The organism is Paenarthrobacter sp. 10L412 (assembly GCF_056395565.1).
Genome location: NZ_JBFTJT010000007.1, coordinates 399005 through 456675 on the forward strand (window position 1 = coordinate 399005; position 57671 = coordinate 456675).

Here is a 57671-nt window from a genome sequence, read left to right on the forward strand (position 1 = left end):
ATGAGCAGCGTCTTTTGAGGGGCCGTGCAGCCTTGGGCCACTTTGGCGTGGAGCTCGGAGACGGTGAGGAATCGCAGTCGTGGGTTGCTGAGTACCATCAGCGGCAGACTGCCTACGTGCGCGCTTTCGACGACGTCGCTGGCGTGCTCGATGCGCTCGACGATGCCGACATTCCGTATGGCGCTGTCAGCAATAACGTTCATGACTACCAACGGGCCAAATTGGATGGGGCGGGCTTGTCCAGGATCAAGATCCTCGTAGGAACGGATACGGTGGGCGTGCCGAAGCCGGATCCTGCAATCTACCTGGAGGGCGTGCGGCTGCTGGGGACAGAACCCGGCGAAACTCTCTATGTCGGGGATAACCGGCTTCTTGACGCCGACGGCGCCACGGCGGCCGGCCTGATTGGCGTGTGGCTCAACAGGACCGGGGAAGAGGTGGAAGAGTTCGCCGGGCGTCAGGTGGATTCGTTGTCGAGACTGCTGATTAAGGCGCCCTCCGCAGCCTGACATCCATGTGATGCAGGTAACGGGCTCGCGATTTGTGCAGGTGGCAAGACTCCGGTAGAGTCATTACTCGTGCTGAGGGGCACGGAGGGAAAAGCCAAGGGAAACCACGGCGACGAACTCCGGTCCGAAAGTCACTTTGGGATATGGTGTAATTGGCAACACTACGGTTTCTGGTACCGTCATTCTAGGTTCGAGTCCTGGTATCCCAGCTCTGAAATTCCGCTCGATTGCAGCGGAAAATCGGAATTCCACATCGCCTGGACGATTTGGAAGAGAGCTGAAAGTATGAAATACTCATTCAGCTTGTTCGCCGGAAACGGTGACGAAAAAGTGCAAGGCCCCATCGTATAGCGGCCTAGTACGCCGCCCTCTCACGGCGGTAACGCGGGTTCGAATCCCGCTGGGGTCACAAACAATTCCCCCGGAACTTCGGTTCCGGGGGAATTCTTGGTTTAAGCGCATTTCGCATCACCACCCGACATTCCCGGTTATAGGACAAAGCGTGGGGTAGCGGCCCGACATTCCCTCCAACCACGCTCCTGATGACCCGCCGACAGTCTTTGGGCTGGCATGATGATGCTGTGACCGCACATGAAGAGCCGCCAAGAGCAGGGATCAGTCCTGTCACCAATAAAGCCCAGGCTGATGCTGTCAACACCCTTGAAACGGCCCGCAGCGAACTAGCCGGCATCGCCTTGCCTCTCGCCCTGCCCGACGCCGAACTCGGGCGCCGCTTGATCCGGGAGACCCTTGCGCAGCTCGACGACTATGTGATTCCGCGATACCGCAGCCTGGACGCTCCGCTGCTGGCCGTCGTCGGAGGTTCCACCGGTGCCGGTAAGTCGACGCTGGTTAACGCGCTGGTAGGCTACCCCGTTACACGTGCCGGAGCTATTAGACCCACAACGCGCCAGCCGATCCTCCTCCACCATCCGCAGGATGCGGAGTGGTTTGAGGGCCAGCGCATACTTCCCAACCTGGAGCGGATCAGGGGCAGTGTCTCTGCGGACCCGTTGCGTGCACATCGAGCCGGGTTCTCACCGGAAGCCCAGGCGATAACGTCCTTGGTGCTCGTAGGGCACGATCATGTGCCCCAAGGCCTGGCGATTCTGGATGCGCCGGACGTCGACTCCATTTCCGATAACAACCGGAGGCTGGCAGGTCAGCTGCTGGCCGCGGCGGACCTTTGGGTGTTCGTCACCACGGCAAACAGATACGCCGACGCCGTCCCTTGGCGCCTGCTCCTGGATGCGGCTTCGCGGGACATCACGGTCGCCGTGGTGCTGGACCGCGTGCCACCGGCAGCGGAGGAAGAAGTCAAGACGGACCTCAAGGCGATGTTGGATCGCCAGGGCCTGGCTGCTGCAGAACTCTTCGTGGTGCAGGAAAGTGGTTTGGACGATTTGGGAATGCTTCCGCCCGAAGCTGTCAGCGGATTGAGGCTTTGGCTTGCCAGCCTTGCCGCTGATGCGGCCGGACGAGCGGACGTTGCAAGGCGTACGCTCAATGGTGCCATCAAAGCTGTGGGCGCCCGGTTTGAAGAAATTGCCGCTGCGGCCGCGGCCCAGGATGCTGCTGCCCGCGAGCTGCGCTCGGTCTGCGTTCACGAATACGACGACGCCCTGCTGCGCATTCTGGATGCAACCAAAGATGGTGCGCTGCTCCGCGGGGAAGTGCTGGCACGATGGCAGGATTTTGTGGGCACGGGTGAATTCTTCCGTGCACTGGAGCAGAACATAGGGCGTATGCGGGACCGGATGGGAGCATTCTTCAGAGGTGAACCCGCCCCGGCTGTGAAAGTCGAGACCGCGATCGAGACAGGTTTGCAAGCCGTGATTCTTGACGAGGCCGCCAATGCCGCAGAAAACGTCGACAGGCGCTGGCGGTCGGATACGGCAGGCCGCCAACTGCTGGGTGCCGCAGATCTTTCCGGGACCAGTACCGGCTTTGATGCGAAGGCCGCTGCCGCCATCCGCTCCTGGCAGGAAGGACTCATGGAGCTGATCCGCACCCAAGGTCAGGAAAAACGCACGCAGGCCCGTTGGCTCTCCTTCGGAGTGAACGGGCTCGGCGCAGCGCTGATGGTGGTGGTTTTCTCCATGACTGCCGGCTTGACCGGATTGGAGATAGGTATTGCCGGTGGAACGGCTGTGGTGGGGCAGAAGCTGCTTGAAGCTGTCTTCGGTGAGGATGCCGTCCGTCGGCTGGCCCAACAGGCCAGGAGCGATCTCCAGACGTCCTGCCAACGCCTTCTCGAGGAAGAGCGGGACAGGTTCCTCGGCCGGTTGGAGGCCACGGGTCTGGACGCTGGCACCGTTCATGGCGATATGGACCTCGCCCGCCACGCCAATGCACTCCGTCGCCTGGCAGGGGCGGCATGAGCAGGCACAGCCAAATCCGGGAATCGTCCCAACTCCAGCGGCGGCTCGAAGCGCTCAACACGGCACGGGAGCTGGCCGAGGGAGTGCTGCCCGAGCAGGAACTGCAATCCGTATATGAGGTCCTTGAGCGGGCCACGTCCAGACGCTCGTTGTCGGCAGGACACACGGTGGTGGGCTTTTTCGGGGCCACCGGAAGTGGCAAGTCATCCTTGTTCAATGCCGTTTCCAGCAGCAATCTCGCAACCGCGGCAGCCCGTCGACCCACGACGTCCGCCCCGTTGGCAGGAATTTGGGGCGAGGAAGGAAGTGGACCTCTGCTGGACTGGCTCGGAGTGCAGGAGCGGCACAGCCTGCCTGGGCTCCCGGGCCTGGCCACTGCGGACAGCGGCCTGATCCTGCTGGACCTTCCCGACTTTGACTCAACGAAAGTGGAAAACCGGGAGGTAGTCCAGCGCATGGTCGGGATGGTGGACGTCCTGGTCTGGGTGCTGGACCCGCAGAAGTATGCAGATGCCGCCGTGCACAACGACTTCCTGCGCCCGATGGCTTCCCACGGAGCAGTCACGCTTGTTGTCTTGAACCAAATAGACAAGCTCAATGACGCCGACACCGCTGATGTGCTTCATTCCCTGAAAGGAATCCTGAGGCGCGACGGCCTGGATGACGTTCTGGTCCTGGGCGCCTCGGCAATGACTGGCGAAGGTATCGATGCCGTCCGTGGTGCCATCCGGGACGTCGTGATCCAGCGGGAGGCCACCACAAAACGCCTGGCTGCCGATGTCTCCAAGGCTGCCGCCGAACTGTCCCAGGTTTCAGGTGCAGGCGAGGCTCGCGGCATCAAGGCAAACACCAAGGCTAAACTCGCCAATGAATTGTCGACGGCGGCCAACGTACCTGTGGTGGTTGATGCGGTAGCGCGATCCTTCAAGCGGGAATCGGCACGGAGGACGGGATGGCCCGTGACGCGCTGGTTGCTGCGCTTCCGGCCTGATCCCCTGCGGCGGCTGAACCTGGGCAGGCAGGACGCCAGGCCCGAGCTCAACCGGACTTCCTTGCCGGCAGCAGGCGCACCCGAACGTGCGAGGACAGATGCCGCCGTGCGTGATTTTGTGGATGAGGCTTCGGAAGGTGCTCCGGGCCCGTGGCGGGCGTCCATCCGTAGTGTGGCCAGGGAAGGCCGCGAGCAACTGCCGGATGCCCTGGACCAAGCCATCGCCGGGACCGATCTCAAAACATCAAAACGCCCGTTCTGGTGGTTGATGTTCAACTCACTTCAATGGATCGCACTTCTCCTGGCAGTCGGTGGCCTTGGTTGGCTTGGAGTCCTGGCCGCGCTCGGCTATTTCCAAATGCCCGTTCCGGAGGTGCCCAGGACTGAGGGTTGGCCGTGGCCTACGTTGATGGTGGCCTGCGGAGTGGTTCTGGGGATTGTTCTGGCCATCTTCGGCAGAATCATCGGCGGCTGGGCCGCGCGCCTGCGCGCCAAAGGCGTGGCCAAAAGACTGAAAGCCGCAATAGCAGGCGTAGCTGAGCAGCGCATTGTGGAACCGGTGGACGTGGAGATCGCCCGTTTGGGTGCCTTCAACGCGGCATTAAAAACCGCACGCGGGTGATGGGGATACACCTAGAGATCGGCCGCAGCGTCCTTGACTTTGATCAGGGTCCGAAGGTTCCGCGTTGTGGTGCTGGCCTTGTAACGCGGTTTGGCGGAGAGTTTGCTGAAGGGACTATCCAAGGTGCCTCCAGCGGGTGACAGCCAAGCGGAAGCTTCCGGTCCAAGCCGCACTTGCTCCACGCCACCAAGGGCCTCTCCGGCCTCAAAGAGTTCGTCCAGCATGGCTTGGTCGGAGGTGAGCGTGATGTAGCTGTGCGTGGCCTTGTCATCGGCAGGGTACGGGCAGGCATCCACGAGCTCGGCCACCCGCGAAGAAGTGAGGACAACAACCCAGGCGTCGTAGCCGAAGGATTCACGCAGGCACTTTTCGAACTGGGCCTTTACATCCTTGATGCTCAAATCACTCTTCAGGACAACGTTTCCACTCGCCAGCAGCGTCTTGACGTCACAGAATGGGTAGCCCTTAAGTGCTGATTTCAGGTCGGCCATCTTGATGTTGATCCCGCTGACGTTGATGCCCCTGAGGAATACTGCGTAGGTGGTCATGGACGTCCCCCTTCAAAGAGCAGGTCTAGTCGTTGTTCTTGCGCAAGGCTTCGGTCAGTACCCGGGCGGCATTGCAGACGACCTCGGCGTGCAATCGTCCTGGCTGACGCGTGAGGCGCTCAATCGGACCTGAAATGGAAACTGCGGCTATGACCCTTCCGGAGGGTCCACGGACGGGAGCGGAAACCGAGGCGACCCCCGGCTCGCGTTCGCCCAGGCTCTGACCCCAGCCCCGGCGTCGTACTCCTGCCAGGACGGTGGGCGTAAAGCGGGCGTTCTGGAGTCCTTCCAGCAGGCGGTCATGGTCTTCCCAGGCGAGGAGGACCTGTGCGGCCGAGCCGGCTTTCATGGACAGCTGGGTTCCCACCGGAATAGTATCCCGGAGCCCGATCGGCCGTTCCGCTGAGGCAACGCACACGCGCCAATCGCCCTGCCTGCGGAAGATCTGGGCGCTCTCGCCGGTAGCGTCCCGCAGTTGGATGAGTACCGGCCCGGCAGATGCGATGAGCCGGTCTTCACCAGCGGCGGATGCGAGTTCCACCAGGCGGCTGCCCAGAACGAACCGTCCCTGGATGTCGCGGCTGACCAGCCGGTGGTGGACCAAGGCCAGCGCGAGCCGGTGAACTGTGGGCCGGGCGAGGCCCGTGGCCGCTACAAGTTGTGCAAGTGTCGTTGGCCCGGCCTCGAGGGCATCGAGTACTTGGGCCGCTTTATCAATGACCCCGACTCCACTAGAATTGTCCATGTAATGATATTGCCGTCTCAATATCTGAGATGCAAGTTGTTTCACTGGCCTATTTTGCGACCCTGCTGGTTCAGTGGTTAGAAGAGTTCAGTGGTTAGAGGAACAGTTCAGTGGATGAAGAACATCCAACTTCAGTGAAGGGAGCAAGGCCGTGGGAAAGACACTGGCCGAGAAAGTCTGGGACGCGCACGTAGTGCGCAAGGGTGAAGGCGAAGGAGCCAATGCCCAGCCCGACCTTCTTTTCATTGACTTGCACCTGGTCCACGAGGTGACGTCACCGCAGGCTTTCGAGGGGCTGCGCCTGGCTGGCCGCAAGCTACGCCGCGCTGACCTGACCATTGCCACGGAGGACCACAACACTCCCACGCTGGACATCGACAAGCCCATAGCCGACCTCACCAGCCGCACGCAGATTGAAACGCTGCGGGCCAACTGCAAGGAATTCGGCGTCCGCCTGCACTCGCTCGGCGACAAGGAGCAGGGCATCGTGCACGTCGTGGGTCCGCAGTTGGGCCTGACCCAGCCGGGCATGACGGTGGTATGCGGCGACTCGCACACCTCCACGCACGGCGCCTTCGGTGCACTGGCAATGGGCATCGGAACCTCTGAAGTCGAGCACGTCATGGCAACCCAGACGCTGTCTCTGAAGCCGTTCAAGACCATGGCGATCAACGTTGAGGGGACGCTGCGCCCAGGAGTTACCGCAAAGGACATCATCCTGGCTGTCATCGCCAAGATCGGTACCGGCGGAGGCCAGGGCTACGTCCTGGAATACCGCGGCTCTGCGATCCGGGCCCTGTCGATGGATGCCCGCATGACCATCTGCAACATGTCCATTGAAGCCGGCGCGCGTGCCGGAATGGTGGCTCCGGACCAGATCACCTACGACTACATGCAGGGCCGTCCGCATGCGCCCGAGGGCGCTGACTGGGACGCCGCCGTCGAGTACTGGAACACGTTGCACACTGACTCCGACGCGACGTTCGACGTCGAAGTCGACCTCGATGCCAACACCCTCGAGCCGTTCGTCACCTGGGGCACCAACCCCGGCCAGGGCGTTTCCCTCTCAGCCAAGGTTCCTTCCCCGGAGGACTTTGGCGACGAGAACGCCAAGGCTGCCGCCGAGCGCGCGCTGCAGTACATGGGCCTTGAGGCAGGCACCCCCATGAAAGACATCCGCGTGGATACCGTCTTCCTGGGCTCCTGCACCAACTCCCGCATCGAGGACCTGCGTGCTGCCGCTGACATCATCCGCGGCCGCGAGAAGGACCCGGATATCCGCATGCTCGTGGTGCCTGGCTCCGCCCGTGTCCGGCTCGAAGCCGAAGCCGAGGGCCTGGATAAAGTCTTCAAGGATTTCGGTGCCGAGTGGCGCTTCGCCGGTTGCTCGATGTGCCTGGGCATGAACCCGGACCAGCTGGAGCCGGGGGAGCGTTGCGCATCAACGTCCAACCGCAACTTTGAGGGCCGCCAGGGCAAAGGTGGCCGTACGCACCTTGTCTCTCCCGTGGTGGCTGCCGCTACAGCCGTTCGCGGAACGTTGAGCTCGCCGTCGGACCTTGAGCCGGCTTCTGCAGGCACATTGACCGGAATCGCAGTCTAGGAGGATCCCATGGAAGCATTCACCACCCACACCGGCATCGGTGTTCCGCTGCGCCAGAGCAATGTGGATACCGACCAGATCATTCCCGCGGTCTACCTCAAGCGCATCACGCGCACAGGCTTCGAAGACGCCCTCTTCGCTGCATGGCGCAAGGACGAGTCCTTCATCCTCAACCAGGCCCCCTTTAAGTCCGGCTCCGTCCTCGTGGCCGGGCCCGACTTTGGCACGGGTTCCTCCCGTGAGCACGCTGTCTGGGCGTTGAAGGACTACGGCTTCAAAGCTGTGTTGTCCTCGCGTTTCGCCGATATTTTCCGCGGTAACTCCGGAAAACAGGGACTGCTGGCAGCCCAGGTGGCACAGGATGACATCGAGCTCATCTGGAAGGTCCTGGAAAACAGCCCTGGCACTGAGGTCAAGGTAGACCTGGTCTCCAAGACCGTGGAATGCGGCAATGTCGTGGCCCCGTTCGAGATCGACGACTACACGCGCTGGCGCCTCCTGGAAGGCCTCGATGACATCGGACTGACATTGCAGCACGAGGAAGACATCACCGCCTACGAGGCCACACGGCCTTCCTTTAAGCCGAAGACGCTTCCGGCGAAAAGCTGACGAATTCGTCGCGGCTGGATGCTGCGGAACCTGGACCGGTGGGCCCCTTAGGGTGGGCTCACCGGTCCTTTTTTCGAAAGGACTGATGGATACAGGATCTGCCCGGCACGGGGCAGCTCCATTTCGGTTAGGTAACCCGAGCTTCTATGCTTAGCTGGAGCCTTTGTAAGTATGGGGGGCGAGTAGTCGTGAGGAAACCGGTATAGATGAGTAGTGTTCTGACAATCCGCGGTGGCGTCCCGTTGACAGGGCGGGTGACCGTTCGCGGTGCCAAGAACCTTGTGCCCAAGGCCATGGTGGCGGCGTTGCTGGGCAGCGAACCATCAGTGCTTCGGAACGTGCCGGAAATCAAGGACGTGGAGGTTGTCACCAGCCTGCTGAAGCTCCACGGGGTGACTGTGGTCAAGGACCCCGACACGGGCGATCTGACCCTGAATCCGAAGGATGCCAAAACGGCATCCAGCACCGCCATTGACGCGCATGCCGGCGATTCACGCATCCCGATCCTGCTGTGCGGCCCCCTGATCCACGCGATCGGAGAGGCTTTCATTCCGGACCTCGGCGGCTGCAAAATTGGCGATCGTCCCATCGACTACCACCTGAACGTCCTGCGCCAGTTTGGCGCCGTCGTGGAAAAGCGCCCTGGTGGCATCCACATCTCCGCCCCGAACGGCCTGCACGGCGCCAAGATCTCCCTTCCCTATCCGTCCGTCGGCGCCACCGAGCAAGTGTTGCTGAGTGCCACGCGCGCGGAAGGCATCACGGAACTCAGTGGCGCTGCAACGGAACCTGAGATCATCGACCTCATCGCCGTGCTGCAGAAGATGGGCGCGATCATCAGCGTCCAGACTGACCGCACCATCCGTATCGAGGGTGTCAAGGACCTGGGCGGCTACAACCACCGGGCGCTTCCGGACCGGAACGAGACTGCGTCCTGGGCCTCGGCCGCGTTGGTCACGCGTGGCGACATTTTTGTTGAAGGTGCCTCACAGCGGGACATGATGACTTTCCTGAACACCTACCGCAAGGTGGGTGGCGGCATGGACATTGGTGATGACGGCATCCGTTTTTACCACCCCGGAGGCAAGCTTTCCCCGCTGGTCCTGGAGACGGATGTGCACCCCGGCTTCATGACTGACTGGCAGCAGCCCCTGGTGGTCGCTTTGACCCAGGCGGAGGGCGTGTCGATTGTGCATGAGACGGTCTATGAGAACCGTTTCGGGTTCACCGATGCCCTGGCCCGGATGGGTGCAAACATCCAGGTCCACCGTGAGTGCCTTGGCAGCGTCCCCTGCCGCTTCGGCCAGCGGAACTTCCTGCATTCTGCCGTGATCTCCGGTCCGACGCCGCTGCGGGGGACCGAGATTGACATCCCGGATCTTCGTGGGGGCTTCAGCCACCTCATCGCAGCTTTGGCCGCGACCGGCACCTCCAGGGTCACTGGCATCGATATCATCAACCGCGGATATGAGCGCTTTACGGAGAAGCTCGCTGGCCTGGGCGCCGATTTCGACATCATCACCACCAAGTAGCGGGGGACCCTTTGAAGGAATCGGCCAAGAGCCGGGCCACGTTCATGCTCCTGGCGGGCATGGCGCGTCCGTTGATGAACCTCCTGATGGACAAGAAGTGGGAGGGCACCGGGAAGCTCCCCGCGGGCGGCTTCATCGCAGCACCGAACCACTGCACTGAGATTGATCCCGTCGTGATTGGGCACATGCTCTACAACCTGAAGCGTCCTCCGCACTTCCTCGCGAAGGCAGGACTCTTCAAAGCACCTGTGTTGGGAGCCTTGCTGCGGGCGACGAACCAGATTCCGGTTGAACGCTCGACGGCGGGAGCGAACCGCTCGCTGCAAATCGCCAAAGAGGTGGTGGACGCCGGGGGCGCCATCATTATCTACCCCGAGGGAACCTTGACCCGGGATCCGGACCTGTGGCCGATGAAGGGACACACTGGCGCTGCCCGCCTGGCACTGCAGACTGGTGCACCGGTTGTTCCGATGGCCCACTGGGGTGCCCATGAGGTTTTTCCCCGGTACGCCAAGCGCTTCCACGTCTTTCCTCGAAAGACCGTCAGGGTTCTGGTAGGTGAGCCCGTGGATCTGAGCGCTTTCGCGGACCGGCCCATGGACCGGGCCACGCTGTCCGAAGCTACCGACGTCATCATGGAGGCGGTCACCGCGCTCCTGGCAACCCTCCGCGGTGAGGAGCCGCCCGCCGAACGTTGGGATCCGGCCGTTCATAAGCAGGCCAAACATGGCCGGTTCGTGGAGCGCGGTTCAAACGCTGCACGGGGCGCCGCGCCCGAAAAGGCTGCAGAACCCGCTGGCAAGGAAGCATCTCTTGAGGATCCGGAATCGGAGGGCGGCAAATGACGGTTATTGAAAGCCCTGTCCCTGCTCCGGACACCGTGGCCGTACTCGGCGCAGGTTCATGGGGAACTACGTTCGCCAAGATCCTCGCGGATGCTGCTGCCACTGCCGGCGTGGAGCGGAGGATCCGGATCTGGGGGCGGCGCGCCCGAGTCGTGGATCAGATCAATGCGGAACACCGCAATGAGCAGTACTTGAAGGACATCGAACTTCCCCACGCAGTCACCGCATCCACGGATGTTGCTGAGGTCCTGCAGGATGCCGGCCTCGTGGTCCTGGCCGTGCCGGCCCAATCGCTGCGGCCCCAGTTGGGGGAATGGAAGCGACTGCTCGCACCGGACGCAATTGTCGTGTCGCTGATGAAGGGCCTTGAACTGGGGACGGACGCACGCATGAGCGAGGTCATCGCCCAGGAGCTTGGCATCCCCGAATCACGTGTGGTGGTGGTCTCCGGACCCAACCTCGCCATGGAGATTGCCAGGGAACAACCCACTGCGTCTGTAGTTGCCTGCAGTGACGCCGATACCGCCGCCGCAATTGCACTCTGCTGCACCGCACCGTACTTCCGTCCCTATACCAGCACCGATGTTGTGGGCGTGGAGATCGGCGGGATCGTCAAGAATGTCATTGCCTTGGCTGTCGGTATTTGCGAGGGGCGCCAGATGGGTGACAACACCAAAGCGTCAGTCATCACGCGGGGCCTCGCCGAGACGTCCCGGCTTGCCCTTGCCCTGGGTGGAGAGGCCCACACGATGGCGGGGCTCGCCGGGCTCGGCGACCTCGTTGCGACATGCTCCTCTGCCCTTTCCCGAAATCACACAGCCGGGAGGCTATTGGGCGAGGGGCTGAGCCTTGAGCAGGTGGCTGAACAGATGACGCAAACCGCTGAAGGCATTAAGTCCGGCCCTGCCGTGCATGAATTGGCGGGCAAACTGAATGTCGAAATGCCTATTACGGCCGCCGTTGTGGCGGTGCTTGAAGGCAAAATGTCCGTTGATGACCTGGGGCCGCGATTGCTGGCCCGGGCCCTGAAGTCCGAAGGCGACTACTGATTGTGACTGAAGAATCCACCCCCGTGACCGGCCGTCGACCCCGTGTGGCGGTCCTTTTCGGCGGACGTTCCAGCGAACACGCTGTTAGTTGCGTGACGGCAGCAGGCGTCATGGGTGCCATTGATAAGAGCAAGTACGACGTCGTGCCCATAGGTATTGCCAAGTCCGGACAGTGGGTCCTTGCATCGGGGGACACCAGCCAGTGGTCCTTGAGCTCGTCGGCGCTTCCTGAGGTATCGCCGTCGGACCGGACTGTCACCTTGGCAGAGGTGGGCGGCGAGCACCAGCTCATCGTGACCGCACCGAATGCCATCCCCGAGGAACTCGGTTCCGTGGACGTCGTCTTTCCTTTGCTCCATGGCCCTTGGGGCGAGGATGGAACGGTCCAGGGCCTCCTGGAGCTATCCGACACGCGCTATGTTGGTGCCGGCGTGCTCGCTTCGGCAGTGGGCATGGACAAGCACTTCATGAAGGTGGTTTTCGAAGCCGCTGGACTGACGGTGGGGCCTTATATCGCCGTCACGGACCGCGAATGGCTCACGGACGCCGAGGCTGTCCGCAAGCGCGTGGACAAGCTCGGTTTCCCGGTGTTCGTCAAGCCTGCCCGTGCCGGCTCCTCCATGGGAATTTCCAAGGTGGATTCTTTGGAGGGCTTGGACGCTGCCATCGAGGAAGCCCGCCGCCACGACTTGAAGCTGGTCATTGAAGCCGGCATTGTCGGGCGCGAAATCGAGTGCGCTGTGCTGCAAGGCAGGGGCACTGATGCGCCGCGCACCTCCATGCCGGGCGAAATCACTGTGGCTATCGGCGAACACCAATTCTATGACTTTGCTGCCAAGTACGTTGAAGATGGTGCTGCCGCGCTGAGTTGCCCGGCTGATATGCCGGATGAAGCCATTGCCCGCGTCCGGGAATTGGCAGCTGCCGCCTTCGACGCCGTGGGTGCGGAAGGCCTGAGCCGTGTGGACTTCTTCTACACGCCCGCTGGTGAGCTGATTATTAACGAAATCAACACCATGCCGGGCTTCACTCCCAAGAGCATGTACCCGCAGATGTGGGCGGCTTCCGGCTTGGCGTATCCCGAGCTGATCGACGAACTCATCCACCTGGCACTGACCCGCAAAACGGGCCTGCGCTAACCCAAGCAAGAGCAGCTGGTGTCGGTTGGAAGGATCAACCGACACCAGCTGCTGTTTATCCGGTTGAGCACCCGCTACTTGGTGGTCGGCAGGTTCTGCAGGTCTTCCTGGCCAACGCAGTGGCGCGTTGCTTTGATCTTGCCCGCAGCGGCCGCAAGTTCGGTGAGGACTGTGGCGGAGCTGATGTTGGCGGCTTCCAATTTGACCGGATCCACGAGGATTTCCGTTGCCGGCTCGCGTCCGAAGGTGGTCAGGGTGTAGACACCATCGCCTTCTTTGATCACCCAGTCAATGTCATTCACGCTGACGCAGCGGTCAGTGGTTGGTCCAGGGACGTTGACACCGCAACGCAGGATGATCTGCGAGGGATCGCCCCACGCAGCAGTGGCCTGGCTGTTTGTCTTGCGGAGTGCGGCATCGCCGATCTTGTCCGGGAGCGCCACCATCATGGGTGCGCAGGCCGGATTGGCGGCGTCGGTTGCCGCTGTGACGTCCACAGTGGGGGCGCAGGCTGAAACTGCGAGGACGGACGCTGCGGCCAAGCTGAAGGCCACGGCAGTCCGCGGAAGGGTCTTTCGGTGCATCTCTCCAGCCTATCCCGCCCACACGGCCGCCTGGCGTGCGGTTGGTCTACCCGTTGCGAGGGTCACATTGCCGGCGGGGACGCCCGGCACAGGCTGCGGCGATGTTTTGTCGGTGTCCCGCGATAGCGTAGAGCCGTGCCCCCAAAACAGCCATGCGAAGAATGTCCAACAGTCGCAGATCTCTCGGAGTCCGAGCTCCTTGCCCTGATCTTCCCCCGCCTGAACAGCAGCCCCAGCGTCCTGCTGGGTCCCGGCGACGACGCCGCCCTGGTTGCCGCCACGGACGGCCGCACACTGATTTCCATCGATACCCAGACCCAGGACCAGGACTTCCGGCTGGAGTGGAACAACGGCTATCGAACCACAGGATACGACGTCGGATGGAAGTCCGCGGCCCAGAACCTTAGCGATATCAACGCCATGGGCGGAACGGCCACCTCACTGGTTGTGAGCCTGACCATGCCGCCGGCAACACCGGTTCAATGGGTTGAGGACTTTGCGGATGGCCTCACCGCTGGAATTATCGGCCTGGGCGTTCCGGATTGCTCCGTCGCGGGGGGAGACCTGGGCCGTGGCCGGGAGATTGCGGTGACTGTCGCCGTCGTCGGTACTTTGGCTGGAGAGGCGCCCGTATTGCGTTCCGGGGCGAGGCCGGGAGATGTCGTGGCAGTGGCAGGCACCCTGGGGCGTGCTGCCGCCGGTCTGGCGCTGTTGGAAAGCGATGTCACCTTAACGGACCTCTCGGCTGAGCAGCGTGCCCTGATGGATAGCCAATGCCGGCCCTTGCCGCCGTTGGCTGCCGGGCCGCTTGCCGCACGTTCGGGCGTAACAGCAATGATGGACATTTCGGATGGGCTGCTGCGCGACGGCGGCCGGCTCGCTGCGGCGAGCAACGTCATCCTGGACTTTGATGCCGTTGTGTTGAAGGCGCACGCACTTCCGCTGGAACCGGCTGCCGCCTTGCTGCGCGTAGATTCCATGCCGTGGGTTCTGGGCGGGGGAGAAGACCATGGACTGCTGGCTACGTTCCCAGCGGGAATTCAGCTGCCGCAGGGCTTCACTGCGATAGGCTCAGTTCAGGCCGTTGTCCAGTCTCAAGGCAGCGGCGTCCGGATTGCCGGACAAGCTGCTGACACCGTGGGATGGGATCATTTTGCAGACTAAGATCGCCGCGAATGCGCACGCCATGAAACGTTGGCTCGGCAAGACAGAGGTGGTCCTTGGCAACCATAGCGACCGCCTGAACGCGATCAACATCTTTCCCGTCGCAGACGGCGATACTGGAACCAACCTTTACCTGACCGCGCGCGCAGCTGTGTCCGCGTTGGCTGGCAACGCTCCTGACGCTTCCGAGACCGGTAACGACGTCGGTGCTGTGCTGTCACGCGCTGGTCAGGCCGCCATGGAACAGGCAAGGGGCAACTCCGGCACCCTTTTTGCTGTCTTCCTGTGCGCTGCGGCGGAGCCGCTGGCCGGAAAAGCGCGCCTGAGTGCCCCGCTGCTGGCTACGGCACTTAACAGGGCCCAGATCCGGGCCTGGTCGGCCTTGAGCGAACCGGTATCCGGAACCATGCTTTCGGTCCTCGAAGCAGCGGCCCATGCAGCCCAAGCGGCCGATTCTTCCCAGAACGGTGATGACAGCAACCACGCACTGGGCCTCGCCTTGGATGCAGTGGTGGAAGCTGCCTTCCAGGCTGTCGTACGCACCGAGGACGAACTCGCACCCTTGCAGGCGGCGCATGTGGTGGACGCCGGCGGTGTAGGTATGTTGCTGGTGCTGGACTGTCTCCGCTCCGCAGTGCTCGGCGAGGAACTGCAGGATGAGCTCCTTGATGGCCTCCACGGCTACCAGCTGCAGGATCCGCACATCCACCAGCAGATGCCGGCCGACGACGGCGTGGAAGTCATGTGTACTATCAGCCTTTCGCCCTTGGACGCGGCCGTGCTGCGCCAACGCCTGGATGAGATGGGTGATTCCGTCATCATGAGCCAGGTTGGAAATACAGGCCACCATCCGGACGACGACGAATCCACGGCTGAGGCCAGTTATCGTTGGCGGGTGCATGTCCACGTACCTGATCCCGCGCCAGCAGTAGCGCTGATCCGGTCTCTGGGGGAGCCGACGGATATTGCCGTCAGTCAGCTTGCCCTTCCCCGCGATTCTGAAGACGGGCACCGCGCTTCTGAAGACGGGTCCCGCGATTTTGAGGGCGGGCACCGGGACCAGGAAGCAACACAAACTGCAGAACCCAGCAGCATCCCGGGCCAGTCACGGCATGAATACTGAGCTGGAACTGCCCCTGGAACGCAGGATCGGCAAGCGCTCGGCGTCTGTCATTGACAAGCACCTTGGCCTCAAGACAACCGGCGCGCTGCTGAACTACTTTCCGCGCAGGTATTTGAGCAGGGGCGAACTTACTCCCATCAGCAACCTTCCCTTGGATGAGGAAGTCACGCTCATTGCGCGGGTCCTGTCCAACAGCACCCGTCAGATGCGTGCCCGGCGGGGTTCCATCACGGACGTCGTAGTGACCGATGAAGCCGGTGGAAGCCACGTTCCTGGCACCCTGAAAGTCAGCTTTTTCAATGGGTTCCGGGCCAAGGCCGAGCTCCTCCCGGGACGCCGTGCAATGTTTTCCGGCAAGGTGACCCGGTACGGGGGAGCTTTGGGCCTGACTAACCCGGACTTTCTCTTGCTGGATGAGGATCCGGATGCTGACGGCTCCATGGACCCCGAAAAGCTGGCAGCCATGCCTATCCCCGTCTATCCCGCCACGGCAAAGCTGACAAGCTGGTCCATCCACAAGGTGATTACGGCGTTGCTGCAAACCCTGGACCTCGATGCCCTGGCGGATCCCCTCCCGGAGTCCATTGTCAGCAGGGACGGACTGCTGAGTGTGGCTGACGCGTACCGCCTGATCCATTCGCCGGAGACGGCGAAGGACTGGCAGCGGGCACAGGAACGGTTCCGCTACCAGGAGGCGCTGGTGCTGCAGGCGGCTTTGGCGCGACGACGTGCCCAGCTTGCTGCAGAGGAAGCCACTGCGCGGCGTCCCGTCAGCGGCGGCCTGCTGGAAGAGTTTGACCGGAACCTGCCCTTCACGCTCACTGCCGGCCAAACAGCGGTGGGAAAGACACTTTCCGAGGAACTTGGCCAGGACACCCCCATGAATCGACTCCTGCAAGGTGAGGTCGGTTCGGGCAAGACGATTGTGGCACTTCGGGCGATGCTGCAGGTGGTTGATGCGGGGGGACAGGCGGCGCTCCTGGCGCCCACTGAAGTTTTGGCCGCACAGCATGTCGATTCCATCCGCAGGACCCTGGGTCCACTGGCCCGCGATCATATGTTCGGTGGTGCCGGCATGCTTGGTGCCGATGCCGGCAAGGCTGGCGTCCAGGTGACTCTGCTGACCGGGTCCATGCCTACGGCGGCGCGAAAGCAGGCCATGCTGGACGCCGCTTCAGGAAACGCCGGCATCGTGATCGGCACCCACGCTTTGTTGAGCGACAAAACCAGTTTTCAGGACCTCGGCTTGATCGTGGTGGACGAGCAGCACCGCTTCGGCGTGGAGCAACGTGACGCTCTGCGCGCCAAGGCCCAACGTCCGCCGCATCTGCTGGTTATGACTGCTACGCCGATTCCGCGCACAGTGGCGATGACCGTGTTCGGCGATCTTGAGACGTCCATCCTCGATGAACTCCCCGCTGGGCGGGCACCCATTTCCACTCATGTTGTGGGGCTTGCCGAGAACCCGGGCTGGGCGGATCGAATCTGGAAACGATCGCGGGAAGAAGTCGACGCAGGTCATCAGGTTTACGTTGTATGTCCCAAAATCGGGTCCGATGACGACGGCGACTTCAGCCCAGGAGAGGCGGAGCCAAGCGATGCCGAACTCTCGGACGAAGGTCCGGCCCGCGATCTCGCTTCGGTGACGGCCGTCGTCGAAAGCCTGGTGCAGGAGCCGTCCTTGGCCGGGGTGCCCGTGGCGCCCCTCCACGGCCGTCAGGACCCGCTGCTTAAAACCGAAACCATGGCATCTTTCGCGGCAAACCAGACCAAGGTGCTGGTCTCCACCACGGTCATCGAGGTGGGTGTCGATGTTCACAATGCCACCCTGATGGTCATCCTGGACGCCGATCGTTTTGGTATTTCCCAACTCCACCAGCTTCGCGGCCGGGTTGGCCGTGGCGGTCTGCCAGGGACTTGCCTGCTGGTCACTACTTTGGAACCAGGGCACCCGAGCCGCAGAAGACTGGACGCTGTTGCATCCACCACCGACGGGTTCGAGCTCTCCCAGGAAGACCTCAAACTCCGCCGTGAAGGCGATATCCTCGGCGCCTCACAATCAGGTGGGCGGTCCACGCTTAAGCTGCTGCGTGTCCTGGAGCATGAAGATCTGATTGCCCGTGCCCGCGCGGATGCACAGGCCCTGGTGGCCCAGGACCCGGCACTGGAACACCAGCCGCTCCTGGCCACGACCATTGATGACTACTTGAACCCTGAAAAGGAGGCGTTCCTTGAACGCGGTTAGAGAATCCCCAGGTGCGCGCAGCGGTAAACGGTCGGGCACCGGCAATGGAGAGGCGCTGTGAGCCGGATTATTGCCGGCGTTGCTGGTGGCAATCCGCTCACGAGCGTGCCCGGGACGGCAACGCGGCCCACTACGGACCGTGTTAAGGAAGCACTGTTTTCGCGGCTCGAGTCTTTGGCTGTCATCGACGATTCCCGGGTGCTGGATCTCTATGCCGGTTCCGGAGCCCTGGGTGTGGAGAGCGCCAGCCGGGGCGCCCGCAGCGTGGATCTGGTGGAATTCGATGCCAAGGCCAGCGATGCCTGCCAGCGCAATGCGGACTTGGTCAACCAAATCCTGAGCGGCAAGAAAGTCTCAGTCCATCGATCCAAGGTGGAGTCTTTCCTGGAGCGCGCCACAGCACGCGACGTGTGGGACCTGGTGTTCCTGGATCCGCCATATCCGCTGGACGAACCAGCGTTGAGTGCCGTGCTGGCCAAATTGTCGCCCCACTTGGATGAAGGGGCGGTTGTGGTGGTGGAGAGGTCCTCCAGGAGTCCCGAACCGGCCTGGCCTGAAGCGCTGGAATGTTTCGCCGACAAGAAGTACGGCGAGACCAAGCTATGGTTCGCTGAACCTTCCTAGTCCGAAATCCTGTCCAGGTCCACGCCGTGGAGGACTGTTGCCGGGTGTGGGCCCCGGGAGAGTAGTGCGCTGGTCCACGCTGCCGGCCATGGCGTTCGGGTGCCCACCAGGATGATGTTGCCGGGGTAGCGCCCCGCGAACATTCCCGTCTCGGCAAATGCGATAACGTCGGCCATTGCCTGCCGGAGGGCTGTTACCTGGCTTCGCACCAGCGTCAGCGCCGGTTCATCGCCGACGTTCACAATCAGTAGGCCGTTTGGTCCCAAGCGGGCAGCGGCCTCTTCGTAGAACTCCCTGCACGCGATGTGGGCTGGTGCTTCCGGCCCGGAGAAGATGTCAAGGATGACGACGTCGAACCTGACGTCCGCGGGAAGTTCGGCCAACGCCTCGCGTGCGTCGCCTATGTGCGTGTGCAGCCGCGTGCCCTCCGGCATGGGCAGCTTTTGCAGGACGAAGTCCAGTAATTCGCGTTCGAGTTCAACTGCATATTGGTCCGAACCTGGACGTGTGGCCTGGATGTAACGGGCCAATGTCAGGGCACCGGCGCCGAGATGGAGCACGGAGAGTGGCTCACCGGGCTCTGCAGCCAGATCCACCACATGACCGATCCTGCGAAGATATTCGTAGAAGATCTCCCCGGGGTTGGCCACGTTCACGTGGGATTGTTCAGCGCCACCGATGCTGAGGATGTAACTGCCTTCAATGAGCGTATCGGCATCAACAGTGGCGTGCTGCCCTGTGGTCCGCAGGAAACGCGTGGCGTGATGGCGGCCAGAGTCGTTGCGGCCGGCGTCGTTGCGGTTCAGAGCAGGTCCTTAAGCGCGGCCAGTCGTTCGGCCGCTTCTTCCAGGACGCTGGTTTTTTTGCAGAAGGCAAAACGCAACAAGCTGCGGGTCCGTTGCGCTCCTTCAGGATGGCAAAAAACAGGAACCGGTATCGCAGCGACACCCACCAGGGCGGGCAACCGGCGTGCCAGGTCCACGGAGTCCTTGATGCCCAAGGGTTCTGTGTCGACGTTAACGAAGTAGGTACCGCGTGGCGTAAAGACATTGAATCCTGCAGCGCGAAGGCCCTCGGAGAGGATGTCGCGTTTGTGTCGCAGCGTTTCGGCTATGCCTGTGTAGAAGGTGTCAGGAAGGGCAAGTCCCACGGCGATGGCGCTTTGGAACGGCGTGCCTGAGCTGTATGTCAGGAACTGTTTGACGGTGCGGACTGCGGCAACGAGGTCCTGGGGGCCGCTAAGCCAGCCGATCTTCCAACCAGTGAAGGAGAACGTCTTTCCTGCAGAAGAGATTGTGAGGGTCCGTTCCGCGGCCCCAGGCAAGGAAGCGACCGGAATATGCGTTACACCGAAGGTGAGGTGCTCGTAAACTTCGTCGCTGACAATGATGGCGTCGTATTTTGTTGCCAGCTCAACCACCTTTTCCAGGACCTCTTGGGGGAAAACGGCGCCGGTGGGATTGTGTGGGTTGTTCAGGAGCACAACCTTGGTGCGGCTGCTGAAGGCCTCTTCCAGTCTGGAGAGGTCCGGAAGGAAATCGGGAGCGGTCAGGGGAGCAGTGACATGTTGTGCGCCTGCCAATCCGATGATGGCTCCGTAGGAGTCATAGAACGGTTCGAAGGTCAGGACTTCGTCACCGGGTTGGACGAAAGCCAGAAGTGATGCCGCGATGGCTTCCGTGGCGCCAGTGGTGATGATGATTTCCGTCTGCGGGTCCGGAGTGAGTCCATAGAACCGGAGCTGGTGCTCCGCGACGGCTTCGCGTAACTCCGTGATGCCCTTGCCAGGCGCGTATTGGTTGGCTCCTGCGGCGATGGCTGCCTGCGCTGCCGCTTTGATCTCCACGGGTCCGTCCTCGTCGGGGAAGCCCTGTCCGAGGTTGATGGCGCCGGAGGAGATTGCCAAGGTGGTCATCTCCTCGAAGATGGTCACTCCGAGATTTCCGTCAGGTGAAAGCAGGTTGGCGCCAGTGGCGGCCCGCTGCCATGGCGTGGAGGCATGAGCCGTTGTGTTGAGCGGTAAAGTGCTGCCTGCTGGTGACATGTCAGCCATGGTATCCCGGTGAAGCTATGGGGTAGGTTCGTGTCATGAGACGTGCGGTATGCCCTGGATCCTTTGACCCTATCCACAACGGACATCTCGAAGTCATCGCGCGGGCAGCGGGGCTGTTTGACGAAGTCATCGTGGCCGTGTCCACCAATTACGCCAAGAAGTACCGCTTCAGCCTCGAAGACCGGATGGAGATGGCCCGGGAGACGCTGGCGTCCCTGCGAGGCATCATCGTTGAGCCAATGGGGGAGGGACTGTTGGCCGAGTATTGCCGGCATCGGGGTGTTTCGGCCATCGTCAAGGGCCTCCGCTCGTCCTCGGACTTTGACTATGAATTGCCGATGGCCACCATGAATCGTCAGCTTACCGGCGTCGAAACTGTCTTCCTGCCGGCAGAAGCGCACTACGTGCACCTTTCCTCCACCTTGATCAAAGAGGTCAATCTATTGGGCGGCGACATTTCCGATTTCGTACCGAAATCTGTGTTGAAGCGGCTCCTCGCTGGCGAGTCTGGAACGTAAGCCTCCCGCAAGGGGGTAGTCTTGATAGGTACCTCGCAGCTTCTTGCGGTGGATCCCAGCTGAAACCATGGCGCTCTTCGCGCGCCCGGCGCCGGTTTGAGTCCTCAGGCTTGATCAGGCTAAGATGGTACGTCGGTCATATGTTCTACAGGAGTTCTCATTAAGCGAGATGCAAGTTCGCCCTTGGCGCTGGTAGTCAAGGACCTTGGACGCAGTCCAGGGACCATGCGGACACTCAACGAACATGTACCTGCGCCAAGTGACCTTGGTGTGGCGCTCATTGGCGTGAAGGAAGGCTCGGATGTCGAGCTGGATCTTCGCCTTGAGGCCGTACACGAAGGAATTCTGGTATCAGGATCCGTAATCGTCGAAGTAACCGGCGAATGCGGTCGATGCCTGGATCCCCTTGCGTATGACCTTGAAGTCAATGTGCAAGAACTTTTCTTCTATGAAGGCGTTGAGCTTTCGGACGAAGAAGACGATGAAGAGCAACGTCGAGTCGAGCACGATCTGATCGATCTTGAGCCGGTGTTGCGGGACGCAGTTGTCACTATGCTGCCGTTCCAGCCGGTGTGCCGGGAAGACTGCCAGGGCCTTTGTTCCGAATGTGGAGCACGCCTGGAAGACGAGCCGGGGCACCACCACGAGGTCATTGACCCTCGCTGGGCTGCCCTAGCTGATCTGGCTAAGACTGACCGGCAAACTGATTAGTAAGTGTTGGACTAAGAGAGAAATGAGATAGCCGTGGCTGTTCCCAAGCGGAAAATGTCTCGCGCAAACACACGCGCCCGCCGTGCCCAGTGGAAGGCAACTGCCCCCAACTTGGTCAAGACCATCGAAAACGGTCAGGTTACTTACAGCCTGCCGCACCAGGCAAAGGTCGTCACTGACTCTGCCGGCACCGCGCTGTTCCTTGAATACAAGGGCCGCAAGGTAGCAGACGCCTAATCTGCCCAATAGGCTGACAAAGGATGTCTTCAACTGAAGAGCTTCTGAAGCGTCTCGGTGTCTCCATTGACACCGAGACGCTTCGTCTTGCTCTGACACATCGCTCATACGCATATGAGAACGGTGGGATTCCCACCAATGAACGTCTTGAGTTCCTCGGCGACTCCATCCTGGGATTCTCTGTGACCGATTCGCTCTACCGCGAGAACCCCGCGCTGCCTGAAGGTGAACTCGCAAAGCGGCGATCCGCCGTCGTGAGTACTCGTGCCCTCGCTGGCATTGGCCGCGAGCTTGGCGTGGGCGAGTTCATCTACCTGGGGCAGGGCGAGAAGCTCACCGATGGGAAGAACAAAGCCTCGATCCTCGCGGATACCATGGAAGCGCTCATTGGTGCCACGTACCTCTCCAACGACATCGAGACGGCACGCCAGCTGGTAATGCGCCTCGTGGGCCCTCTCCTGAAGGACGCCGGCGCCCTTGGAGCCGGTACCGATTGGAAGACCAGCATCCAGGAACTGACCGCCAGCCGCCAACTCGGGGCAATCCACTACGCCGTGGAAGGCTCAGGCCCGGACCACGCGCGTACGTTTGAAGCTGTCCTGAACATCGGCGGGACTCCCTATGGTCGCGGCGCTGGCCATTCGAAGAAGGAAGCGGAGCAGGAAGCTGCCGCCGACGCCTGGCGTGCCCTGACTGCCCTGGACCAAGCTCCTGCCGGACCCGCTTCCGCCTGAAGCCGAGTCCACAGACCCAATGCCTGAACTTCCCGAAGTAGAAGTGGTCCGCCGTGGCCTTGCCCGCTGGGTCCGTGGCCGTACCATCACCGGGGTTGACGTCCTTGACTCCCGCTCCATCCGCAGGCATGGCCTGGGCACAGAGGACTTCATCGGGAATCTCGAGCATGCCACGGTGATGGACGTCGTCCGCCGCGGTAAGTTTCTCTGGATGCCGCTCGCCATGGACAGCCTGGATTCCGATGACAGCGCGCTGCCCAAGGTAGCGCTCATGGCCCATCTGGGGATGAGCGGACAACTGCTCATGCAGGACCCCCATGTCCCTGACGAGAAGCATCTCAAAGTCAGAATCAGCCTTAGCCCGGTGGACGGCATGCCGGAGCAACTGCGATTTGTGGACCAGCGCATTTTCGGCGGCCTGTTCGTGACGTCCCTGGTGCCAACTCCCGACGGCGGCCCCGGAGGCTTGGGGGAAACGCCCCTGCCAGAGATCGCCGAGGAAGCCTCCCACATTGCGAGGGACCCGCTGGACCCTTGTTTTTCCTTCGATACTTTCTACCGCAAGATCAAGAGCCGAAAAACAGGCCTGAAGCGAGCGTTGTTGGACCAGTCGGTTATTTCCGGGATCGGCAACATCTATGCGGACGAAGCCCTCTGGCGTGCCCGCCTCCATTACGCAAGGCCTACCGACACCTTTCGACGTGGCGATGCCGCCCGGCTTGTGCAGGCCGCACAGGAGGTCATGAATGCGGCGTTGGCTGCCGGAGGGACGAGCTTTGACTCCTTATATGTCAACGTCAACGGCGATTCGGGATACTTCGCCCGCTCGCTCAATGCCTACGGACGCGCCGGTGAGCTGTGCAGCCGTTGCGAGGCAGCAGGCTTGCACAGCATCATCAAACGTGAACAATTCATGAACCGCTCGTCCTATACGTGTCCGGTTTGTCAGCCACGGCCCCGAAACGGGCGTTGGTAGGGCCAAAACTGTTCCGGAATCCGGATCGCAATGGCAGACTGTCCCCATGAAAAGCTTGGCGATTCGGATCGCCATCGCATTGGTTTTCAACGCCATCACGTTGTGGGTGGCGTCAGTTCTTCCCGGGGTCCGTTTGGGAGCCGGGTTTCTTTGGGCCGTCGTGGTGTTCACGGCGGCCACGCTTTTGGTCAAGCCGTTGATTCTGACCCTTTTCCACCGCCGCCACGCGCAGCGGGCGGACAGGCGTACGCGGGTCCTCAGCAAGGCCCTCACGGCGGCTGCGGGGCTGCTGGCCACCTTGGCAATCCTCGTGGTGACAAGCATCTTTTCCAACGGTTTCACGATCAACGGCATTATCGGCTGGATAGCCGCGACCGTGGTGATCTGGTTGGCATCCTTCATCTTCGATTTCGTCGACGACGGGCTTGAGGCGAAGGCGCACGAGCTCCTCGGTGGCGCGGCAAGTCCGGGCAAGCCATGATGGCGCGGCGCCTGGTGATAGCTGGCATCTGCCTCGCCGTACTGATCGCCGCCGTAGCTCTCGTCCTGGACCAGATGGCTTCGAAACCCGGACCGGCTACTGCCCAGAGTTCGGTATCGCCAACTCCTGGCGGGGATCCCTCGAACAGTAACTCTTCCGGCGGCGCGAGTGCGCCTCCCTCCGGCAGTCCGACGTCGGGCAGTTCGACGAGCAGCCCGCCGGACGGTTCCGGCAACGGTTCGGGCGACGGCGTAACAACCGCCAAGCCGCTGGAGGTCCTGCCTCCTGTGACAGCCACACCCACCGGGCTCCCGGAACCGTCTGCACCCGCTCCACTGATCACTGGTCCGTTGCCGAAATCCGCCACAGCGAAGGGCTCACTCGTAGAGGGCTGGCCCAGCAGCGTTGTGACCATGCCAGCCGGGACCACGGTAGGCTCCACCAGCATCTCAACTTCAGGCACCGTCCTGCAATTAACGGCGGACGGGATCGTGGGCACGTCGCAAGGGGACGTTCTGGGCGCTTTCCGCCAGTCGTTGGTCGGGCAAGGCTTCTGGTCCGAGGATGCGCCCGCGCCGGACGGAGCTGTAGCCGCGAGGTTCGTGCGCGGCACGGACACAGTGACGGTGTCAGTTTCAGTGACCGGAACCGGCGTTTCGCGCTTCCAGCTCTTGGGCAGCCTGCACACGACGGCGGACTAGGGGCACGTATGTACATCTCACTTTCGGATCGCAGCGGTGGCAAAGGGGAAAAACCCCGGGGAGCCACGACGGCACTATCCAGCGAGGTGCCGTTTCGTTTGTCTCCGGTCATCCTGTGGCTAGGCCTTGTAAGCATGGTGACGGATGTGTCATCAGAGTCCGTCACGGCAATCCTCCCGCTGTATGTGACCGGGTTCCTGGGCCTTTCGACCATCGCCTTCGGATTCATCGACGGCATTAACCAAGGCGCGAGTGCAATTGTCAGGATCGCCGCCGGCTGGGCCGCGGACCGCAGCGGACACCCGAAACGCATCGCGTTGGCCGGCTACGGGTTGTCCATGCTCGCCAGGATAGGTTTCCTGTTCGCAGGAGGGTTCTGGGCGGTAGCTGCGATTGTGACCGGGGACAGGATCGGCAAAGGCATTCGCACGGCTCCACGTGATGCGCTGATCACTGTTTCAGCGCAACCGGAACACCTGGCCCGTTCCTTTGGCGTGCACAGGATGTTGGACAACATCGGGGCGGCCGCGGGGCCAATGATCGCCTTCCTCGTGCTGCTCATGATCCCCAATGGCTTCAGCACTGTTTTTGTGGTGTCCCTGGCCTTTGCTGTCATAGGCGTTGCGGTTCTGGGGCTGGTGGTGCCGGACATGCGAGCGGATGGGCTCAGAGGGATCGAAGCCAACAGCGGCGCCGGGCAAACAGCCGGCTCCCCGAAGCAACGACACCGGCTCTTCGCGTTCTCGTGGAGCCACCTGCGGGAGCCGGGCCTGGGGAAGCTATTGATCTCTGCGGGTCTCCTTGGCTTGCTCACCATTGGTGACGGTTTCATCTACCTCGTGCTGCAGGACAGGGATTCCTTTGCCGTGCAGTGGTTTCCGTTGCTTTTCGTCGGCACCAACATTGTGTTCCTCGCGTTTGCGATTCCGCTGGGGCGGCTGGCCGACCGGGTGGGCAGGGTGCCGGTGTTCGTGGGCGGCCACATCGCGCTGCTTGCCTGCTACTTCCTCGCGGCGGCGCCTTTCGGTGGCCTATGGAGCACCGTGGGCTGCCTGATCCTTCTTGGCGGGTTCTACGCAGCCACTGACGGCGTGCTGGCGGCACTGGCCAGCCAGCTGACTCCCCAAGGGAAGCTGGCCACAGGCATCGCCTCTGCACAGACTGTGGTTGCGTTGAGCAGGATGACGGCCTCGGCTGGTTTTGGCGTCCTCTGGTACGCAGTAGGTGCCCCCACAGCCATGGTTGCAGCCGGAGCGTTGTTGGCATGTGCCGTGGTGGCGGTCGTGTTCATCCTGCCTGGAGCCAGGCCCAAGCTGGCCAACGAATGAGCGCTACCTTCACGGGCGGGAGGCTTCGGTGGGGCATTCTCCTTGCGGTAACGGCAGTTGTGCTTGCTGCGGCGGGTATTTATGCAGTTGGCGCCTATCAGCGATTTGAGGAGAGCCGCACTGCCGCCCCGTCCGTAGGGGTCACTGCCGGCCAGCCGTTGCCGGATGTTCCGTTCGTTCTTTTTCGGAACACGGCGGGCGGACAGGGCTACGGTAATGCCGCTACCGTACCGTTGTCCGCTCCGGGCGGCACACGCGCAGTGAGCGAGCAGCCCTGCGACAGGGTTTACGGCACTGGATCCACGGTAATTTGCCTCAAAACGAACCGCGGCCTCGTGACCGCCTTCGAAGCCGCCGTCCTGAACCGTGACTGGCAACAGCAGCGGGCATGGCCGGTTCCGGGGATACCGAGCAGGACGCGCATCAGTGCGGACGGGTCCATGATTGCCACTACTGTCTTCGTCACGGGCCATTCATACGCGACTGCAGGGTTCTCCACCGCCACTGAAATCAACTTCACTGCGGCTGGTTCAGAGGGTTCCGGGAATCTGGAGGATTTCGCTCTGATAATCAACGGCGAGCGCCTGCAGGCTACGGACAGAAACATCTGGGGGGTGACCTTTGCACCCGGGCAGAGTGACGTCTTCTACGCCACTGCGGCTTCCGCCGGGCGTATCTGGCTTGTTCGCGGCAGTTTGTCAGCCAAGACCCTGACGGCGGTCCACGACAACGTCGAATGCCCGTCCATCTCACCGGACGGCACCCGGATCGCCTATAAAAAGAACGACGCCGGGCCGTTGACTGCGCACTGGAAGGTAGCACTGCTTGACTTGGCTACGGGACAGGAAACTGTCCTTGCGGAGAAGCGGAGCGTGGACGACCAAATCGAGTGGTTGGACAACCAAAACGTGCTTTACGGATTGGCCGACCAAAATGTCCCGGGTGACAGCAATATCTGGAAGCTGGCGACGGATCCGGCATCACAGCCGAGCCTGTTTATCCCCCATGCGTGGTCGCCCAGCGTAGTCCGCGAATGATTAAATGCCGACGTCCGGCCCTGGAGTTCAGGGGGCCGGACGCCAGCAGTTCGGAGGCGTTAACGCGTCAGCAGATCCTCAGCAGATCCCCAGGAGGCCGCAGACCAAGCCACCCGACTGGGTGGAGGTAGGGGACGGGGTGGGTGTGGGAGTGGCCGTTGCGGTCGCCGTTGCGGTTGCGGTCGCCGTTGGAGTAGGTGTCGCCGTGGTCTGAGTCTGCGCTTGCGCAGGAGCGGTGGTGGTGGAGTAGACCACGTCTACAAAGTAGTTCGTGGCGTTCCAGGAATTGGTCGGCATTGATCCAGAAGCACCATACCGGTACAGGCCGTTGTCCGGTCCCGAAGCGGTGAAGACGCCACTTGTCCAGGTCTGGTTGAAGAAACCAGTGGTGTACGAGTACCTGCCGTTGGGCGCCCGGTAGGAGACAACATATCTCTGGCCTGTAGCCAGTGCCACCGGCGTGGACAGCGTGGCTGTTTGCCAGCCGGTTGCTGTCTCGTTGACGAAGGTCACTTGGGCCAGGCGGGTGCCGGCCGCGTTCCACAGCGACCCAACATGGGTCCCGGTGTTCCCGGTGCCTTTATAGAAACGAATGCCTGTCACGTTGCCTGCCTGGGAAACGGTGAATGCGGTCCCAAGTTCCACCGCTTTCGTTTCCGAAGCCGAGGCCACTTGCGGAAGGAGCGTCCCAAAGATGGTGGACTGTTGCACGGTGGGGCTGGCTGTAGTGAACTGCCAGCTGGTCGGCGGAAGGGTTTGCCCCTGTTGCGAAACCACGTTTGTCACGCTGACGGACACTGACGCACTGCTGGGCAGGGCCGTTGTCGGCGTAAACGTCACGGTGCGGCTGTCTGCTGACAACGCGGTGGTGCCCGCTACAGATGCGCCATTGGCAGTCAACGTCATCGATGCTCCGGATCGGATAGCCGAGGACAGCGTTATCGAGGGTTTGACGTCGGTGGGGATGCCAGTAGCGCCGGGTGCCGGCACTTGGGCCGTGACCGTCAATGGAGGTTCCGGCACCGTGAGCACCAGGTCCACCAGATAACTTGCTGTGGAAGGCACGTTCGGGAAATCGCTGCTGTAAGAGAAAGCTCCTGCGTCTGATGCGGTTCGCAGGGGTCCGCTGGTGAGACCCTCACCAAAGCCGTTGGCCGTGTAGGAGTACTTGCCGGTCGGAGACTTGTACGCAACAACGTATTCAGTATCAGCAGCAATATTAACTGGTTGGCTGAAGGTTGCTGTCTGCCAACCCATACTCGACTCATTGGTAAACGTGACCGATGCAAGGAGCTGCCCGGCGCCGGAGTACAGCAAACCCGTATGGGTTCCGGTGTTTCCAGCGGACTTGTAGAAGCGGATGCCCGTTACCTGGCCAGCAGTGTCGCTGGAGAAGCGGACGCCCAACGTCAGCGGTGTGCCGTCATCAACCTCGGCAGTCGTCGGCGTGACGCTGTCCTGGTAAAGGGTGCAGGGGCACGATCCCGGTATGCGCGGGGCTGGAACTGTGGTGAAGGTCCAGGTGCCTCCAGTCAGCTGCTGCCCGGAGGCAGAGGATGTCGCAGCCAGAGTGGCCGTGAATGACGTACCAGCGGCGAGAGGCGAGGCGGGGGTGAACGTCACTTGGCGCGTTGTTTGGTCATAGCTCGTTGTTCCGGCTACGGCGGCGCCACCGGCTGTTTTCACGCCAAGCGTGACGCTTGACGGTGTGGCTGCTTCGGATAGGACGGCGCTGACCTTGGTGTCCAGCGGGACACTGGACGCGCCGGGCAAAGGCGACTGTGCGCTTGCCGTGAAGGCAGGCGGTGGAATCATGGCGACGACGTCAACCAGGTAGCTGGCGGTTGACCGGGAAGCCGGGAAGCCTCCGCTGTACGTGTAAGCACCAGCGTCCGAGTCTGTCCGCAAGGGTCCAACACTCATGCCTGAACCGAAGCCATTTGTAGTGGCCGAGTATGTGCCGGTTAGTGATGTGTAGGAGACGATGTATTGCGTGTTGGCAGCGATCTGGACAGGCTGGCCGAAGATCGCTGTTTGCCATCCGGAAGCACTCTCATTGGCGAAGGTTACTGTCGCCAACTGTTGTCCGGACGCGGTGTACAGTGCCCCGTTGTGGGTGCCGGTGTTGCCGGCCGACTTATAGAACCGGACGCCGGTGACTTCCCCGGCCCTGATGCTGGAGAATCGCACACCAAGAGTCAGTGGAACTCCGTCCCGGATCTCGGCGATTCCAGGCGTAACGCTGTCATCGAAGAGACTGCACGGGCAATCCCCGGCGACAGGCAAGGTTGCCGCCGTCGTGAAGGACCAGGTTCCGCCCGCAGTTACTGATCCGCCGATCGAATCGGTCCCTGAGAGGGTCGCCGTGTACGTCGTGCTGAAAGCCAGGGCAGATGACGGCGTGAACGTCGCCCGACGCGTGGCGGAGTCGTACGCGGTGGTGCCCGCCACGGTCCCGGAGGAGGACTTCAACGTCAGCTGGACGCTGGATGCAGTGACCGGCTTGGAGAACACGGCACTGACCTTGGTATTGACGGAAACGCTGGAAGAGGACGGGTAAGGCGTTTGTCCGGAAACCGTCATCGGCGTGGTGTCAACCGTGCTGAAAAGGGCGTCCACGAAGTAATGGCCGCCGTTGTGGCTGGCGATCGGGAATCCCGATCCGCTGTAGACACCCGCAGGCTGGGCACCGAAGCCGCCGGCAACTGTTAACGGTGCTTCCGTCGAACCGCTGTAGGCCCACTGGTATTCCTTGCTGGCATAGTGACCGTTCGGATCCCAGTAGGAGACCGTGTAAGTTTGGCCCGCGGCCACAGGGACGGCCTGGCTGAAGAGGACCTGCTGCCAACCGGAGGTTGTTTCGTTGGTGAAAGTGGCCGTTGCCAGGCGCTCGCCGGAGCCGCTCCAGAGTGAACCGATGTGAGTTCCTGTATTGGCCTGGCTCTTGAAGAACCTCACACCCGTGACGAAACCATCTACAGTTGGCGAGAACCGCAGTCCCAGTTCATAGGCACCGGCGTCGCCGGAGTCCTGTATGGCGGGGACAGTCTGGCCAAAGACGCTGTAGGGGCCGGGGATTGTGAGGTTCCGGGTGGAAGTGGCACCAATGTTGGCGCTGTCATCAATGGCCCGGACCTGGACGGTGGCCGCTGAGAGGCCTTGCTGGATGTAGTTGTAGGTCCAGTTCTGCTTGCCCTGGGCCGGGTGCCAGGTAGTGCCGCCGTCCGTTGACACCTCGACGCCGGCCACGACGCCGCCGCTGTCTGAGGCAGTGCCGGACACGGTAACGCTTGTTCCGTGGGCGATGGTGGCAGCGTTGGCTGGTGCGGCAATGGAGACTGTTGGCCCGGTTCGATCCGTGCTGGCCGTTGCAGCAACGATGCCCGCTGCCCGTGTAGCGGGTTGAGCGCCCATGTCTGCAAGCAGGTTGACTTGGGCCTGCCGCATCCGGGGATCGGCTGCAGCACCGCCGCCATCATGTTGCTGGTCCAATCCCCAGGTCCATTGGACGCTGCCGGCAGAGAACACCAGGGCACCACTGGGGGCGCGGTACAGGGTCAGATGGTGCGTTGTGCGGCCCGCCTTGACCGTGTTGCCGAAGTCCTGCAGGTACTGGTCGACGTCCCCGACTGTAGTGGACAGCCGGATCAGGCCCGCTGGCCTGAAGCCATTGTCCAGGTCCTCATTCGACTCATATCCAATGGTGTGGGGGGCCAAAGCCGCCGAGGAACCTGCAGGCAGCGAAGTCAGGGAAGTATTACGCCACAGCCTTGTCTTCCCTTCCTCCGAGGAGACAGTCACGGGGAGATCGGTGTAGTTGGACATATAGAGAGTCCCGGTAAGCCCGTTTTCCGGCAAGCCTGCGCCAGCGCTTTGCGAAGCGTACCGCGGGTCACGCCACGTACCAGTCCATTGGGTACTTGGGTCGCTCTTGGTGTTGGCCCATGTCTCCTTGTAGCAGGTCAAAGTGCGGCCCGCGCCCCCATCAACGGTGGAGGGCTCGAAACGCGTGCGCCAGTACATCTCATTGCCGGAAAGGAACTGCAGGTTTACCCCGGCGTCCCTGGCTGCCGTAACGGCGGCCCGTTGCGGACCGGACCAGTATTCATCGTGGCCCACTGACAGGAAGACCTTGTGGTTCAGCAACTGGGCTCCGCTGCGGTCTGTATCCAGACCACTGATGTAGCTGACGTCGTAGCCGTTTTGCTCCAGGAAGCGCACCATCGGATATTCGTTGGCGAAGTAGAAGTCGCGTCCGCCGATCCCGCCGCGCGTATCCATGGGACGGTTGTAACTGAGTTTGTAGGCCCTGCCGTTGGCCGCGCCCTGGTAGAAGTTGGATCCGCCATAGCCGTTGTACGCCTGCCATGTGGTGTCGGCAGTCTGGAAGACGACGTCGGAATGGTTGCCATCGTTTCGCACAATGAACGTGATGTGGCTCTGGTCTCCGTTGTCAGGCCGCGTGAGGAGAGCTATGTAAATTCCCGAGACAGCTGTCGACGGAACCTGCCAGGTAGCGGAAACGGCCCAGTTACCGCAGTCATAGAGTTCGGTGGTCAGATCGTTGATGCATTGGGGCTGGTTCTGCCGCAGTACCGACGGCGTCACGTTGGCTATCTTGCGGGCCCCGTCACCGCCGTACCAACCTGTGCGATAGATGGCAATGGTGTAGTTGGAGGCGTTCGTAGCGATCTTAAACTTGATTGGCTGCCCGGCGTTAACGCTGATCTCCGTGGAAAATCCCTGTATCCCGGCATCCCCGGCGCCGGCAATGTCCCACTCTGACGGTGGACTTCCGGGTTTCGAGTTTTCACACACCACAGGATTCACCACGGGATCGCAAGGTCCCGCTGCGACGGCTGCCGGGGCAGTAAGAGGCAGCAAAGCTGCAACCATGGCAATCACCAAAGGCAGGAGAAAGCCTTTGAGGACTTGCTGTGGTCGGGTAGCTGAAGGACCGGTCATCAGAACTCCTGGAGTGGTACGCCAATTGCGAATATGGGTCCGCGTCTAGCGCACGGTCCCTGCTTGCCGCTCCCCAGCCAGGGTCAAACCAAGATCTTCAGTTATGGAATACGGGTTCTGCACTTGGATGATCGTTTCCGAATATTTGGACCGTATCCAGCCTTTACCCGAGGGACCTTCAGGTCAAAGCCGGATCACCGGAGCGAATCCGCCAAGTAACCCTTGGCAGGAGTGTAGGGGCGCGGCATCCCTGCCGCAAGGCTTTCCCGTTACAGATCCATGGATTTCGGCCAAACGGCAGTAGATTTAGGGAGATAAAGACGCCCCCAAGGGCTGACAACAGGCCACCCAGGAGAACCGAACCGCCTTGCATTTGAAAAGTCTGACTGTCCGCGGATTCAAGTCGTTTGCGTCGGCCACGACGTTCGACTTCGAGCCCGGCGTCACCGCAGTCGTCGGTCCGAACGGCTCGGGTAAGTCCAACGTCGTGGATGCCTTGGCGTGGGTCATGGGGGAGCAAGGCGCCAAGACGCTGCGCGGTGGAAAGATGGAAGATGTCATCTTTGCCGGCACGTCCGGCAGGCCTCCTCTGGGACGCGCCCACGTTTCCCTGACCATCGACAACGCGGACAACGCTCTTCCCATTGAGTACAGCGAAGTCACGATTTCCCGGACACTGTTCCGGACGGGAGGCTCCGAATACGCCATCAACGGTGCGCCTTGCCGGCTCCTGGACATCCAGGAGCTTTTGTCCGATTCCGGACTGGGACGCGAGATGCACGTGATAGTGGGCCAAGGCCAGCTGGACCGCGTACTGCACGCGACGCCTGAAGACCGCCGCGGTTTCATCGAGGAAGCCGCAGGTATCCTCAAGCACCGGCGCCGCAAGGAAAAAACCGTCCGTAAGCTCGAAGCCATGCAGGCCAACCTTGCCCGGCTTGGCGACCTCACCGCAGAGATCCGCCGCCAACTCACCCCCTTGGGCAAGCAGGCAGAAATCGCCAGGCGTGCACAAACAGTCCAGTTCGATGTCAGGGATGCCCGCGCCCGGCTCCTCGCCGACGACCTCGTTGCACTGACATCGAGCCTTGAACAGGATGTCGCAGACGAAGCCGCCCTCAAGGAACGCCGCCAGGTGGTCGAGGCAGAACTGGGCCACGGCCGGCGACGCCAGGCCGCATTGGAACAGCAAGCAGCGGAAGCAACCCCCCGGCTCAACGCAGCACGGGAGAACTGGTACCAGCTGTCGGCAGGCCGTGAGCGGCTCCGCTCGCTGGGTTCCCTGGCAGCCGAGCGTCGCCGGCTGCTGGGCTCCTCAGAACCTGTGCCGGACTCCGGTCGGGACCCCGAACAACTGGAGCGCCAAGCGGCGAAGGTCCGCGGGGAACAGGCCGCCTTGGAACACGACATCCTGGCCAAGCAGGCCGCCCTCCTGGAAGCAACAGTGGCGAAGGATTCTGCGGAGGCGCTCGCAGCCGCCGAGGACAAACGGCTGACCGCCATGTTGAGGGCAGCAGCCGGCCGTCGCGAAGGACTCGCCAGGCTCGCGGGCCAGGTCGCGGCCGTACGCTCCAGGGCAGAAGCGGCGGAGGCCGAGCGTGGTCGCCTTCGCGAATCACTGGCCGCAGGCAACGAGCGACGCCGTCACGCCCAGAGCGAATTCGCAGCACTCGAATCCCAGGTTGCAGGGGTTGAAGACGGCGAAGAGAGCCTTGACGCCGAGTACGAGAATGCCACTGAGGCCCTGGACGCCGTGCTGGCGGAAATCGAAGAGCTGAAATCCGCAGAACGGGAAGCACTTCGCCAGCGGGATGCCCTGACCGCCCGCCGCGATGCACTTCTTTTGGGGCTGAACCGCAAGGACGGCTCGGAGCGTCTGCTCTCTGGCGATGTCCAGGGCATTCTGGGCCCGCTTGCCGGGATGCTTGCCATCGAGCCCGGCTATGAGGCCGCGATAGCAGCGGCGCTCGGCTCTGCCTCGGACGCGCTCGTGGTCGGGGACTCCGCTGTCGCCGTCGCCGCGATCCAACTGTTGAAAGAGGACGACGCCGGCAGGGCCGCGTTGCTCTTGGCTGACGTCCACCACGGGGCTGGTGAAGCGGCATCCCCCTCGGAGCTGCCGGCTGGCAGCAGATGGGCCGTGGACGTCCTCAAGGTCACGGAACCAGCTGCCCAAGGTGCCTTGGCCCTGCTGGCCGGGATCGCCGTCGTCGATGATCCGGCAGGGGCGGCAGCGCTGATTGGTGGGCACCCGGAACTCAAGGTGGTTACCCGTGCAGGCGACGTCTTCACGTCGCTGACCGCCCAGGGCGGTTCAGCCACGGCGCCCTCCCTGCTGGAGATCCAGGCAGCAGTGGACGACGCCGTGGCCGGGCTTCAGGAGGTTACGGCACGCTTGGAGCGGGGACGGTTCGCCCTGGCCGGCGCCGAAGCTCGTCGCGCCGAAGCCCAGGACCGGTCCGATGCGGCATTGGAAAGGCTGCATGAATCCGATGCCCGCCTTGCTGCCGTGGCAGAGCGCCTGGGGCACTTGAACTCACTTCTTCGTAGTGCGGTGGGTGAAAGCGAACGTCTGGAGGCTTCCCTGGCGCGTGCGGAAGCGAACATTGCAGAAGCCCGGTTGGACCTTGAAGTCGCGGCTGAGCGGCTCGCCGCCGCCCAGGAAGCTCCGGACGAGGAACCATCCACGGATCAGCGCGATGAACTCGCGGCGCAGGCGCGATTGGCCCGTTCCAACGAAATGGAAGCCAGGCTTGCCCTGCGCACGGCCGAAGAACAATTGGGGGCCATCGCTGGCAGGGCGTCCTCCCTGGAACGCGCAGCAGCTACGGAGCGGCGGGCCCGTGAAGAGGCCGCCCGCCGGGCGCAGAGGCGGCGCGCCCAAGCCCAACGCGCTGGTGCAGTGGTGGTGGCCGTTGAGCAGGCGCTTCGCTTCATCGATATATCAGTGGATCTCGCCGGCCATGAACGCGACCTTGCCGAGCAAGCGCGTGAGCAACTGGAGAAGGAACTGTCCGGCGTGCGTTCCGGAAACGATTCGCTGGCAAAGGAACTCGCCGAACTTACCGACTCTGTGCACAAGGACGAGATGGCCAGGACCCAACAGCGTCTTCGAATCGAGGCGTTGGAGGCCCGTTCCATCGAGGAACTTGGACTATCGGCCGAACAGCTCGTTGCAGATTACGGCCCCGATCAACCTGTCCCACAACCGGCTGGCGCAACCACGGACAAATGGGCGGAACTCCGTGCGCCTGTGGATGAAACGGGTGCACCGCTCGTTGAAGGAATTCCCTTCGACCGGGCGGAGCAGGAGAAAAGGCTCAAAAAAGCTGAGCGGGAACTGGCGGCACTGGGAAAGGTCAACCCTCTGGCCCTGGAAGAGTTCGCCGCCCTTGAGGAGCGCCACCAGTTCCTCAGTTCGCAACTGGAGGACCTCAAGTCCAGCCGGAAGGACTTGCTGGACATCATCAAAGAAGTGGATAACCGCGTCCAGCAGGTCTTCACCGAAGCCTTCGCCGATACTTCAGCGCAGTTTGACCGCGTCTTCGCACGGCTCTTCCCAGGAGGCGAGGGCAGGCTGGTCCTGACGGATCCAAACGACATGTTGACCACTGGCATCGAGGTGGAAGCCAGGCCGGCTGGTAAGAAGATCAAGAGGTTGTCCCTGCTCTCCGGCGGCGAACGGTCACTCACCGCTGTGGCACTGCTGGTGGCGATCTTCAAAGCCAGGCCGTCGCCGTTTTACGTCATGGACGAAGTGGAAGCGGCCTTGGACGACACCAACCTTGGCCGGCTCATCACGATCTTCGAAGAGCTTCGGGAGTCCAGCCAGTTGATCGTCATCACGCACCAGAAGCGCACCATGGAAGTCGCCGATGCCCTCTACGGCGTCACGATGCGTGGCGACGGGGTGTCCACCGTCATCAGCCAACGGCTCGGTGCCGGGGCATAGCTTTATGAGAAGGTAGGGGAGTGAACGATTTCCTACCCATAATTCTGTCCATTCTCGCTGCGCTCGTCGTGGTCGGCGGGCTGGTGCCGGTACTGATGAAGGCCCGGAAGTCCGGCGCCAAATACCCTGGAACGCGGGACGCCAATGACCCCGTTCAGTCATCGGCTGCAGGCAGCGGAACCCTTGTGGAGGACCGGCCGGATGCCGTAACAGCAACTCCTGCCCCAACCTTCGACGGAACAGTCGAAGGTGCTGATGTTCCGGATGATGCCGCCGGGTTGGAGACCATCGCTGTAGAGACGCCGGCGCCTGTCGAAGGCCGCCTGACCCGCCTCCGCGCCCGTTTGGTGAAATCGAACAACATTCTGGGCAAGGGTCTGCTGGCTCTGCTGTCCGGGGACAAAATCGACGAGAACGTGTGGGACGAGGTTGAGGAGACACTGCTTCTTGCCGATCTCGGCACCGAGCCCACCATGCAGTTGGTCGATGCCCTCCGGGAACGCGTCAAGGTGCTGGGCACCCGCAGTCCCGAGCACGTCAAAGCCATGCTCCGTGAAGAACTCATCAAGCTCGTGGATCCCACCATGGACCGTTCCCTCAACGTCGAGCGCAAGGGTGACCGACCCGCCGTCGTGCTTGTTGTTGGTGTCAACGGCGTGGGCAAGACCACAACCGTCGGCAAACTGGCGCGCGTGCTCGTGGCCGAGGACAAGGACGTGCTGCTCGGTGCTGCGGACACTTTCCGCGCCGCAGCTGCTGAGCAGTTGGCCACATGGGGCCAGCGTGTTGGCGTAGCCACCGTCAAGTCCGACATCGACGGCGCCGACCCCGCCTCCGTTGCCTACGAAGCCGTCAAAGCGGGCATCGACCAGGAGGTCGACGTCGTCATGGTGGATACCGCTGGGCGCCTGCAGAACAAGACCGGCCTGATGGACGAACTCGGCAAGGTCAAGCGTGTCATCGAGAAACTGGCTGAAGTGGACGAGGTCCTGCTGGTCCTTGACGCCACCACGGGTCAGAACGGCCTGAACCAAGCACGCGTCTTTGCCGAGGTGGTCAACATCACAGGTATTGTGCTGACCAAATTGGATGGCACAGCCAAGGGCGGCATTGTGGTCGCTATCCAGAAGTCGCTGGGTGTGCCCGTCAAGCTCATCGGTCTCGGCGAAGGTCCGGACGACCTCGCACCGTTCGAAGCCGAGGGCTTTGTGGACGCCCTGCTTAACTAGCGCAGTCTCCTTAGTTAGCACAGTCGCCCAACTGACTGGCAATAGCGGTTGTTTTCAGTACTCAAAGCAACCACTATTGCCAGTCAGTTTTTGGTTTTAAGGGGTTCGCGCGCCAACAGCCAGCCGGCGGCGGTGAGCAGCAGCACTCCGCCGGTGACAGCAAATGCAAGTCCGTAGCCGAAGCGATCGGCGAGAATACCAGCCACTACGGGGCCGATGATGGCCCCGGTGTCTGCGGCCATCTGGAAGACCGCCAGCACCTTGCCACCGGAGCGCCCCCGGCCAATGACATCGGCGACAGCAGCCTGCTGCGCTGGCCCCAGCAAGCCGGAACCGAAGCCTGCCACAGCGGAAGCAGCGAAGAATGCCGGAAGGTCCGTGGTAAACCCGATGACACCGGTGGCGACGCCAGTCATGACAAGACCCGGAATGAGCAGGGGCTTCCTTCCCCAGGCATCGGCGAGACGCCCGGAGAATGTCAAAGCGACAGCATTGCCTACGGCAAAAACGGCCAACGCCCACGCTGCTGTCTCCGGCCGCGACTGAAGGGCCGCGACGGCAAAGAGCGGAATCGTGGCCATCCGCACACCAAAAGTCACCCAGCCATTACCGAAGCTGGAAAACACAGCCGCCCGGTACGCTGAATCGGCCAGCGCCTCCTTCAACGTCATGGGTGGAGCGGGCGTGGCATCCTGTCCGGGGGTACCCTCGCCGCTGAGCATTGTCCGGACCACCAGTGCCGCAATGAGCAAGGCCGCCGCGTAGGCAAGAAATGGCACCCGGAGGCCGAAGCCGGCCAGCAGGCCACCAACAACAGGGCCCAGGACACTGCCAATCAGAAAGGCCGAGGCATACGCGCCCGAAACACGGCCCCTTCGTTCCGGCGGTGCCAAACGGATGAGCAGTCCCATGGCGGCGACAGTAAACATGACGGAGCCCGCTCCGCCGAGGCCCCGGAAAATCAGCAGCTGCCAGTAATTCTGGGCGAAAGCGCAGGCGGCAGTGGAAACGGCAACGATCAGCAGGCCGGACACATACACGTTCCGCTCGCCGAAGCGACCGATGAGCGAGCCCCCTGCCGGGGCGAAAACCAACCGCATGAAAGCGAAGATGCTGACAATGACGGCGGCAGCGGTGGCGCCAACGTCGAAGGTGGTGGCGAATTGGGGGAGCACCGGTGCTACCAGCCCGAAGCCCAGCGCAATCAAGAACGCCGCTGCCAACATCACCTTGATGTCGCGGGGCAGCGGTTCCTTTTCCCGCCGGACCCTTGGATCTTCAACGGATCTGGGCGACTCACTCATGCGGTGCGGGTCCTTCAATTCTGTGTATTTGCGGTGAAGTGTGACGGATGAAACATATCCGTAACAACGGTGATATGCACCATTTACGTTGGGGAGGTTGTTGTAACGAGCCTGCAATGTAAAACCTGCGCAGGCGAAACACGGTGGCACAAAAATCTTAAGCAGGACGCAAAACGGCGTCAGACCGCGGTTGAACCGCAGATCTAGCAAGAGAGGAACGTGCACCATGGAACTTACCGCAGGTCACGTATGGGTCATGGTGGCGGCGGCACTCGTGCTGTTCATGACTCCCGGTTTGGCATTCTTCTACGGCGGCATGACCCGCGCCAAGGCAGCACTGAACATGATGATGATGAGCTTCATCTCCATCGGTATCGTGGGTGTTGTCTGGGTGCTGTGGGGTTCGTCGATGAGCTCAGGTGAAGGCTTCATGGAGATCGTGGGCAATCCGATTGCCACCTTCGGCCTTGAAGGCATCAGCACTCCCGATGGTTTGATCAAGGTCGGCTATGCAGCCACCTTCGCCATCATCACGGTAGCCCTTATCAGCGGTGCCATCGCAGACCGCGCCAAGTTTGGCGCCTGGAGCCTCTTCGTTCCGGTGTGGGTCACCCTGGTCTACGCGCCGCTGGCGTACATGGTGTGGGGTGGCGGCTTGTTCGGCCCTGAAGGAGCCATCGGCAAAGCCCTCGGCCCGGCCATTGACTTCGCAGGCGGCACCGTGGTGCACATCAACGCAGGTGTTGCAGCACTGGTCCTCGTTCTGATCATTGGTAACCGCCGCGGCTTCGGCAAGGACCCGAACCACCGCCCGCACAACATTCCGTTCGTCATGCTCGGTGCAGCCATCCTCTGGTTCGGTTGGTTCGGCTTCAACGGCGGTGCAGCAGCCACTGCTGAACAGGCCGGCCTCATCTGGATCAACACGCTGGCGGCCCCCGCTGCAGCCATGATCGCCTGGCTCGTCACCGAACGCATCCGCGATGGGCACCCGACTTCATTGGGTGCAGCTTCCGGTGTAGTTGCGGGCCTGGTTGCCATCACTCCCGCTTGCGCCAATGTCAGCCCGGTGGGCGCCCTTGGACTCGGTGTTGTAGCCGGTGTCGCTTCGGCCCTGGCAGTCGGCCTGAAGTTCCGCTGGGGCTTCGATGACTCGTTGGATGTTGTCGGCGTCCACCTTGTGTCGGGCATCATCGGCACCGTGGCACTGGGCTTCATCGCCACCCCAAGCGAAGGCGTCACCGCCGGCGGCCTCTTCTACGGTGGCGGCATGACCCAGATGTGGGCACAGCTCGCAGCTGCAGGAGTCGCAATTGCCTTCTCGGCAATCATGACGGCCATCATCGCCTTCGCCATTCACAAGACCATGGGCTTCCGGGTCTCCACCGAGCAGGAGAACGTGGGTGTTGACCTCAGCCTCCACGCCGAAACGGCCTACGAGTTCGGTGTCAATGGCCACGGTGGCAGCTTCCAGCCCCTGCACGAGGCCATGATCGGAAAGTCCGAGTCCGCAGCAGCCAAGACGCCCGCAGAAGGCAAGGAGAGTGTCCAGGCATGAAGCTCATCACAGCGATTGTCCGCCCGGAAAAGCTTGAAGCAGTCCGGGAAGGCCTGGAAGCGTACGGCGTCCAAGGCTTGACGGTCAGCGCAGCAAGCGGCTACGGCCGGCAGCGTGGCTACACCGAGGTGTATCGCGGAGCCGAATACAACGTGGACCTGTTGCCAAAGATTCGCATTGAGGTTCTTGCCACGGACGAGCAAGCAGATGACATCCTGGATGTCCTGATCGCAAGCTCGAATACCGGCCGGGCCGGAGACGGCAAAGTCTGGACCGTGGATGTCTACGAAGCAGTTCGAGTGAGGACCGGGGAGCGCGGCGCCGCCGCCATCTAGGTCCTGAAATCACACTCCTGACACGAAAGCGGGCCGGTACCAGTAAAGGTACCCGGCCCGCTTTCTGCGTTGTCGGCTTGCCGACCCGTGTCCGGCCTAATTGACTCAGCTGTCTTGTTTCACGACGGCGGTGGGCCAGTCCGCCGGCCCGGCGCCACCGGCGTCGTACTCCTCCAACGGGACGTCGCCGCCCTCCCAGGCGCGAAGAACAGGCTCGATGATCCGCCAGCAATCCTCGGCTGTATCGCCTCGAACGGACAACAAAGGGTCGCCGTTGAGGATGCCTTCCAGCACTTCTCCATAGGGCAGCATTCCGGCCGCATTGAGCTGGGTCACCAAACTAGCGCGGTCAAGCGTGAAGATATCGCCTGGGCCGTTCACATCGACGTCGAGTTGGAGCACGTCCGGACCGAAGCCGATCCGCAGCTGGTTGGGGGAGTCCACGCCCGAAAATCCCTTGGGAAGGTGGGGGACCGGACGGAAGGTGATCACGGCCTCCTTGCGCCGGCGCCCCATGGCCTTTCCTGAGCGGAGGATGAACGGCACGCCCTTCCAACGCCAGTTGTCGATGTCCACCCGGACCTCGGCAAGGGTTTCAGTATTGCGGGCCGGGTCCACGCCCTCCTCGGCAGCGTAATCCGGCACTGCTCGTTCTCCGAGGGTGCCTGCGGTGTAGCGGCCGCGGCGTGTGGAATCGGTGTATGGGGCTTTGACGCTGCTGGCCCGCAGGACAGTGGCCACGGCGTCGCGGAGGTCCCTTTCCTCGATGGTGGCCGGGGCGTCGATGGCCAGGAAGGCCATGATGTGCAGGAGGTGGCTTTGGATCATGTCGCGGAGCGCCCCAGCGGTATCGTAGTACCGGGCGCGGCCCTCAAGTGCCAGATCCTCGTCAAAGATGACCTCTACTTTTTCGATGTGATCGCGGTTCCACACCGGTTCCAGGAACCGGTTGGCGAAACGAAGGCCCAGGATGTTCAACACCGTGGCTTTGCCCAGGAAGTGGTCCACGCGGTGGATGTGGTCCTCGGGCACCAGTGCGGCGAGCGTCTTGTTCAACTCATGCGCAGATTCCGTTCCTGAACCGAATGGCTTCTCCATCACCAAGCGTGTTCCCGCGGGCAGCTGATCCCTGTGGAGAACCTCACAGGCCTTCTGGCTGATGTGCGGCGGCAGGGCGAAGTAGATGGCAACCGGGCCTTCCAACCTGGCCAGCAGCTCCGCCAAAGGCCCGTCTGCCGTGACATCCAGCTGATGGTATTCGGTTACTGCGGCTACAGCAGCCAGAGCAGCGCGGCCTTCTGCATCGGCTGCATCCGACGCCGCCGCAAAAGCGCCATGGACGCGTTCCTGCCACTGTTCAGGGGACCAAGGGTCAGAACCTGCCCCCACCAGTCGAAGCCCCGGTGCCCGGCCGGAAGCCAGGAGTCCGGCAAGTCCGGGCAGGAGCAGCCTGCCTGTCAGGTCCCCGGACGCGCCGAGGATGAGCAACGTTTTCACAGTTGTTTTGCTGGTCACTGTGCCAGCATGCCATCTTGCAGGTGCGACTTGGTACCCTAGATAGTCGAGTCCCTTGGTTGACGCAGATTTGTTGGGGTTGAGACAAATTTGTTTGGGGCAAGAACAAGTCAAGACTCTGGCGTGCCGCACTGGCCGCCAATCGCAGACCATCGAAAGAAGTGCACGGCGCGTGTTCAATTCACTCTCTGACCGGTTGACAGCAACCTTCAAGAACCTCCGTGGCAAGGGCCGCCTCACCGAGGCTGATGTCGATGCCACCGTCCGGGAGATCCGCCGTGCCCTTTTGGACGCGGATGTTGCCGTTTCGGTGGTCCGCGAATTCACGTCCCGCATTCGTGAGCGGGCTCTTGGTGCCGAGGTTTCCGGTGCGTTGAATCCGAGCCAGCAGATCGTCAAGATCGTCAACGAGGAACTCGTGGAGATCCTCGGCGGTGAAACCCGGCGCATCCGCTTGGCCAAGACCGGCCCCACCATCATCATGCTGGCCGGCCTCCAGGGTGCAGGTAAGACCACCCTCGCTGGCAAGCTGTCAAAATGGCTGAAGGCGCAGGGCCACAGCCCCATGCTGGTTGCCTGCGACCTCCAGCGGCCCAACGCCGTAACGCAGCTTCAGGTTGTCGGCCAGCGCGCAGGCGTTCCTGTCTTCGCGCCGCACCCGGGAGCCACCTCGGAGCTGGATCACCCGGCCGGTGACCCCGTGGCTGTCGCCAGCGCCGGTGTGGAAGAAGCGCGCCAGAAGCTGCACGACGTCGTGATCGTTGACACCGCCGGCCGCCTCGGCGTGGATGCCGAGATGATGGACCAGGCACGCCGGATCCGTCAGGCGATCATCCCGAACGAAGTCCTCTTCGTCATTGACTCCATGATCGGCCAGGACGCCGTCAACACGGCCATGGCGTTTGACGAAGGCGTGAACTTCACCGGCATCGTGCTGTCCAAGCTCGACGGCGATGCCCGCGGTGGTGCCGCGCTCTCGGTTGCGTCCGTCACAGGCAAGCCGGTCATGTTTGCGTCCACCGGTGAAGGCCTGGACGACTTCGAGCTCTTCCACCCGGACCGTATGGCGTCGCGCATCCTGGACATGGGTGACGTCCTGACCTTGATCGAACAGGCTGAGAAGGCCTGGGACAAGGACGAAGCTGCCCGGATGGCGAAGAAGTTCGCCGACCAGGAAGACTTCACCCTGGACGACTTCCTTGCCCAGATGCAGCAGATCCGCAACATGGGTTCCATGAAGAAGATGCTCATGATGATGCCGGGTGCCCAAAACATCCGGCAGCAACTGGAGAACTTCGACGAACGCGAAATCGATCGCGTTGAGGCGATCGTCAGGTCCATGACGCCGCACGAGCGCGTAGCTCCCAAAATCATCAACGGCTCCCGCAGGGCCCGCATTGCAAAGGGTTCAGGTGTGCACGTCTCCGAGGTCAACGGCCTCCTGGAGCGCTTCGCCCAAGCCCAGAAAATGATGAAGAAGATGGCCCAGGGCGGCATGCCCGGTATGCCGGGCATGCCTGGAATGGGTGGCCCCGGCGGCGCCCGCAAGGGTGGCAAGAACGCTCCCAAGAAGAAGGCGCGCTCCGGCAACCCGGCAAAGGCAGCCCAGGAACTGCGCGACGCCGAGGCCAAACGTGCCAACGCGGCCTCGGCAGCTCCTACGGGAGCGGCGTTCGGCCAGGGCGCTGCGGACTTCGATCCGTCCACGCTGAACCTCCCCAAGGGCTTCGAGAAGTTCCTGGGTAAGTAGCCGGAATCTCAGACTCAACACTGTGACAGCTGGCGCCGTTGTGAATGCCCATAACGGCGCCAACTGCTTTTTGGCGGGGATGTCAGGGCTCTGGACTAGGGTGAATCCATGCACAAGCAGCGCGTAGTCTTCGTCCACGGACTGGGGAGCTTTGGCGCCTCGGCATGGCCCAAGCAGCACGGCATGGCCCTGTCATATGACGCACTTTTCCTCCGCCGGCACGGCTTTGATCCTGTGGCTGAACCGGTGGAATCCGACGTCGCTGCGGATATCGGCATCGTGGTTGCTTCGCTGGTGGATTCTGGTGGCGGCCATGTGGTGGCGCATGAGCAAGGTGCAATCTCTGCCATGCTCTCAGCAATTGAACGCCCGGACCTGGTGCACTCACTGACACTGGTTGAACCGGCTTGTTTATCCTTGACGGCCGAGCTGCCTGCCACGACATTCCACCGTTCGCTCATGGAACCGCTGTTTGACGTGCGGAAGCAGCTTAAGGACGCCGACTACGAACGCGAGTACTTCAGGCGTGCATTTTCAGCCGAAGCCAGTGGGCTGGACACGCCCGAGGCGCGCCGTTCGGCACGTCGCCTCCGGCTGCAGGCGCCTCCTTGGGAAGCGCCCCTGCACATCGTTCCTGGCGTTCCTACCCTTGTCCTAACGGGCGGGTGGGAGCCACTGTACGAAGAAATTGCCGCGTACCTGGAGGACACCGGTGCCCTCCGCCGCGTAGCAGCTGGAGGGCACCGGCCCCAGGACTCGGTGGATGGAGACCGGATTATTCGCTCTTTTGTAGCCGACGTTGTCCGGACGAGGTCAGTTAAGGTTTCCTGACGCTGCCGTGTTGGTGGAGGACATCTGGGTAGAGGGAAGCTGCAGCTCAGGCAGGTACACCTTGCCACCTGACGCCAGGAATTCTTCGCTCTTTTCCCGCATGCCGTCGTATATCCCCGCAATGGCGGCCTGCGCCTCGGCCGAACCGAACTCGTCCCTGATGTCCTGGCTGATGCGCATCGAGCAGAATTTGGGCCCGCACATCGAGCAGAAGTGCGCGGTCTTGGCAGGTTCGGCGGGAAGCGTTTCGTCGTGGAAGGCTTCGGCGGTGACCGGGTCCAGGGACAGTGCGAACTGGTCCCGCCAACGGAACTCGAACCTGGCCTTGGACAAAGCGTCGTCGCGTTCGTTTGCGCCCGGGTGTCCCTTGGCGAGGTCCGCTGCGTGCGCGGCGATCTTGTAGGTGATCACACCAGTCTTCACATCGTCCTTGTTTGGCAGTCCCAGGTGTTCTTTGGGCGTCACGTAGCACAGCATGGCCGTGCCGTAGCGCGCAATTTCCGTTGCGCCGATTGCCGAGGTGATGTGGTCATAGCCAGGAGCAACGTCCGTGACCAGCGGTCCCAAGGTGTAGAAGGGGGCACCTTTACAGAGTTCCTGTTGGCGCTCCACGTTCTCGCGGACCAGGTGGAAGGGAATATGCCCGGGTCCTTCAACCATCACCTGCACATCAAATTCCCAAGCCCGCTGGGTCAGCTCGGCAAGCGTATCGAGCTCGGCGAACTGCGCGGCGTCATTGGCATCGGCTGTGGCGCCGGGGCGCAATCCGTCGCCCAGGGAGAATGCGACGTCGTACTTGGCGAAGATTTCGCAGAGCTCATCAAAATGCGTGTAGAGGAAGTTTTCCTCGTGGTGCGCCAAGCACCATCCGGCCATGATCGAGCCGCCGCGGGAGACGATGCCTGTCACGCGGTTTGCCGTCAAGGGCACGTACCTCAGGAGCACTCCGGCGTGGATTGTCATGTAGTCAACGCCCTGCTCGCATTGCTCGATGACCGTATCCCGGAAAATTTCCCACGTGAGTTTGTTGGCTTCGCCGTTGACCTTCTCCAGGGCCTGGTAGATGGGTACAGTGCCGATCGGAACGGGGGAGTTGCGGATGATCCACTCGCGGGTTGTGTGGATGTCGTCTCCCGTGGACAGGTCCATGACAGTATCGGCACCCCACTGGGTTGCCCATTGCAGCTTGTCAACTTCCTCGGCGATGGAACTGGTGACGGCTGAGTTTCCGATGTTGGCGTTGATTTTGACCAGGAAGGCCTTGCCAATGATCATGGGCTCGGACTCGGGGTGGTTGATGTTGTTGGGGATGATGGCGCGCCCGGCAGCCACTTCGCTGCGGACCAGCTCAACGTCGCAGTTCTCCCGCAGCGCCACAAACTGCATTTCCGGCGTGACGATGCCTTGCTTGGCGTAGTGCATCTGGGTGACGGTTTTGCCTTCGACGGCGCGGCGGGGCACCGGTTGCGCCCCCTTCCACTCCTGGGATGCTGCGCCGCGGCGTACCGCTGATTTGCCGTCGTCGAGCAGGTTCCTCTTCCGCCCGGAATATGCCTCGGTATCTCCTCGGGCTTCGATCCATCCGGTGCGGAACGGCTCCAGGCCCACCACGGGGTCACTGCCCGGTCCGGCAGTTCGGTATACCTGCAGTGGCTCATTGGCTTCACCGTTGGGGGAGGGCTCCAAAGCAATCTCCGTAACGGGGACGCGGATACCATTTGCCGGGTCTTCCAGCCAGGCCAGCGAATGGGACTTCAGTGACTGGGTGACGGTTTCCGCCGCCTTTTCGCTGGTGTTGGTCTGGTCTTGGGCAGAGCTGTGCTGTGTTTCGGTGGTGCTCAAAGGATTACTCACTTCCTTCGCCGGCATTACCCGGACAGGTTCAACGGTCGCAGACTGCTTCAGTCCGATCTCAGCCCCTGCAGGGGCCCCCGTGTGGTCGTAGACGAAGCTACCACAGCTCTGATCCGGGGCCCAGTCATACCCCGCAGCGGTACCGCAGCCGTACCCATATGGGAGGTCTGTGGCATGGCGGCGGATTAGGCTTTTGCCATGGCCAACATCATAGAATTCACCGGTCCTGTGCTTGTGGCAGGAGACGATCAACGGCATGGGCTGTGGTCCGTTGATGGCAAACTGACGTTCGAACGTCCCGTTGCCGCACCCGATTCCATACTGGAGGGATGGGTCCTCCCTGGTTTTGTGGACGCCCATTGCCACATCGGACTTGGCGTCGGCGGGGCAGTTGATGAGCAGATAACTCTTGCCCAGGCGCAGGCCGACCTAAAAGCCGGCACGTTGTTGATCCGTGACGCCGGCTCGCCAAGCGATACACGTTGGGTTCAGCGGCGGGAGGATCTCCCACGGCTGCTTCGTGCCGGACGCCACATCGCCCGGAGCCGGCGTTACCTGCGTGGCTTGGGTCACGAAGTGGAGCCGGGCGAACTCGTGGAGACAGTCCGCAAGGAAGCCCGGGACGGGGACGGTTGGGTCAAACTCGTAGGCGATTGGATTGATCGCGGTGCCGGTGACCTTACGGTTTCCTTCCCTCGGAACGTCGTGCGGGATGCCATTGCGGCCGCCCACGACGAAGGGGCCAGGGTGACTGCCCACTGCTTCGCTGAAGACACCATTGATGACATGCTCGACGCCGGGATTGACTGCATTGAGCACGCCACCGGCCTTTTGCCCCGTCACATTCCCCGTCTCGTGGAGCAGTCTGTCCCGATTGTTCCTACGTTGGTAAACATAGCGACTTTTCCGGATATCGCCGTCCAGGCCGCACCTAAGTTTCCGGTCTACGCCGAGCACATGACCCGGCTTTGGGAGCGACGCCGTGAACGGGTGCTCGAGGCCTTTGAAGCCGGTGTCGGCATCTATGCGGGCACAGATGCAGGGAGCGTGATCAAGCACGGCAGGATCGCTGACGAAATGAAGGAGCTTCACGACGCCGGCCTGCCGCCCACCGCCGTCCTGGGAGCCGCCACGTGGGGCGCACGGAAGTGGCTGGGAGCCGAGGGCATCAGCGAAGGGGCAAGTGCCGACGTCGTGCTTTGCCGGGATGATCCGAGGAAGAACCTCGCAACTGTGGTGAGCCTGAACCATGTAGTCCTGCGCGGGAAACTGGTCTACTAGGAATAAATTGAAGCTTCAAGTAATTTAGATGAGTAGAACGTGCCGAAGGGCGGCCATCTATGAACCGGGAGCTTCACATGACGACGACATCCAACCAGGATCTCCTTCCTGCCGAACTCACCATGGGCACCGTCATGCTCAAGGTCGGCGATATGAGGGTAATGAGTGACTACTATCAGCGTGCCCTGGGCTTGGAGATCGTGGCCGAGCAGGATGGCGGGCTGTACCTGGGGCGCCTTGGCAAGCCTGTAGTCCACCTCGCTCCCGCCGCCGGCCTGCAGATTCCAGGCCGTGGCGAAGCCGGGCTTTTCCATACAGCCATCCTGTTCCGGGACCAGCCTTCCCTGGCGGCCACCATTGCCACCGCGGCAGAGTATGAACCGCGCGCCTTTGTGGGCAGTGCCGATCATTTGGTGAGCGAAGCCTTCTACTTCACTGATCCGGAAGGCAACGGCATTGAGCTCTATTACGACAAGCCGCGCGATCTCTGGCAGTGGGATGGCAAGAGTGTGGTGATGGACAACGTTGCTTTGCCGCCCCAGCGCTTCCTTCAGCAACACTTGAGTGAGGCTGCCGTGACTGGCCAGCGGGAAGCCGCTGCCGGCGTCGGACACGTGCACCTTCAGGTAGGTGACGTGCAGACCGCCCAGGATTTTTATGTGGACACGCTGGGTTTTGAGAGGACAGCGGGCTGGCATGGGCAGGCGTTGTTTGTTTCTGCGGGCGGCTACCACCACCACATGGCGATGAACGTGTGGAACAGCCGCGGGGCCGGGCCCCGCAGGGATACCCTGGGCCTGGGCGAAGTCCTGATCGAGGTTCCATCTGCCGATGACGTCGCCGCGCTGGCTGACCGGCTGAAAGTTGCGTCCGTGGCGAACCACCATACGGGCCTGGAACTGCAGTTCGAAGACCCCTGGCGCAACAAGCTGCGCGTGGCAGTGCGCTAAGCACCCTCGCGGGAAGCGCCCTCGCGCTGGCTTCCGAATGCAGGGGCCGTGACTGCACTAGGCTGGGCATTGACGGTATTCGCCCCTTGGGCCGTTGCCGCCGCCCCGTCAGCACGAACGAATGAGAGCACTCTCCATGGGCTTTGCCGAAATTTTTGTAGCCACCCACGATGAAGCACTCAAGAGGGCAGCTGCCTTGGACCGGGGCGCCGACGTTACCGGGCCCGCCGTCAGGATTGATGGCATCACCGACTTTGAGGTCGAGCAACTGGGGGACCTTGCGGGCAAAGCCGTCCACGCTGCCGGCGCAGACTACGAGCTGGCGCTTGTGGACGTCACCAGCGATGCACTCCTTGGTGTTCCGGAGGCGATGGTGAGGGCGCTTGCCGAGCTGCTGACGTATGAAAGCGAAGGCGACGGGAACGTTCTTGACGACGTCGCTGCGGCGTGGGCAGCGCAGGACGACATGCCTTTTGGCGCGGACGAATCGCGTCAGTACGTGCAGCAGTTGGCCTCCTTGGCCACCGACGTGGAGAAGGCGGAGCGGTCAGGACTCTACGTCTGGTCTGTCTGACCGTTGGGGCCGGGAGTGGCGAAAGTCGTAATTACTTCCGGCATCTGGCACAATGGTCAGGTACTTGATTGGCGCGGCCCCTCTCTCCGTGCCCAAATCTTGTCCTTTGGAACCCCCTAGTATGGCCCGCCCCACGGGTGCAGAACGTCGGGTTCAACCCCGTTTCAGAAACAGGAGTGACCACAAAAGTGGCCGTAAAGATTCGCCTTAAGCGCTTCGGTAAGATGCGCGCACCGTACTACCGCATTGTCGTCATGGATGCCCGCGCCAAGCGCGATGGCCGTGCCATTGAAGAAATCGGCAAGTACCACCCCACCGAGGAGCCGTCGTACATCGAGGTCGCTTCCGAGCGCGCCCAGTACTGGCTTTCCGTTGGCGCCCAGCCGACCGAGCAGGTTGCCGCGATCCTCAAGATCACCGGTGACTGGCAGAAGTTCAAGGGCCTGCCGGGCCAGGAAGGCACCCTGAAGACCAAAGCTCCGAAGGAAGCCTTCGTAGCCCCGGAGAAGGGTTCCGTCATCATTCCGGAAGCCATCACCAAGAAGGCCAAGAAGGACGAAGCCGAAGCTCCGGCCGAGGCTGAAGCAGAGACCACCGAGGCTGAGTAAATTGCTGGCAGAAGCGCTCGAGCACTTGGTCCGTGGGATCGTTGACAGCCCTGAGGATGTCAAGGTCAGTGCCAGGAACAACCGCCGCGGGGAATCCCTTGAGGTGCGCGTTCACCAGGAGGACCTCGGACGGGTGATCGGCCGTCAGGGACGTACCGCACGCGCATTGCGCACTGTGGTTGCAGCCCTGGCAGGTGGCGAGCAGGTCAGGGTCGACGTCGTCGACACCGATCGTCGCCGGTAACGCGCTCAGCAATACTTGTCTTAGATCCGGCCCCTTCACCGAATATGGTGGAGGGGCCGGATTGCTTTATCGATCATTTCACTTCCGTTGCTGCCCGGCAGCGCGGGCACAACGAGAATTCAGAGGAACCCATGCAGCTCCAGGTGGCCCGGATCGGCAAACCCCATGGCATACGCGGCGAGGTGACGGTGCAAGTGCTCACCGACGCCCCCTCCGAGCGCTTCGTCGCTGGAACCGAATTCGTCGTGGAGCCGGCCTCTGCGGGCCCGCTGACCATCCGCAGCGCCAGATGGAACAAAGACATCCTCCTGCTGGGCTTTGAAGAGATTGCAGATCGCAACGCCGCCGAGGCAATCCGTGGTGCGAAGCTTTTCATCGAAACCGAAGAACTCGATGACGAAGACGACGATGAAGGCTGGTATGAGCACGAACTCGTTGGGCTGGAGGCCCGGGTTGGCTCACAGGTTGTGGGCAAAGTTGCCGCACTGACCACACTGCCGGTTCAGGACCTGTTGACGGTCAAGACGGAGGAAGGGAAGGAAATTCTGGTCCCCTTCGTCGATGAAATCGTGCCGGAGGTCAACATCGAGGACGGCTTCATTCTCATCACACCGCCTGCTGGTCTCTTCGAAATCAACGATGACACAGCCGAGGAGTCCAAGGACGGCGCCGGGGATGATGCCTGAATGAGGATCGATGTCGTCAGCATCTTCCCTGAGTACCTTGCCCCGCTTGAACTTTCGCTGATAGGCAAGGCCCGCCAGGATGGGCTCCTGGAACTTAACGTCCACGACCTCCGGACGTTCACCACTGACAAGCACCGGACCGTGGACGACACCCCTTATGGGGGCGGCGCCGGCATGGTGATGAAACCCGAGCCGTGGGCACAGGCGCTTGAGTCGGTTGCCGGGGTTCGTGAGGGCACCAAACCTGTGCTGATCGTGCCTTCCCCGGCAGGGGAGAGGTTCACCCAGGCCCTTGCCTACGAGCTCGCCGAAGAGGATCAGCTGGTCTTCGCCTGCGGGCGGTATGAGGGAATTGACGAGCGCGTCATCGACTGGGCCCAGGAGCACTTCACAGTGCGGCCTGTCAGCCTTGGCGACTACGTTCTCAATGGCGGCGAAGTTGCTGTCCTGGCCATGGTTGAAGCAATCGGTCGTTTGCTTCCAGGCGTGGTGGGCAATCCCGAATCGCTCATTGAAGAATCCCACTCGGACGGCCTTCTGGAGTATCCCGTTTATACCAAGCCATCCTCATGGCGGGAGAACGAAGTGCCTCCGGTCCTGCTCAGCGGCAATCACGGGAAGATCGCGCAGTGGCGGCGTCACGAACAGTTCCGCCGCACTGCCGAGCGCCGTCCGGATCTCCTTGAACACTTCGACGCCGGTCAGCTGAGTCGAGCGGACCGCAACGCACTCGCAGACCTGGGTTACGACGTCGTGGATGGTCGCCTGCGCCGCCGCACGGAACGCGACACCTCATAAACGCGACTGTAGTACCCGCCATCCGCCGTCGGGCATTGCGAGTCCGCTTAGTTGGCCGGATGCTGCGGCATGTGGCAGAATTAACCCTTGTGTCTGCTGGGCCAGCACCTGCCACAGGGGGAGCGAAGCCAACAGCCGGACAACCCGGTGCCGCCAATCAGTGGTGGAACCGGACACTATGAAACTTCGGCGGAGATTTCCGGTTGGCTTTGTGCCGCGGGCTTGTCTGCCGTAACCCAAAGTGGATGACCTGTGGCGTCCACCAGGAGTGGATTAATGCATATCCTCGATAGCGTAGATGCAGCCTCGCTGCGTAACGATGTTCCCGAGTTCCGCGCGGGTGACACCCTCAAGGTTCACGTCAACATCATCGAAGGCAAGAACTCCCGTGTCCAGGTATTCCAGGGCTTCGTCCTGGGCCGCCAGGGTGACGGCGTTCGCGAAACCTTCACCGTGCGTAAGGTTTCCTTCGGCGTCGGCGTAGAGCGTACCTTCCCGGTACACTCCCCGATCATCGACAAGATCGAGGTCGTCACCAAGGGTGACGTCCGTCGTGCCAAGCTTTACTACATGCGCGCACTGCGCGGTAAGGCTGCGAAGATCAAGGAAAAGCGCGACTTCGCCAAGTAAGTCCAACGACTTACGCAACGGGTCCAGGATTCGTGCCCGGTTCGTTCCGGAGCAATCCGCAACGCAACAGGGATACGAGTCATGGACACATCAGAACGCCAGCCCCGGAAACAGGGCTGGCGTTTTGTTTTACTGGCATTGGTCCTTGCCGTCGCAATCAGCGGCCTGGTCCGCTCCTTGTGGATCGACGTCTACTACATTCCTTCCGAGTCCATGGAGCCGCTGCTGGGCACCGGGGACAGGATCCTGGTTTCGCGCACGGCGTTCACCGCCGAGACCATCCAGCGTGGAGACGTCGTTGTCTTTGATGGGCGCGGATCGTTCGCCCCGCTCACCAGCGGTAGGGGTCCCCTTGTTGACGCGGCTGCTGCAGCGAGTCAGTGGTTCGGGCTCACTGGAAGCGACACCACATATGTGAAGCGGGTCATTGGGGTTCCGGGTGACCACGTTCAGTGCTGCTCCTCCGAAGGGAGCCTCACAGTGAACGGTCAGGTACTTGAGGAACCCTATGTGTACCCCGGGGACGAACCCAGCAAACAGAAGTTCGACGTCGTGGTTCCCGAGGGCCGGCTCTGGCTGATGGGTGACCACCGATCCCGCTCTGCTGATTCCCGCGGATTGCTGGGAGCACCCGGTGGGGGAATGGTCCCGGTTGACCGGGTGATCGGCAGACCCGTCCAGATTATCTGGCCCCTTGATAGATTTGCAGAGGTGCCTCGCTCCGCGCAGGCCGAACCATCAAAGAACGGACAATAAATGCCGGACAAAGTTCCCGAGAATCCCGAGCGGCACGACGACGACGCGCGGCTCTCGGACGGAACGGCTGGCGTCGCCGGAGTGGCTGAGCCCACCCCGGTCGCTGACGCTGCTGCCGATGCCGGCAACAAAACCGACGAGGGCGAAAAGCCCCGCAGGAACCCTGTCCTTGGATGGCTGAAGGAAATCGTCACGGTTGTGGCGATTGCCGTAGTGCTCTCCTTCCTTATCAAGACGTTCCTTTTCCGGGCGTTCTACATTCCTTCTGAGTCCATGGAAAGCACCTTGGACGTGAATGACCGCATCTTCATCAATCTGCTGGTGCCGGAGCCCTTCGCCTTGGAACGGGGCGACGTCGTGGTCTTTAAGGATTCGCAAGGTTGGCTGCCCGCAGTTCTGAAAAAACCGGCGGGCCCCCTTGATTGGGTAGGCGACACTTTGGAATTCGTGGGGTTGGCGGCCGACGACAATGAGCAGCACCTGGTCAAACGCGTGATTGGGCTTCCGGGTGATCACGTTTCCTGCTGTGACGCGCAGGGCAGGGTCAGCATCAATGGCACACCGGTGGACGAAACATACGTCAACCCCGCGGAAGTGCCCCAGCCCAACTCGTTTGACATCGTCGTTCCAGAGGGCAAGGTCTGGGTGATGGGAGACAACCGCAACCACTCGGCCGATTCCCGGGCGCACCAGGAAGTCAATGGTGGTTTCATTAATATCGAGGACGTTGAAGGTAAAGCCACGGTCATCGCCTGGCCCGTCAACCGGTGGACGGTGCTGGACAATTACCCGGATGTCTTCAAGAACGTTCCTGCGGGCACGTCAGGAAAGTAACGGCCATGGCAAGCACCCGGCTGAAAACCAAGACACCAACCGAAGTTCCGACCCTGGACGTCGAGCATTCCTTCCTGTCTCCCCGGGTGCGGTTGCTGGCCGGTGTGGACGAGGTTGGCAGGGGAGCCCTGGCTGGCCCCGTCAGTGTGGGAATCGCTGTGGTCAATCTCGAGGATCACGCCCTTCTGGCCGACGTCCGGGACAGCAAGTTGCTCAAGCCCGAGGACCGCGACAGGTTGGAGCCTTTGGTCCGTGACTGGGCTGTAGCGTCCGCAGTTGGACATGCGTCCGCCCGGGAAATCGATGACGTCGGTATCATAGCTGCCCTGCGCTTGGCGGGAACGCGGGCGTGGTGTGAGATTCTGGCCGGTGGCATCACGCCTGACGTGGTGTTGTTGGACGGCAGCCATAACTGGCTTTCTCCGGAAGTTCAAGCCTCACTGTTCGACACCGCACCCACAGGGCCCTGGTGTGAAGCTCCGGTCCACACAAAGGTAAAAGCAGATATGAGCTGCCTCAGCGTGGCTGCTGCGAGTGTTTTGGCAAAAGTAGCCCGCGATCGAATCATGGTTGATCTCCACTCTGAAGTACCGGCCTACGGCTGGAACGAAAACAAGGGTTACGCCACAGCAGCGCATCGTGAAGTGATCAGGCTGCAGGGCCCCAGCGCCTATCACCGGACAAGCTGGAACCTGACCGGGCCGGACGTTGTCTGACAGCTTGCTTGGCAGCGTCAGTCCTGCTGATGGCGTCCGGTGCGCGGCAGATGGTGCAAGATGGAACTATGAGCGCCGAGGACCTTGAGAACTATGAAACCGACATGGAGCTGCAGCTCTACCGTGAATACCGGGACGTTGTCGGTTTGTTCAGCTACGTTGTCGAAACTGAGCGGCGTTTCTACCTGGCCAACCATGTTGATCTACAAGCCCGCAGCGCAGACGGCGAAGTCTATTTCGATCTAACCCTGCAGGATGCGTGGGTTTGGGACGTTTATCGTTCAGCCCGCTTCGTGAAAAATGTCCGGGTCATAACGTTCAAGGACGTCAACGTCGAGGAACTTCCACGCAATGAAGATCTTGCGTTGCCCAAGGATGGTGGCCTCGGGGATCTGGGAGACCTCGGTAACTAGCACCTGCAGCCTGCGGGTACTCTTCCTCCACAAGCCAATGATGTGACGGGTTTACCCACATAGCATCAGGGCTGTCTGTCACTAGCCGCTGCCAGCGTCAAAGCTGGATAGCGGAGGTGATGCTCATGAGAGCAAAAGACATACTTGGCCGTAACGGCGAGGCGTTGGCGGCAGGATTCCTGGAACACCAGGGCATGCGGATCGTCGATCGCAATTGGCGGTGCGCCGATGGTGAAATCGACATCGTCGCATTGGAGGGTGACACCCTGGTGGTTGCGGAAGTAAAGACCCGCAGCAGCCTGGATTATGGACATCCCTTTGAGGCAGTAGGTCCGGCCAAGCTGGCACGCCTGCACCGGCTCGCTTCGTCGTGGTGCCGGGAGCATGAAGTGAATGCTCCACGAAAGCGTATTGATGTGGTGTCGGTCATCCACGACGGCATCGGGGATCCCCAACTGGAACACCTGCGGGGTGTTGGCTGATGGGGGTCGGGCGCAGCTACTGCATTGCCCTGGTTGGACTCAACGGTTACATCGTGGAGGTAGAAGCCGACATTGGCCAGACGCTCCCGGCATTCGTGATCCTGGGACTACCCGATGCCGCCCTTAACGAGGCCAAAGAACGAATACGCTCTGCGGCACAAAACTCGGGAATTCCTCTGAGCCGGAGGAAGATCACCGCAAATCTCATTCCAGCATCCTTGCCCAAACGTGGTTCAGGCTTTGACTTGGCCATCACCATGGCTGTTCTCCGTGCTGCCGAGGACATTCGTTCGATCGATGGAACAGTCTTCATTGCCGAGCTTGGTTTGGATGGCCGGCTTCGGCCGGTGAGGGGCATCCTCCCGGCAGTGATGGCTGCCGTCCAGGCGGGGTATCCGGAGATCGTCGTAGCCGAAGCAAACGTTGCCGAGGCAACGTTGGTTCCGGGGGCTCACGTCAGGGGATACCGGACTCTCGCCCGGCTCGCCTACGACTTCGGTGCGGACCCCAAGGAACTCGCCCTGGATTACGACCCGCCCGGCGCTGATCCCGGTGATGAAAACGATGATGCAGCGGGCATCGTGCCGGATCTTTCCGATGTTTCGGGGCAATCCGAGGCCCGGCGCGCGCTGGAAGTCGCAGCTGCAGGCAGCCACCATATGCTCCTGACCGGTCCACCGGGTGCCGGTAAGACGATGCTCGCAGAGCGTTTGCCGGGGCTCTTGCCGGACCTGGGAGACAAGGCAGCAATGGAGGTTACTGCCATTCACTCCCTGGCGGCGGTCCGTTCATCAACCGGCACGTTGCTCCGGAGGCCCCCGTTCGAGAATCCCCACCACAGTGCTACTGCAGCTGCCATCATCGGCGGAGGCTCGGGGCTTCCCCGTCCGGGTGCTGCCTCGCGGGCACACCGTGGGGTCCTCTTCCTTGACGAGGCTCCCGAGTATGAACGACGCGTCCTGGATGCCCTCCGGCAGCCCTTGGAGAGCGGCGAACTGGTCATTCACCGTTCGGCAGGGACAGCAGCTTACCCCGCTCGGTTTCAACTGGTCCTGGCAGCCAATCCTTGCCCATGCGGCAAAGCCTCGGGCAAGGGGATGGACTGTACCTGCACCGCAATAATGCGCAGGCGGTACTTCGGCCGAATATCGGGTCCTCTCCTGGATCGCGTCGACATACAACTCCAGGTGGAACGTGTGTCCCTTGCCGATTTTGGACAAGCCGGTACGGAAGAGGGAACGGTCGCCGTCGCAGGACGGGTGCTGGCTGCGAGGCAAAGGCAGGCCGAGCGCCTGGGGGCGTTCGGCATTGAGACCAATTCCCAAGTGCCCGGACGCACCCTGCGCGGGGAACTGAGGCTGGCACCGGACACCACCCGCATCCTGGACACGGCCCTGGAACGAGGCATTCTCACTGCCCGAGGCTACGACCGCGTCCTTCGCTTGGCGTGGACACTGGCAGACCTGGACCATAGCAAAATTCCCACTGCAGACCACATCGGACAAGCGCTCGGCCTCCGGCAAGCAACGGCGACGGCATGAAGGACAACGTGACGAAGGACGAAGTGACAACGGACGGCACAAGCGCAGCCGTGTTGGGAAAACAGGAAAAGGAAAGGCTTGCACGGGCAGCATTGGCGCGTCTGATGGAACCACAGGATTCCGTGGGGCTCGCCTTGGTTCATGCTGTTGGAGCCGTTGACGCGCTGGGTATCGCGACAGGCGAACTCGCTGCCGGCCCACGCTTGGAACAGGAGATTTCCAGCTTACTGACCGAAAGCGGAGGCCCGGCTTCCTGGCCGGGGCTCACGGCCAGCAAACGACGATGGGCTCCACGTGTACCGGACCTCGCGCCGGACCGTGACCTGGAGACGATGAAGAGGCTCGGTGGCCGCCTGATCGTTCCCGGCGACGAGCTATGGCCTGAGCAGTTGTCGGACCTCGGCCTTCAGGAGCCTTTGTGCCTGTGGTGGCGGGGACACGAGCAGCCCCTTCCCTCAACGCGGCAGACCATCGCGCTGGTGGGGTCCAGGGACAGCACGAGCTATGGAGCATCTGTGACTGGGGACCTTGCCTACGGTTTGGCCCAACGTGGGTACTGCGTTGTTTCCGGGGGAGCGTATGGCATTGACGCCCACGCCCATCGTGGTGCCCTCCGTGGTGGGGTCGCAAACGTACCGACCATTGCAGTCATGGCTGGGGGAGTGGACCGCTTCTATCCCTCCGGGAACGAGGATCTTCTTCGTGCTGTGGCCAACCAAGGAGCCGTGATTTCCGAGGTTCCACCCGGATCTGCCCCTACAAGGTACCGATTCCTG

The 57671-nt window shown here is 61.9% G+C and carries 52 protein-coding genes, 2 tRNA genes and 1 riboswitch (2 of these 55 running past the window's edge); of the genes, 45 read left to right on the forward strand and 9 right to left on the reverse strand.

Annotated elements, in window-relative coordinates:
- The 5 genes from AC1DD7_RS12105 to AC1DD7_RS12125 all read left to right on the forward strand — a co-directional run.
- A protein-coding gene (locus tag AC1DD7_RS12105; RefSeq protein WP_431115557.1) for an HAD family hydrolase crosses the window boundary here: on the forward strand, positions 1-509 show its 3' portion. 220 nt of this gene lie to the left of the window's left edge; the window shows 509 of its 729 coding nt (coding positions 221-729); its start codon lies beyond the left edge, outside the window; the stop codon is at positions 507-509.
- Between the two features lie 137 nt (positions 510-646).
- Positions 647-718: transfer RNA gene (locus AC1DD7_RS12110), tRNA-Gln, on the forward strand.
- A gap of 127 nt (positions 719-845) precedes the next feature.
- A tRNA-Glu gene (locus tag AC1DD7_RS12115) sits at positions 846-918 on the forward strand.
- 172 nt (positions 919-1090) lie between these two features.
- Entirely contained in the window at positions 1091-2890 is a 1800-nt protein-coding gene (locus AC1DD7_RS12120) for a dynamin family protein (RefSeq protein ID WP_431115556.1), read from the forward strand.
- Positions 2887-4503 carry a GTPase gene (locus AC1DD7_RS12125; protein ID WP_431115555.1) on the forward strand — a complete coding sequence of 539 codons (1617 nt, stop codon included), beginning with the start codon at positions 2887-2889 and terminating at the stop codon, positions 4501-4503. The genes AC1DD7_RS12120 and AC1DD7_RS12125 overlap by 4 nt, the downstream gene beginning before the upstream one ends.
- A gap of 11 nt (positions 4504-4514) precedes the next feature.
- Here the strand turns inward: AC1DD7_RS12125 and AC1DD7_RS12130 are convergent, their stop codons facing one another.
- Positions 4515-5051: a DUF1697 domain-containing protein gene (locus AC1DD7_RS12130; RefSeq protein WP_431115554.1), complete on the reverse strand. Its 537-nt coding sequence runs from the start codon at positions 5049-5051 to the stop codon at positions 4515-4517.
- Between the two features lie 25 nt (positions 5052-5076).
- Positions 5077-5796: an IclR family transcriptional regulator gene (locus AC1DD7_RS12135; RefSeq protein ID WP_014922101.1), complete on the reverse strand. Its 720-nt coding sequence runs from the start codon at positions 5794-5796 to the stop codon at positions 5077-5079.
- A gap of 151 nt (positions 5797-5947) precedes the next feature.
- Between AC1DD7_RS12135 and leuC the strand changes: the two genes are divergently transcribed.
- The 6 genes from leuC to AC1DD7_RS12165 all read left to right on the forward strand — a co-directional run bounded on the left by leuC (position 5948) and on the right by AC1DD7_RS12165 (position 12573).
- Positions 5948-7399 (forward strand): 3-isopropylmalate dehydratase large subunit, encoded by a 1452-nt coding sequence (gene leuC / locus AC1DD7_RS12140; protein WP_477515140.1) that lies wholly within the window; start codon positions 5948-5950, stop codon positions 7397-7399.
- A gap of 9 nt (positions 7400-7408) precedes the next feature.
- A complete protein-coding gene (gene leuD / locus AC1DD7_RS12145) occupies positions 7409-8008 on the forward strand; it encodes a 3-isopropylmalate dehydratase small subunit (RefSeq protein ID WP_431115552.1) in 600 nt (199 codons plus the stop codon).
- 206 nt (positions 8009-8214) lie between these two features.
- The gene (gene murA / locus AC1DD7_RS12150; RefSeq protein WP_224090824.1) at positions 8215-9540 is read left to right on the forward strand and encodes a UDP-N-acetylglucosamine 1-carboxyvinyltransferase; all 1326 of its coding nucleotides are present in this window, start codon (positions 8215-8217) and stop codon (positions 9538-9540) included.
- Positions 9541-9551: 11 nt separating this feature from the next.
- Entirely contained in the window at positions 9552-10385 is an 834-nt protein-coding gene (locus AC1DD7_RS12155; protein WP_477515141.1) for a lysophospholipid acyltransferase family protein, read from the forward strand.
- Positions 10382-11434 (forward strand): NAD(P)H-dependent glycerol-3-phosphate dehydrogenase, encoded by a 1053-nt coding sequence (locus AC1DD7_RS12160; protein WP_477515142.1) that lies wholly within the window; start codon positions 10382-10384, stop codon positions 11432-11434. Before AC1DD7_RS12155 ends, AC1DD7_RS12160 begins: the two co-directional genes overlap by 4 nt.
- The gene (locus tag AC1DD7_RS12165) at positions 11434-12573 is read left to right on the forward strand and encodes a D-alanine--D-alanine ligase family protein (RefSeq protein WP_477515188.1); all 1140 of its coding nucleotides are present in this window, start codon (positions 11434-11436) and stop codon (positions 12571-12573) included. The genes AC1DD7_RS12160 and AC1DD7_RS12165 overlap by 1 nt, the downstream gene beginning before the upstream one ends.
- Positions 12574-12647: 74 nt before the next feature.
- Here the strand turns inward: AC1DD7_RS12165 and AC1DD7_RS12170 are convergent, their stop codons facing one another.
- The gene (locus tag AC1DD7_RS12170) at positions 12648-13157 is read right to left on the reverse strand and encodes a DUF3515 domain-containing protein (RefSeq protein ID WP_431115549.1); all 510 of its coding nucleotides are present in this window, start codon (positions 13155-13157) and stop codon (positions 12648-12650) included.
- Positions 13158-13292: 135 nt separating this feature from the next.
- On the opposite strand from AC1DD7_RS12170, the gene thiL reads away from it, so the two are divergent.
- The 4 genes from thiL to rsmD are packed head-to-tail and all read left to right on the forward strand — an operon-like array spanning position 13293 to position 18313.
- Complete coding sequence (gene thiL, locus AC1DD7_RS12175; protein ID WP_431115548.1) at positions 13293-14321, forward strand: thiamine-phosphate kinase; 1029 nt, start codon at positions 13293-13295, stop codon at positions 14319-14321.
- Positions 14322-14343: 22 nt separating this feature from the next.
- Positions 14344-15444, forward strand: coding sequence for a DAK2 domain-containing protein (locus tag AC1DD7_RS12180; RefSeq protein ID WP_431115547.1), 1101 nt, complete (start codon positions 14344-14346; stop codon positions 15442-15444).
- Positions 15434-17689, forward strand: a complete 2256-nt coding sequence (locus AC1DD7_RS12185; RefSeq protein WP_477515143.1) for an ATP-dependent DNA helicase RecG — start codon at positions 15434-15436, stop codon at positions 17687-17689. Before AC1DD7_RS12180 ends, AC1DD7_RS12185 begins: the two co-directional genes overlap by 11 nt.
- Positions 17690-17746: 57 nt before the next feature.
- On the forward strand, positions 17747-18313 hold the full coding sequence (rsmD, locus tag AC1DD7_RS12190; RefSeq protein ID WP_477515144.1) for a 16S rRNA (guanine(966)-N(2))-methyltransferase RsmD: 567 nt from the start codon (positions 17747-17749) through the stop codon (positions 18311-18313).
- Here rsmD and AC1DD7_RS12195 read toward each other — a convergent pair.
- Both AC1DD7_RS12195 and AC1DD7_RS12200 read right to left on the reverse strand, forming a co-directional pair.
- Entirely contained in the window at positions 18310-19119 is an 810-nt protein-coding gene (locus AC1DD7_RS12195) for a spermidine synthase (protein ID WP_477515189.1), read from the reverse strand. The genes rsmD and AC1DD7_RS12195 overlap by 4 nt on opposite strands.
- Positions 19116-20366, reverse strand: a complete 1251-nt coding sequence (locus AC1DD7_RS12200; protein ID WP_477515145.1) for an aminotransferase class I/II-fold pyridoxal phosphate-dependent enzyme — start codon at positions 20364-20366, stop codon at positions 19116-19118. The genes AC1DD7_RS12195 and AC1DD7_RS12200 overlap by 4 nt, the downstream gene beginning before the upstream one ends.
- 35 nt (positions 20367-20401) lie before the next feature.
- Here AC1DD7_RS12200 and coaD point away from each other — a divergent pair, with 35 nt between their 5' ends.
- The 9 genes from coaD to AC1DD7_RS12245 all read left to right on the forward strand — a co-directional run bounded on the left by coaD (position 20402) and on the right by AC1DD7_RS12245 (position 27089).
- On the forward strand, positions 20402-20884 hold the full coding sequence (gene coaD, locus AC1DD7_RS12205) for a pantetheine-phosphate adenylyltransferase (protein WP_477515146.1): 483 nt from the start codon (positions 20402-20404) through the stop codon (positions 20882-20884).
- A 183-nt stretch (positions 20885-21067) separates the two neighbouring features.
- Complete coding sequence (locus tag AC1DD7_RS12210; protein WP_224090813.1) at positions 21068-21595, forward strand: YceD family protein; 528 nt, start codon at positions 21068-21070, stop codon at positions 21593-21595.
- A 33-nt stretch (positions 21596-21628) separates the two neighbouring features.
- Entirely contained in the window at positions 21629-21832 is a 204-nt protein-coding gene (gene rpmF / locus AC1DD7_RS12215) for a 50S ribosomal protein L32 (protein ID WP_011775139.1), read from the forward strand.
- A 23-nt stretch (positions 21833-21855) separates the two neighbouring features.
- A complete protein-coding gene (gene rnc / locus AC1DD7_RS12220) occupies positions 21856-22566 on the forward strand; it encodes a ribonuclease III (RefSeq protein ID WP_216923862.1) in 711 nt (236 codons plus the stop codon).
- Positions 22567-22585: 19 nt separating this feature from the next.
- The gene (gene mutM / locus AC1DD7_RS12225) at positions 22586-23542 is read left to right on the forward strand and encodes a bifunctional DNA-formamidopyrimidine glycosylase/DNA-(apurinic or apyrimidinic site) lyase (RefSeq protein WP_477515147.1); all 957 of its coding nucleotides are present in this window, start codon (positions 22586-22588) and stop codon (positions 23540-23542) included.
- 46 nt (positions 23543-23588) lie between these two features.
- Positions 23589-24023 carry a hypothetical protein gene (locus tag AC1DD7_RS12230; protein WP_477515148.1) on the forward strand — a complete coding sequence of 145 codons (435 nt, stop codon included), beginning with the start codon at positions 23589-23591 and terminating at the stop codon, positions 24021-24023.
- A complete protein-coding gene (locus tag AC1DD7_RS12235; protein ID WP_431115540.1) occupies positions 24020-24724 on the forward strand; it encodes a hypothetical protein in 705 nt (234 codons plus the stop codon). Before AC1DD7_RS12230 ends, AC1DD7_RS12235 begins: the two co-directional genes overlap by 4 nt.
- An 86-nt stretch (positions 24725-24810) precedes the next feature.
- Complete coding sequence (locus tag AC1DD7_RS12240; RefSeq protein ID WP_477515190.1) at positions 24811-26052, forward strand: MFS transporter; 1242 nt, start codon at positions 24811-24813, stop codon at positions 26050-26052.
- The gene (locus AC1DD7_RS12245; RefSeq protein WP_431115539.1) at positions 26049-27089 is read left to right on the forward strand and encodes a TolB family protein; all 1041 of its coding nucleotides are present in this window, start codon (positions 26049-26051) and stop codon (positions 27087-27089) included. Before AC1DD7_RS12240 ends, AC1DD7_RS12245 begins: the two co-directional genes overlap by 4 nt.
- Before the next feature lie 78 nt (positions 27090-27167).
- Here AC1DD7_RS12245 and AC1DD7_RS12250 read toward each other — a convergent pair whose 3' ends face one another.
- Entirely contained in the window at positions 27168-32054 is a 4887-nt protein-coding gene (locus tag AC1DD7_RS12250; protein ID WP_477515149.1) for a DUF4082 domain-containing protein, read from the reverse strand.
- Positions 32055-32421: 367 nt separating this feature from the next.
- Between AC1DD7_RS12250 and smc the strand changes: the two genes are divergently transcribed.
- On the forward strand, positions 32422-36006 hold the full coding sequence (smc, locus tag AC1DD7_RS12255) for a chromosome segregation protein SMC (protein WP_477515150.1): 3585 nt from the start codon (positions 32422-32424) through the stop codon (positions 36004-36006).
- Positions 36007-36026: 20 nt separating this feature from the next.
- Positions 36027-37235 carry a signal recognition particle-docking protein FtsY gene (ftsY, locus tag AC1DD7_RS12260; protein ID WP_477515151.1) on the forward strand — a complete coding sequence of 403 codons (1209 nt, stop codon included), beginning with the start codon at positions 36027-36029 and terminating at the stop codon, positions 37233-37235.
- A gap of 83 nt (positions 37236-37318) precedes the next feature.
- Here the strand turns inward: ftsY and AC1DD7_RS12265 are convergent, their stop codons facing one another.
- Entirely contained in the window at positions 37319-38539 is a 1221-nt protein-coding gene (locus tag AC1DD7_RS12265) for an MFS transporter (RefSeq protein ID WP_477515152.1), read from the reverse strand.
- A gap of 226 nt (positions 38540-38765) precedes the next feature.
- Between AC1DD7_RS12265 and AC1DD7_RS12270 the strand changes: the two genes are divergently transcribed.
- Both AC1DD7_RS12270 and AC1DD7_RS12275 read left to right on the forward strand, forming a co-directional pair.
- On the forward strand, positions 38766-40097 hold the full coding sequence (locus AC1DD7_RS12270) for an ammonium transporter (protein ID WP_477515153.1): 1332 nt from the start codon (positions 38766-38768) through the stop codon (positions 40095-40097).
- Positions 40094-40432, forward strand: a complete 339-nt coding sequence (locus AC1DD7_RS12275; protein ID WP_017199639.1) for a P-II family nitrogen regulator — start codon at positions 40094-40096, stop codon at positions 40430-40432. Before AC1DD7_RS12270 ends, AC1DD7_RS12275 begins: the two co-directional genes overlap by 4 nt.
- 105 nt (positions 40433-40537) lie before the next feature.
- On the opposite strand, the gene AC1DD7_RS12280 is transcribed toward AC1DD7_RS12275, so the two are convergent.
- A complete protein-coding gene (locus AC1DD7_RS12280; protein ID WP_477515154.1) occupies positions 40538-41947 on the reverse strand; it encodes a glucose-6-phosphate dehydrogenase in 1410 nt (469 codons plus the stop codon).
- Between the two features lie 172 nt (positions 41948-42119).
- Here AC1DD7_RS12280 and ffh point away from each other — a divergent pair, with 172 nt between their 5' ends.
- Positions 42120-43697 carry a signal recognition particle protein gene (gene ffh, locus AC1DD7_RS12285; RefSeq protein ID WP_431115532.1) on the forward strand — a complete coding sequence of 526 codons (1578 nt, stop codon included), beginning with the start codon at positions 42120-42122 and terminating at the stop codon, positions 43695-43697.
- Positions 43698-43805: 108 nt separating this feature from the next.
- Complete coding sequence (locus AC1DD7_RS12290) at positions 43806-44528, forward strand: alpha/beta fold hydrolase (RefSeq protein ID WP_477515155.1); 723 nt, start codon at positions 43806-43808, stop codon at positions 44526-44528.
- Here AC1DD7_RS12290 and thiC read toward each other — a convergent pair.
- Positions 44511-46370 (reverse strand): phosphomethylpyrimidine synthase ThiC, encoded by a 1860-nt coding sequence (thiC, locus tag AC1DD7_RS12295; protein ID WP_477515156.1) that lies wholly within the window; start codon positions 46368-46370, stop codon positions 44511-44513. The two genes, AC1DD7_RS12290 and thiC, sit on opposite strands and share 18 nt — an antisense overlap.
- A riboswitch (TPP riboswitch) is annotated at positions 46366-46473 on the reverse strand. (Overlaps the previous gene by 5 nt.)
- A 107-nt stretch (positions 46474-46580) precedes the next feature.
- Between thiC and AC1DD7_RS12300 the strand changes: the two genes are divergently transcribed.
- The 15 genes from AC1DD7_RS12300 to dprA form a co-directional block, all read left to right on the forward strand.
- Complete coding sequence (locus AC1DD7_RS12300; protein ID WP_477515157.1) at positions 46581-47663, forward strand: amidohydrolase family protein; 1083 nt, start codon at positions 46581-46583, stop codon at positions 47661-47663.
- Positions 47664-47740: 77 nt separating this feature from the next.
- Positions 47741-48613, forward strand: a complete 873-nt coding sequence (locus tag AC1DD7_RS12305) for a VOC family protein (protein ID WP_477515158.1) — start codon at positions 47741-47743, stop codon at positions 48611-48613.
- A 121-nt stretch (positions 48614-48734) separates the two neighbouring features.
- Positions 48735-49187, forward strand: a complete 453-nt coding sequence (locus tag AC1DD7_RS12310; protein ID WP_477515159.1) for a hypothetical protein — start codon at positions 48735-48737, stop codon at positions 49185-49187.
- 188 nt (positions 49188-49375) lie between these two features.
- Positions 49376-49795, forward strand: coding sequence for a 30S ribosomal protein S16 (gene rpsP, locus AC1DD7_RS12315; protein WP_017199647.1), 420 nt, complete (start codon positions 49376-49378; stop codon positions 49793-49795).
- A gap of 1 nt (position 49796) precedes the next feature.
- Complete coding sequence (locus tag AC1DD7_RS12320) at positions 49797-50039, forward strand: RNA-binding protein (RefSeq protein ID WP_144659985.1); 243 nt, start codon at positions 49797-49799, stop codon at positions 50037-50039.
- A 131-nt stretch (positions 50040-50170) separates the two neighbouring features.
- Complete coding sequence (rimM, locus tag AC1DD7_RS12325; protein ID WP_477515160.1) at positions 50171-50725, forward strand: ribosome maturation factor RimM; 555 nt, start codon at positions 50171-50173, stop codon at positions 50723-50725.
- A complete protein-coding gene (gene trmD / locus AC1DD7_RS12330) occupies positions 50726-51523 on the forward strand; it encodes a tRNA (guanosine(37)-N1)-methyltransferase TrmD (RefSeq protein WP_477515161.1) in 798 nt (265 codons plus the stop codon).
- A 276-nt stretch (positions 51524-51799) separates the two neighbouring features.
- Entirely contained in the window at positions 51800-52153 is a 354-nt protein-coding gene (gene rplS, locus AC1DD7_RS12335; RefSeq protein WP_014922079.1) for a 50S ribosomal protein L19, read from the forward strand.
- 81 nt (positions 52154-52234) lie between these two features.
- Positions 52235-52909, forward strand: a complete 675-nt coding sequence (gene lepB, locus AC1DD7_RS12340; RefSeq protein ID WP_477515162.1) for a signal peptidase I — start codon at positions 52235-52237, stop codon at positions 52907-52909.
- Entirely contained in the window at positions 52910-53743 is an 834-nt protein-coding gene (lepB, locus tag AC1DD7_RS12345; protein WP_477515163.1) for a signal peptidase I, read from the forward strand. It abuts the gene before it with no gap.
- 5 nt (positions 53744-53748) lie between these two features.
- The gene (locus AC1DD7_RS12350) at positions 53749-54459 is read left to right on the forward strand and encodes a ribonuclease HII (RefSeq protein WP_477515164.1); all 711 of its coding nucleotides are present in this window, start codon (positions 53749-53751) and stop codon (positions 54457-54459) included.
- Positions 54460-54527: 68 nt separating this feature from the next.
- Positions 54528-54872 (forward strand): DUF2469 domain-containing protein, encoded by a 345-nt coding sequence (locus AC1DD7_RS12355; RefSeq protein ID WP_216923842.1) that lies wholly within the window; start codon positions 54528-54530, stop codon positions 54870-54872.
- Between the two features lie 116 nt (positions 54873-54988).
- Positions 54989-55354 (forward strand): YraN family protein, encoded by a 366-nt coding sequence (locus tag AC1DD7_RS12360; RefSeq protein WP_477515165.1) that lies wholly within the window; start codon positions 54989-54991, stop codon positions 55352-55354.
- A complete protein-coding gene (locus AC1DD7_RS12365; RefSeq protein WP_477515166.1) occupies positions 55354-56895 on the forward strand; it encodes a YifB family Mg chelatase-like AAA ATPase in 1542 nt (513 codons plus the stop codon). Before AC1DD7_RS12360 ends, AC1DD7_RS12365 begins: the two co-directional genes overlap by 1 nt.
- Positions 56892-57671 carry the 5' portion of a DNA-processing protein DprA gene (gene dprA / locus AC1DD7_RS12370; RefSeq protein ID WP_477515167.1) on the forward strand. 468 nt of this gene lie beyond the right edge of the window, so only the first 780 of its 1248 coding nucleotides appear in the window; its start codon is at positions 56892-56894; its stop codon lies off the right edge, out of view. The genes AC1DD7_RS12365 and dprA overlap by 4 nt, the downstream gene beginning before the upstream one ends.

Bases quoted from the DNA above. Each gene is read 5' to 3' on its own strand.
- AC1DD7_RS12160 (WP_477515142.1), top strand. From the start codon at position 10,382: ATGACGGTTATTGAAAGCCCTGTCCCTGCTCCGGACACCGTGGCCGTA.
- leuD (WP_431115552.1), top strand. From the start codon at position 7,409: ATGGAAGCATTCACCACCCACACCGGCATCGGTGTTCCGCTGCGCCAG.
- AC1DD7_RS12365 (WP_477515166.1), top strand. From the start codon at position 55,354: ATGGGGGTCGGGCGCAGCTACTGCATTGCCCTGGTTGGACTCAACGGT.
- mutM (WP_477515147.1), top strand. From the start codon at position 22,586: ATGCCTGAACTTCCCGAAGTAGAAGTGGTCCGCCGTGGCCTTGCCCGC.
- AC1DD7_RS12185 (WP_477515143.1), top strand. From the start codon at position 15,434: ATGAATACTGAGCTGGAACTGCCCCTGGAACGCAGGATCGGCAAGCGC.
- rimM (WP_477515160.1), top strand. From the start codon at position 50,171: ATGCAGCTCCAGGTGGCCCGGATCGGCAAACCCCATGGCATACGCGGC.
- murA (WP_224090824.1), top strand. From the start codon at position 8,215: ATGAGTAGTGTTCTGACAATCCGCGGTGGCGTCCCGTTGACAGGGCGG.
- lepB (WP_477515162.1), top strand. From the start codon at position 52,235: ATGGACACATCAGAACGCCAGCCCCGGAAACAGGGCTGGCGTTTTGTT.
- trmD (WP_477515161.1), top strand. From the start codon at position 50,726: ATGAGGATCGATGTCGTCAGCATCTTCCCTGAGTACCTTGCCCCGCTT.
- rnc (WP_216923862.1), top strand. From the start codon at position 21,856: ATGTCTTCAACTGAAGAGCTTCTGAAGCGTCTCGGTGTCTCCATTGAC.
- AC1DD7_RS12350 (WP_477515164.1), top strand. From the start codon at position 53,749: ATGGCAAGCACCCGGCTGAAAACCAAGACACCAACCGAAGTTCCGACC.
- coaD (WP_477515146.1), top strand. From the start codon at position 20,402: ATGAGACGTGCGGTATGCCCTGGATCCTTTGACCCTATCCACAACGGA.
- AC1DD7_RS12300 (WP_477515157.1), top strand. From the start codon at position 46,581: ATGGCCAACATCATAGAATTCACCGGTCCTGTGCTTGTGGCAGGAGAC.
- AC1DD7_RS12230 (WP_477515148.1), top strand. From the start codon at position 23,589: ATGAAAAGCTTGGCGATTCGGATCGCCATCGCATTGGTTTTCAACGCC.
- AC1DD7_RS12135 (WP_014922101.1), bottom strand. From the start codon at position 5,796: ATGGACAATTCTAGTGGAGTCGGGGTCATTGATAAAGCGGCCCAAGTA.
- AC1DD7_RS12245 (WP_431115539.1), top strand. From the start codon at position 26,049: ATGAGCGCTACCTTCACGGGCGGGAGGCTTCGGTGGGGCATTCTCCTT.
- AC1DD7_RS12270 (WP_477515153.1), top strand. From the start codon at position 38,766: ATGGAACTTACCGCAGGTCACGTATGGGTCATGGTGGCGGCGGCACTC.
- AC1DD7_RS12290 (WP_477515155.1), top strand. From the start codon at position 43,806: ATGCACAAGCAGCGCGTAGTCTTCGTCCACGGACTGGGGAGCTTTGGC.
- AC1DD7_RS12235 (WP_431115540.1), top strand. From the start codon at position 24,020: ATGATGGCGCGGCGCCTGGTGATAGCTGGCATCTGCCTCGCCGTACTG.
- AC1DD7_RS12305 (WP_477515158.1), top strand. From the start codon at position 47,741: ATGACGACGACATCCAACCAGGATCTCCTTCCTGCCGAACTCACCATG.
- rplS (WP_014922079.1), top strand. From the start codon at position 51,800: ATGCATATCCTCGATAGCGTAGATGCAGCCTCGCTGCGTAACGATGTT.
- lepB (WP_477515163.1), top strand. From the start codon at position 52,910: ATGCCGGACAAAGTTCCCGAGAATCCCGAGCGGCACGACGACGACGCG.
- AC1DD7_RS12355 (WP_216923842.1), top strand. From the start codon at position 54,528: ATGAGCGCCGAGGACCTTGAGAACTATGAAACCGACATGGAGCTGCAG.
- AC1DD7_RS12265 (WP_477515152.1), bottom strand. From the start codon at position 38,539: ATGAGTGAGTCGCCCAGATCCGTTGAAGATCCAAGGGTCCGGCGGGAA.
- AC1DD7_RS12170 (WP_431115549.1), bottom strand. From the start codon at position 13,157: ATGCACCGAAAGACCCTTCCGCGGACTGCCGTGGCCTTCAGCTTGGCC.
- AC1DD7_RS12125 (WP_431115555.1), top strand. From the start codon at position 2,887: ATGAGCAGGCACAGCCAAATCCGGGAATCGTCCCAACTCCAGCGGCGG.
- AC1DD7_RS12200 (WP_477515145.1), bottom strand. From the start codon at position 20,366: ATGGCTGACATGTCACCAGCAGGCAGCACTTTACCGCTCAACACAACG.
- AC1DD7_RS12180 (WP_431115547.1), top strand. From the start codon at position 14,344: ATGAAACGTTGGCTCGGCAAGACAGAGGTGGTCCTTGGCAACCATAGC.
- AC1DD7_RS12310 (WP_477515159.1), top strand. From the start codon at position 48,735: ATGAGAGCACTCTCCATGGGCTTTGCCGAAATTTTTGTAGCCACCCAC.
- AC1DD7_RS12130 (WP_431115554.1), bottom strand. From the start codon at position 5,051: ATGACCACCTACGCAGTATTCCTCAGGGGCATCAACGTCAGCGGGATC.
- AC1DD7_RS12250 (WP_477515149.1), bottom strand. From the start codon at position 32,054: ATGACCGGTCCTTCAGCTACCCGACCACAGCAAGTCCTCAAAGGCTTT.
- AC1DD7_RS12275 (WP_017199639.1), top strand. From the start codon at position 40,094: ATGAAGCTCATCACAGCGATTGTCCGCCCGGAAAAGCTTGAAGCAGTC.